The organism is Cellulosimicrobium sp. ES-005, assembly GCF_040448685.1.
GTDB lineage: Bacteria > Actinomycetota > Actinomycetes > Actinomycetales > Cellulomonadaceae > Cellulosimicrobium > Cellulosimicrobium cellulans_G.
The window spans coordinates 2,229,130-2,286,800 of record NZ_CP159290.1 but is presented as its reverse complement, the minus strand read 5'-3'; the positions used below and the strand labels follow the sequence as shown (position 1 = coordinate 2,286,800).

Sequence of the window (57,671 nt, the reverse complement as noted above, 5' to 3'; positions counted from 1 at the left end):
GTTTCAACTTCAGCGAGGGGGACGACTGACATGGGGTTCGAGACACCCGAGCCGGAGCTCAAGGAGCTGGTGAAGAAGGCTGGCCTCGGCACGATCCAGCTCCCCGACTTTCAGCGGTCGTACCGCTGGGACGACGAGCGCATCCGCGAGCTGCTGGTCACCGTGCTGCGCGGGCACCCGATGGGGGTCCTCATGCTGCTCGTGACGGGCGGCGAGCACGTGCACTTCCAGCCGCGCGCGCTGGAGCGGGTCGACCAGGACGCCGCCGCGGACAAGCGGGACCTCGCCGTGCCGGAGGAGTTGCTGCTCGACGGGCAGCAGCGGCTGACGTCGCTGTACCAGGCGCTGGCGGGGTCGGGCGTGGTCGACACCCGGGACGCGAAGAAGAAGCAGATCCGCCGTCGGTACTTCGTCGACGTCGAGCTCGCGCTGGGCTCCGCGGAAGACCAGAACGACGCGGTGCAGTCGCTCCCGGAGGACGGGATCGAGCGCAGGAACTTCGACCGCGACGTCGTGCGGGACCTGTCCACGTTCGAGAACCAGGTGGCGGCCGGGGTCATGCCGTTCACGGCGCTGTTCGACGGCTCGGCCACCGGCTGGCTCATCGCCTACATGACGGCGGGCGGCCAGGAGGAGCAGACGCGCCGGACGGCCGTCTTCGCGGACTTCAACGCCCGGGTGGTCAACCCCGTGCAGGCGTACAAGATCCCAGCGATCCGCCTCGACAAGAACACCACCAAGGAGGCCGTGGCGACGGTCTTCAACAAGGTGAACCAGGGTGGGCTGCGCCTGGACAACTTCGAGCTGCTGACCGCGATCTTCGCAGGTGACCGCAAGCACTTCCAGCGGACCGGCACGGACTTCCGGCTCCGCGACGACTGGGACGAGACGCGGAAGGTCAAGGACTCCTGGTCGGTGCTCAGCCAGCTCAAGGAGACCGACTTCCTTCAGATGGTGCTGCTGCTCGCGTCGCTCGCGCGTCGCGACGCCGACGTCGCGGCGGGCAAGGAGCGCCCGCGCCGTGTGACCGGCCGCGGCGACGACGTTCTCGACCTCACGCTCGAGGAGTACCTCACGTGGGCGCCGCGGGTGCGCGACGCCCTCCCGTGGACGGCGCACTTCTTCACGTCGCTGCACATCCACACGGACGAATTCCTGCCGTACCGGACACAGGCCGTTCCGCTCACGGTGTTCCGGGTGTTGCTCGGCGACGACGCCGATGTGCACACGGTGCGCGCGCGCCTGCGGCGCTGGTATTGGTGCGGGGTCCTGGGCGAGCTGTACAGCGGGTCCACGGAGACCCGCTTCGCGCGCGACGTCGAGCAGGTCCCCGCCTGGGCGCGCGCCGCCAAGACGGGCGAGGAGGGTGCGACCCCCAAGACCGTGGCCGACGCCCAGTTCGCGGAGTCGCGGCTATGGTCCCTGCAGACCCGGAACGCCGCCGCCTACAAGGGCCTGTACGCGCTCATGCTGGCGCAGGGGCCGGTGGACTGGAAGCGGGACCTGCTCATGGACCACGCCGCGTACTTCGACCTCAACGTCGACATCCACCACATCTTCCCCAAGAAGTACTGCGAGGACGCGGGCCTGGACAAGGCGCGGTGGAACTCGGTGGTGAACAAGACGCCGCTGGCGCAGAAGACGAACATCTGGCTACGGGGCGACTCACCGGCGGTCTACGTCGAGCGGCTGCAGAAGGACCAGAGCCTGGCGCCCGAGAAGCTGGACGAGCTGCTCGCGACCCACCTCGTGGATCCCGCGGCCCTGCGCGCCGCGGACTTCGAGGCGTTCTTCCGCGCACGGCAGGAGGCGCTCGTCGGCGTGGTCGAGCAGGCTATCGGCAAGCGCATTTTCCGCGACCTGTCCGAGGGCCGGCCGACCGACCTGCCCGAGGCGTACGAGAACGAGCCGGACGACATTGACGACGCGGACCTGGACGTCGAGGACTACGAGGGGGAAGTTGCCTGATGGCAACCCTGACGAACAACGAGAAGGTGCTGCGCGGCCTCGACCTGCTCCAGGAGGGGATCCTCCCGTGGGTCGACCTGCGCATGAGCATGCATGCTCCGGCCGGCTCGGACTGGCTGGAGCTGTGGGCGGCGGCGGAGAACGCGAAGTTCGGTACCGCCAAGACGTACAGCAAGGACGATGTGCGTGTCCTGCTGCGGGTCGTGACCGAGCGCTGGCAGGTCTTCAAGGACGACCTCGAGCGCCCGCAGTCCGCGCTCGCGACCGAGCTGCGCGACACGGCCAACCGCGCCCATCACGGGGAGAAGTTCTCCTCTGACGACACCTACCGCGCCCTCGACTCGATCGAGCGCCTGCTCACCGCGATCGGCGCGGCGGACGAGGCCGACGCAGTCGCGACGCTGCGCACTGAGCACCAGCGCGAGGTGTACGAGAAGCAGGCCCGCAATCGCGCCGCGAAGGTGACCCCGCTCGCGGTGGCGGGCACCGTCGCCGGGGTGACGGTCAAGCCCTGGCGCGACGTCGTGACCCCGCACCCCGACGTGATGAAGGGGCAGTTCTCCTCGGCGGAGTTCGCGGCGGACCTGCACCAGGTCGCCACCGGGCAGTCGACCTCGCCCGAGTACGCGGACCCGCGCGAGTTCTTCGCCCGCACCTTCATCACCTCCGGCCTCCAGGACCTTCTGGAGCGCGCGCTGCGTCGCATCTCGGGCGACGGCGGCGCGTCGCCCGTGGTCAACCTCCAGACGCAGTTCGGCGGTGGCAAGACCCACTCGATGCTCGCGCTGTACCACCTGTTCTCCGGCATCGAGTCGCGGTCGCTCCCCGCGGCGACGCAGGACGTCGTCGGGCACGTCCTCACCGCGACGGACGGGCCGGACCCGCTCGCCGCACTGACCGTGCGGCGCGTCGCCCTTGTCGGGACGCGGCTCTCGCCGGGGCAGCCGGCGCCGAAGCCGGACGGGACCACGGTGCGCACCCTGTGGGGCGAGCTCGCGTGGCAGCTCGGCGAGGCGGGCGGCGCGGGCGGCGGCGCGGCCACGTACGCGCGCGTCGCCGAGGCCGACGCGAACGGGGTGCCCCCGGGCACCGCGCTGGACGAGCTCGTGCGCGAGATCGTCGACGGCGGGGAGCGCATCCTCCTCCTCGTCGACGAGTGGGTGGCCTACGCACGTCTGCTCGTGGACGCGCCCGCACCCCTGCCGGGCGGCACGTTCGAGGGACAGTTCACCTTCGCCCAGCACCTCACCGAGCTGGCGAAGTCCACGCCCGGCGTGATGCTCGTCGTCTCCATCCCCGACTCGGAGACTATCGACACCGGCGGCGGCGGGTCGGCGCTCGAGGTCGGCGGGCCCAAGGGCCGCGTGGCGCTGGACATGCTCCAGCAGGTGATCGGCCGCAACGCCGACGACTGGCGGCCCGCCACCGGCCTGGAGTCCTTCGAGATCGTCCGGCGCCGGCTGTTCCAGGAGCCAGACGCGACGGCGCTTGCGGACATCGCGGCGGTCGCCAAGCAGTACGTGAAGTACTACCAGGAGAACACGGGGTTCTTCCCCAAGGACGTCGCCCAGCCCGCCTACGAGGCGCGGATCAAGGCGGCGTACCCGATCCATCCGGAGCTGTTCGACCGGCTCTACGAGGACTGGTCGGCGCTGCCGAAGTTCCAGCGCACCCGCGGCGTGCTGCGGCTGATGTCCCAGGTGATCTCCGCGCTGTGGAACGCGGGGGACACCGCGCCGCTCATCACGCCGGGCATCGTGCCCGTGTCGTCGCCGGACGTGTACTCGGAGATCACGCACTACCTGGACGACAACTGGCGGCCCATCATCGACAAGGACGTCGACGGGCCGGGGTCGACCCCCGTGGTGATCGACGGCGAGCGCCCCGCGTTCGGCGCCCGGCACCTCACCCGCCGCGTGGCGCGCACGGTCTTCATGGCGACCGTGCCGACGCTGCGCACGCAGCACGTGGGCGTCGACGTTCGCCGGCTCCGGCTGGGCGCGGCGGTGCCCGGCGACGTGATGAGCCACCTCGGGGACGCGCGGGAGCTGCTCTCACAGCGCGCGACCTACTTCTACGAGGACGGCGACCGTTCCTGGTACGACACCGCGGCGTCGTCGACCCGGCTCGCCGCAGAGAAGGCGGCGGGGTACTCCGAGGAGGACGTGTACGCGGCGATCGTCGACCGTCTGCGCTTCGAGCCGAAGAAGTCCAGGGGGCTGTTCGATTCGGTGCACGCCGCGCCGGAGGACACCGGCGACGTGCCCGACGGTGACCCGCTCCGGCTGGTACTCGTTCACCCGCGCCGGACTTGGGCCAAGGACGCCTCGCAGGCGACGGAATTCGCCGACGAGGCGTTGAACCGAGCGGGTTCCGGCCAGCGCCAGCGCAAGAACCGCGTGGTCTTCCTCGCGGCCGACCGCGGCCGGTTCGGGGACCTCGAGGGCGCGGTGCGGGAGCATCTCGGCTGGGAGTTCGTCGTCGGTCGCGCCGAGGAGCTCGGGCTGTCACTCCAGCAGAAGAACCAGGCGACCAAGCGCGCGGGCGACCTGGATCTCATGGTCGACGCGCGGCTGCGCGCGGCGTACACGGCGCTGCTCACGCCCGTGGGTCAGCCGGGGCAGAAGATCACGCTGTCGTTCGACCGGCTCGCCGACGGCTCGACGTCGATGGCGGACCGCGTCACGACCAAGTTGAAGAGCGTCGGCAAGCTTACGGACGTCTACGGCACGGAGCTGGTCCGGATCGCGCTCGACGGTCCGCTTGCCTCCGCGTGGACCGGCGGGCACGTCGAGTTCGGGACGCTGTGGACCTGGTACGCGCAGTACCCGTACCTTCAGCGGCTGTCGACGCGGCGGGTGCTGGAGCAGGCCGTGCTCGCGGTCGCGGACTCCGTCACCTGGAACACCCGGGGCTTCGCGCTCGCGGCCGGCTACGACGAGGCGAGCGACCGGTACGTCGACCTCTGGATCCCCGGCGACCAGCCCGAACCGCAGTCGATTCCCGACCCGTGGCTGATCGTGCGGCTCGAACGGGCCGTCGCGCAGCGCGCGGCCGACGCGCGGGCCGGCAGCGGCACCTCGACCGACGGCGTCCCCGGGGGCGTGTCGCCCGTGCCGCCGTCGGGCGGGGGCGAGGCCGGCGGCCAGGGCGGCGGCGCCGTCGGCCCGCAGCCGCCGACCCCGCCGCGCGTCGCGGTGAAGCGGCGCTTCTACGGATCCAAGGCCCTCGACCCCGTCTCGTACGTGCGGGACTGGAACCTGCTGCGCGACGAGATCTTCAGCGCACTGACCGCCACGGATGGCACCGCGCTGCGAATCACGGTCGAGATCGAGGCGGAGAACGCCGACGGATTCCCCGAGGGCACCATCCGCACGGTCAGCGAGAACGGCACGGTGCTGGGACTCGACCAGCAGGGCTTCGAGGAGAGGTAGCGATGTCCGAGGGGGGCGGCGCGAGGCCGAAGATGACATCGCGAGAGCTGCTCGACTTCCGCGAGCGGAGCTGGGGCAGTTGGCTGTCGCGTGTGTCCCTGGTCGCGGAGGCGCACGGCACGATCCGGCAGAAGAATCGGCAGCAGGCGCTCGAGGTGCTGGGTCGGATCTATCGGCAGACGGCGCCACGCGACCACAGCCGGATCCTCCGGCGCTGGCCCGCCGTGCATGTCGTCACCACCACGGGGGTCGCCACCGACCACTTCGCCTCGAACACCTTCTGGCCGTACCTCAGGGACTCGGTCGGCGTCGGCGCGGGGGACCAGGGTTTCCAGCCGACCTGGGGAACCGCCTTCCTGGAGAACCTGCGTGCGCTCGGCCTGCCGACGTTCGAGGACAGCGACGACGCCGGGACGCGCTACGTCGGACGGATCCTCATGCACTCCGGCATGCCGACGTCCTGCCTCGACGACTACTTCGAGCTGGTGAGCCGCCGCCGCGCGGGGATCGCCGGGCTCAGCCCGGAGGCCTTCGTCGCGTGGGCCAGCGCCCAGGCTGCGCGGGGCGCCCTCTACGCCGTCGACAAGCCGGCCGCCCGCTTCCTCCAGTACGGCGGCGAGTTCGCGGTCGACGTCACGGGACGCGTCTTCGATCTTCTCGACGTCGTGTCGGGGGGCGGAGACGGCGCCGACGTCGCGCTGCCAGGGCGGTTTGCGGCGGTCGCCCAGGAGCTGCATCGCAGGGGGCGGGTAGCCCGTGCGGCCCGCGGCTCGTCGTCGACGACCAACGCGGCGGAGCAGCCGCGCGTCGTGCTGGACCCGTTCGGGTTCGGCCTCGTGCTGCGGCTGCCCTCGGTGACCTCCGTGACCGACCGCGCGACGAACTGGGTCGTCGACGCCGACGACACCCGGCAGCGGGTCCAGGCCAGGGCGATGCTCGCGGGACTCGACGAGGCGCCGCCGACCGACGTCCCGGTGCACCGACCGGTGCGCATGCTCTCGGCCGCGCTGGCGGATCGCGAGGACCTGACCACGACACTCAGCGTCGTCGACGAGGCGGACCCGCTGCTTGCGTTCGACGAGAACGGCGAGTTGCGCTCCGCCGCCGTGCCGCTTCCCGGGCGTCCGGTCTGGTTCCTCTTCCCGGGCGCGCCGGACGACCTTGAGGTCACGGGCACCCGGCACGTGCTGACCGAGAGCCCGCTGCCGCCGGGATGGGCGGGCTGGTGCCTGCTTCTCCTCGACCTCGAGAACGCCCGGTCGGTATCACTGGCGAGCACGGAGTCGCGGCGCACGGTCCGCGGCTACGCGTCGGCCAGGGTGCGGCTCGACGACCCCGTGCCCGGTGTGCGCACCACCTTGGGGCGGCCGGTCTACGCCGAGCTGCCATCGGTCGTGATCCCGGACGAGCTGCGCGGCGCCGACTGGGAAGTCACCCTGCTCGGTGCGGACGGGGAGACGCCTGAGCGCTGGACCAGTGGCGACAGCGGCGAGCCGGACGAGGTCTGGGACCAGGTCGAGAGGCCGGTCGTCGGCTCGTACACGCTGCAGGTCCGCGGTCCCTGGGGCCGCGGGACCACTCGGTCGTTCGACGTCGTCGAGGGGCTGCACGCGGCAGCTACGCCGTCCTGGCGGCGCTTCGCCGAGGGCGGTCTGCAGCCCGCGCGGGCCATGCTGCGGGCGACCGACGGGGTGGTCCTCTCCCGAGACGACCTGGAGCTCACGGCGAGCGACCGCGAGACGACGATGCGCGCCGGCGCGCACGGCCGGTGGTTGTCGCTCGTCGTCGGCCCGCCGCACATGACCGTGGCCTACCTGGCGTCGGGGTGGAGCATGCCGCCGTCGATCCGTCCGCTCCAGCTGGCGCAGGAGGACCTCGTCGACGAACCCGGTGCCCTCGTCCTGGACGTGGGACAGGCGGTGGATCCCCGGCTTCACTACCTGGGCTCCGGCGGGCTGCGGCAGGTCGTCGAGCCGAGGGTAGGGCGCAACGGCGTCTACCAGTTCAACCTCGCGCGTCTCACGGACACCCTGCGGGCCTTTCCGCAGGGCGTCCTCGCCCTCGACCCGGACGGCGTGCTCGTCGTCGGCCAGGTTCGGCCCCGACGCCTGTTCTCCCGCGTGCTGCCGGTAGATGACGGGTTGGAGCTCACCGACTGCGTCGACGTCGAGGGCCTGACCGCGTTCGTCTATGCGACGACCGCCCCGTGGTTGGCCCCGGTGTCGGTGCCTGTGGTCGCCGGGCGAGCCGAGCTGCCGCACCACCTCCGACAGGCCGGACCCCTCGTCGCCCTCGTGCGCATCGAGGACCCGTGGGTCCCCCTCGACGTTCCCGAATGGCCCAGCGCGGGGGACGGCGTCCTGGTCGGGTGCGAGGGCCACGTGGTGTCCGAGGACGCGGAGCTGACGGCCCTGTCCGCCTTCCTCGCCGACGACGGTCCCGCACCCGCGGTCGTGACGGACCTCTCGGCGGTCTGGACGGCCCGAGGCCTCGCGGGGGAGCTCGGCATCGGGTCCCGGGCCGCGGAGGTGACCGCCGCGCTGGACCGGATCCTCCGGGCCCGGCCGCGAGAGGCGCTCCTGTCCGTGACGGAGTCGCGTGCGCCCGGCGAGCTCGTGCCGTCGTTCATCATCCGGTCCGGGCTGGCGTGGGCGAACCTGGTCGCTGCACACGACGACGAGCCGCCGATCTGGACCGTGCGCAATGTCGTGCCGGCCACCTTGCTCTCGGCGGCCGACGGCGAGTGGACGCCGGAGGAGGTCGAGGCGGCCGTGGCTGTCTGCGGCGCCGAAGTGATCTCCCTCCTCGGGGGCGAGGACCCGGCGCCGAGCGCGGGGCTGCTCGACGCCGGGGCCCGGCTGTTCGACGAGTCGCCCGAGAAGCGCGACGCCATGCTCCGGCAGATGGGCCTGGTTCCCAAGGGCCTGCTGAGCAATGACGCACGGGTCATGGCGGTCATCGAGTACGTGAAGGACCGCCGTGCGGGCCGGCTCGGGACGATCGTCAAGAACGCACACCAGCTGTTCGTCGAGGGCCAGCGATTCCTGGAGTACGTCAGGTCGCCCGTCGCCACCGTGAGCGTGCGGGCCAGGACCCCGCGGGACACAGACGGCGGCTGGCGCGTCGTGCCCGCGATCTCGCTGACATACGCCTTCGCGGCCCGGCTCGCGGCGCGCGGCCACACCGGCGCGGCGACGTGGCTGAAAGGCAGCCACAAGGCGACGTGGGCCACGCTCGCCGAGGTCGCGCCCGAGCTGGTGACCGTAGACCTGGTCCTTGCCGAGCTGCTCGTCTCTAGCACCACCACGAACCGAACGGAGGCCCGATGAGCGCGAGCATCGACGCGATCCGCACCTCGCAGGAGATCACCTCGACATACCGCCGCTACCTCCAGACGCTGCTCGCCGTGCGCGACTCGGAGATCAGCGACGCGCTCGCCGAGACAATCGACCGCACGCCGATGCTGGACAAAGGGCCGTACCTGGAGGCCACGCCGCCGTACGCGCCAGGGTCCAGCCTCCGTGCGCTCCTCGACGAGGGTGTGCTCGCCCCTGGCTTCGCAGAGCTCGCGAGCGACGCGCTCCCGCTGGACCGCCCGCTCTACGTCCACCAGGAGCGGTCGATCCGCAAGGTCGCGGCGGGGCGCAACGTCGTCGTCGCGACGGGCACCGGCTCGGGCAAGACGGAGTCGTTCCTCCTGCCGATCCTCGACGCTCTGGTTCGGGAGCACGAGGCCGGCACGCTGGGTCCCGGCGTTCGGGCGCTGCTGCTGTATCCCATGAACGCGCTGGCCAACGACCAGATGAAACGCCTCCGCCAGCTCCTGGCCGCGTACCCGCACATCACGTTCGGCCGCTACACCGGGGACACGGAGACCGACCCGTTGAAGGCGCGTGAGGCGTTCGGAAACCTCAACATCGGCGAGCCGATCCTGCGCAACGAGCTGCTCAGCCGCCAGGAGATGCGCGAGACGCCGCCGCACCTGCTGCTGACCAACTACGCGATGCTGGAGTACCTGCTCCTGCGGCCGCTCGACATGGACCTGTTTGGCAGCGGAGCGGACAACCCGTGGCGCTTCATCGTGGTCGACGAAGCACACGTCTACGACGGCAGCCAGGGTGCCGAGGTCGCGATGCTGCTGCGTCGGGTGCGCGACCGTGTGGCCCCCGACCGGCGCATCCAGTGCATCGCCACGTCCGCCACCGTGGGCGCTGACACGGACCCGACCGCGGTGACAAGGTTCGCCGAGAACCTGTTCGGCGAGCGGTTCGAATGGGTCGCCGACGATCCTACGCGGCAGGACCTCATCGGCGCGGAGCGGGTCGCGATGCCCGACGGGCCGTTCTGGGGTCCGCTGTCCGCGAGCGACTACGTAAAGCTCGCCGAGGACTGGGACCGCGAGACCGCCGTACTCGACACCGCGCGCGCCGCTGGCTGGACGAAGGACGGCTGTGCCGCCGACGCGATCCTGCACGAAAAGACCCTCGCGACCCTCCGGTCTCGGCTCGCGCACGGCCCCGAGACTTTCGGCCGCGTGCAGCGGGCCTTGTTCGGCGACGAGCCCGACGGGGAACGCGGACTCTCCGCGCTTGTTGCGCTGGCGAGCGGGCTCAGCCGGCCGGACGGGACGACGGCGCTCTCAGCGCGGTATCACCTGTTCCTCCGCGCGACCGAGGGTGCGTTCACGTGCCTCTCGCCGTCGGGACCGCATGTCCAGCTCGCGCGGCACACCGAGTGCGCCGAGTGCGACGCACCCGTCTTCGAGATCGGGTCCTGCAAACGCTGCGGTTCCGTCCACGTGATCGGTGCCGTCGAGGCGCACGAAGGCCTCCTGCGCCTGCGACCCCGCAAGGCGATGACCCGCGGCACGTGGTACGTGCTCGGCGACCAGGCCCCGGTCGACGACGAGGACGAGGATGCTGCCGTCGACCTCACCGCGCCGGACGACGAGCCGGGCGGACCGCCGTCGGGCAGCGACGCCCCCGTGACGGCCGCCGGGGAGGAGGAGCGGCTGTGCACCGCGTGCGGCGCGATCAACCCGAAGGAGTCGCGGACGTGCGCGGGGTGCGGTGCGGGCACGCTCCGCACGGTGCGCAGGCTCAAGCAGCGCGGCGACGAGATCTCCGGGTGCCTCGTCTGCGGCGCTCGCGGTCCGGGTACGGTGCGCGTGTTTGAGACGGGGTCCGACGCGAGCGGCGCGGTGATCGCGACGTCGCTGTACCAGAACCTTCCTCCCGCGAACGACCAGGCGCTCGGTGGGCTCCTGCCCGGTGAAGGTCGCAAGCTGCTGGCGTTCAGTGACTCGCGCCAGGCCGCCGCCTACTTCGCTCCGTACCTCCAGGACTCCTACGCGAAGCTCCAGCGACGGCGCCTGATCACGCAGGGGCTGGTCAAGGCCCGTGCGGACGAGGATCCGGTCTCTGTGGAGGATCTCGTCTTCAGCACCCGGTCCGCCGCGAAGAAGGCGCAGCACTTCAGGAGCGGTATGACGGCACAGAGCGAGGCGCGCGAGGTCGCGCCCTGGGTGATGGCCGAGGCCGTCGCGACGGACGACCGGCAGTCCTTGGAGGGCCTCGGCCTCGTCAGGATCGTGCTGGAGCGCCCGACAGCGCCGGCGCCGAGGCCACTGATGGCGTTGGGGCTGAGCGACGCGGAGGCATGGGACCTTCTGCAGGAGCTCGTCCGCACGCTCCGTCAGCAGGGTGCCGTGGAGATGCCGGAGTCGGTCCCGTCGAACGACGAGATCTTCGCACCGCGGCTCGGGCCGATCAGGGTCCGCCTGCAGGGCTCGGAGGCCCTGCGCAAGGTGCTCTCGTGGCTTCCGACCAAGGGGACCAACCGGCGCGTCGACTACCTGACCAAGGTGCTCGCCGCGCTGGGCTCCGACGCGGACCCGAAACAGGTCCTCGACGGGATGTGGCGCATGCTCACGGCGCCGACATCGCCGGTGCCGTGGCTTCGCGCGAAGGCCGAGCCCGCGTTGGGAGTGGTTCACCAGCTCGATCACGAGCAGCTCCGATTTTCGCTGGTGACCGCGCAGAGCCCGGTCTTCCAGTGCATGGTCTGCCGGAGGATGGCGCCGGTGTCCGTGCGCGACGTCTGCCCTGCCATGGGCTGCGAGGGGAGGCTCGAGCCCTTCGCGCCCCCGCTGGTCGGCGAGGACCGCGACCACTACCGCACCGTGTATCGCACCATGAACGCGGTCTCTCTGGCGGCCATCGAGCACACCGCGCAGTGGGCGAACACGCGGGCCGCCGAGATTCAGCACCAGTTCGTCCGAGGCCAGGTCAACGCGCTGTCGTGCTCCACGACGTTCGAGCTCGGCGTCGACGTCGGCGAGCTTCAGGCCGTGATGATGCGGAACATGCCCCCGATGACCGCGAACTACCTCCAGCGGGCCGGTCGTGCGGGGCGGCGGTCGGGGGCGGCGGCGCTCGTCGTCACCTTCGCCCAGCGCCGGTCCCACGACCTGTCCAGGTTCGCCGAACCTGAGGTGATGATCAGCGGCCAGGTCCGCGCGCCGTACATCCCGTTGGTCAACGAGCGCATCGACCGGCGGCACGCGCAGTCCATGGCGATGGCCGCGTTCTTCCGCTGGCTCTACGAGAGCACGGGACGGATCTGCCGCACGGCCGGCGAGTTCTTCCTCTCCGACGGAGAGGGGAACGACCCGCCGGTGACGCTCGTCGCGGGATTCCTCACGCCCGTGCCTCCGGGCGTGGCCGAGTCCGTCGCCCGGGTAATCCCGGCGGAGATCGCGGCGGAGGTCGGGCTGCGCGACGGGAGCTGGTCCGGTCGCCTCGTCGAGCTGCTGGAGCGCGTGCGGCTCCAGCTCGCCGGCGAGATCGCGCAGCTGGAGGAACTGAGCGAGGGCGCGTCCGAGCAGAAGAGGTACTTCCTCGCTGAGCGGTACCAGAAGGTCGGCAACACCCTGCGGCGCCGTGACCTGCTCGGCTACCTCGCGAACCACAACGTCCTGCCCAAGTACGGCTTCCCGGTGGACTCCGTGGAGCTGCGCACCGACTTCGGCTACGGCAAGGACAGCGGCGCCGACCTCGATCTGACCCGCGACCTCTCGGCGGCGATCCACGAGTACGCACCCGACGCGGAGCTGGTCGCCGGCGGGAAGCTGTGGGTATCGAGGGGCATCTACAAGCTCCCGGGGAGGGATCTCCAGGAGTTCACGTACCAGGTGTGCGGACGCTGTGGAGCGTTCTGGCAGGACGTCGAGGCGGTCGACGGCGTCTGTCCCGTGTGCAAGCACCCGAGCGACACGAGCTCGCGGACGTACACCGTCCCCGAGTTCGGGTTCGTCGCAGGGTCCGAACCGAAGCGTCCTGGTGCCCGCCCACCGCGGCGGTCCTGGTCCGGCGCTGTCCACGTCCTTGAGACGTCGCCGGAGGCTCACGCCCGCGACGTCCTGCTGCCCGGCGGGAGGATCGAGTCGGAGGCGGGGCCGCGAGGGCGGCTCGTGTCCGTCGCGGACGGCCCGGGAAGGCTCGGGTTCTGGATCTGCGAGTGGTGCGGGTTCGGGACGGCGCGCGTCAACCACATGGCCAAGCCGCCCGCCAAGCACAAGGACCCCAAGCGCAACATCGACTGCACTGGCCCGATGATGCTCCGCGACCTGGCGCACCAGTACGAGACCGACCTCGTCTCCCTGCGCTTCTCGGTCGTCGGCGGCGGACGGTCGCAGGGCGCCTGGAAGTCGGTTCTCTACGCGATCGTCGAGGCGGCCTGTCACACGCTGGAGATCGCCAGAGACGACATCGGCGGGTCGCTCGTCCCCGAGGGCCTCGACGACTGGTCGATCTCCCTGTTCGACCGGGTCCCCGGCGGCGCTGGTCATGTGCTCAACGTCGAGGAGAACCTGGAGCGCGTGCTCCACGCCGCACTACGCCGTGTCAGCTCGTGCGAGTGCGGCCCGGAGACCTCCTGCTACGGCTGCCTGCGGTCGTTCAGCAACCAGCGGGACCACGACGAGCTGTCCCGTGGCGACGCCGCGGAGATCCTGCGCAGCCTGCTCGGCCTCGGGGGCACGGCGGACGGTCACGGTGGCGACGGCGGCGACAAGGTCCCGGCGGGGTGGGAACAGGCCTTCGCGCTGGCGACGCCGGCCGAGCGCGCGGTGCTCGACGTCCTTGCCGCCCGGGGCGTCCCCGTCCCAGACATCGGCGTCGAGTCCACCACCGGCGTGCCCATCGCGATCTCCTGGTCCGACGACAGGATCGCCCTAGAGACTGCGGACATGGACGACCTCTCCCGGAGCGACCTGCGGTCAGAGGGCTGGGACGTCCTGCCCTTGGGCAGCGACCTCTGGGATCGGCTCGCGCGGTGACCGCCGACGGGACCTCGGTCGACGGCGTCTCGTCCGTGGAGCGCGCACTGCATGCGAAGTGGGCGTTCGACGCGGACCCTGCCGAGTGGCGCCTCGCCGCCGAGGCCCTGCGGATCCGGTACGCCGCGCTCTACGACCCGATGCTGGCCGTCTCGACGTCGGACCTCGATCCCTTGCCGCACCAGCTCTGGGCGGTCTACGGGGAGCTGCTGCCGCGGACGCCGTTGCGGTTCCTGCTGGCGGACGACCCGGGCGCGGGCAAGACGATCATGGCGGGCCTCTACCTCAAGGAGCTCATCCTCCGCGGAGACCTGGAGCGGTGCCTGATCGTGGCGCCGGGGTCGTTGGTCGAGCAGTGGCGGGACGAGCTGTCCGAGAAGTTCGGCCTGTCGTTCGACGTGCTGACGAGGGCCGACATCGACGGCGTCCGCGAACCGCGTCAGGTATTCGCCCAGCATCCCCGGCTGATCGCGCGCATGGACCAGCTCGCGCGGCACCAAGGCCTCCTGGAGGCGCTGGCGACGACCGACTGGGACCTCGTCGTCGTCGACGAGGCGCACCGCATGTCGGCGCACTGGGCGGGTGAGGAGCTCAAGCGCACCAAGCGATACCAGCTCGGGCTGCTGCTCGGCCGCGTGGCCCGGCATCTGCTGCTCATGACCGCGACACCCCACTCGGGACACGCCGACGACTTCCAGCTCTTCCTCGCGCTGCTCGATGCCGACCGGTTCGAGGGCAGGCCTCGCGGGGGAGCGGCATCGCGTCCGACCGACCTGATGCGGCGCATGGTCAAGGAGCAGCTCCTCACGATGGAGGGCAAGCCACTCTTCCCGGAGCGCCGTGCGTACACCGTGCCGTACGAGCTGTCGACCGGGGAGGCCGAGCTGTACGAGCAGGTCACCGAGTACGTGCGCTCCGAGATGGGGCGAGCCGAGCGCCTGGCGGCCGACGGGAGGCGGCGCAACGCCGTCGGTTTCGCGCTGACGGTGCTGCAGCGCCGCCTCGCATCCAGCCCGGAGGCGATCCTGCGGAGCCTCGAACGACGCCGTGACCGGCTGGAGGCACGCGCCGGCGAGCTTGCCTCTGGGAGCGTCGCGGCCGACGTCGGGCAGCGCGACGTGCGGCTCGACGGCTGGGACGGCGAGGACCTCGACGAACGCCTGGACGACCTCGACGCCGGCGAGGTCGAGGACCTCGAGGACGCGGTGCTCGACGCCGCGACTGCGGCGCGGACGGTGGCCGAGCTGCGGACGGAGATCTCGACCCTCGACCACCTGACCGCGCTGGCACGCCGCGTGCGGCTGGCGGGGACAGACCGGAAGTGGACCGAGCTGCGGTCGATCCTGGTCGACCGCGGCGTAGCGACGGGAGCGGACGGCACGCCGCGCAAGCTCATCGTCTTCACCGAGCACAAGGACACGCTGACCTACCTGGTCGGGCAGATCGGCACGCTGCTCGGCGACCCGGGTGCCGTGGTCGCGATCCACGGAGGGCTGTCCCGGGAGGGGCGCCGGGTCGCCACGGAACGCTTCACGCAGGACCGGGAGGTCCGGGTCCTCGTCGCCACCGACGCGGCCGGCGAGGGCCTCAACCTCCAGCGGGCGCACCTCATGGTCAACTACGACCTGCCGTGGAACCCGAACCGGATCGAGCAGCGGTTCGGGCGCATCCACCGCATCGGGCAGACCGAGACCTGCCACCTCTGGAACCTCGTCGCTGCGGGAACGCGGGAGGGGCAGGTGTTCACCCGGCTCCTGGCGAAGGTGGAGCAGCAACGCCAGGACTACGGCGGACAGGTCTTCGACGTGCTCGGCGAGGCGTTCGAGGACCAACCGCTGCGCGGGCTGCTGCTGCGTGCCGTCAGGTACGGCGACCGGCCCGAGGTCCGGGCCCGGCTCGACGAGGTCATCGACGCGACGGTCGGCGAGGGCATCGACCGGCTACTCGCCGAGCGAGCGCTGAGCTCGGACACGCTCGCCGTCGCGGACTCCGAGGAGATCGCCCGGCAGCTCGAGGCGGCGCAGGCGCGCCGGCTGCAGCCATACTTCGTGCGGGCCTTCTTCCACGCGGCCTTCTCCCGCCTCGGGGGGCGGATCGTCCCGAGGGAGTCCGGGAGCTACGAGATTACGCGGGTCCCGCTGTGCGTCCGCGACCGATCCCGGGGGAGCGGCTTGCGCCCGATCCTCGAACGCTACGAGCGGGTGTGCTTCGAACGGTCCCAGATCAAAAGGCCGGGACGACCGGTCGCCGAGCTCCTCGTTCCTGGCCACCCGCTGCTCGACGCCGTCGTCGACCTCACGATCGATGAGCTCGGCCCGCTCCTGGAGCGTGGCACCGTGCTGTACGACCAGCAGTCCGAGGCAGTCGAGCCCTGGCTGCTTGTCGCGACCGCCGATGCGATCGACGACGGGCACGGGCGGACCGTGTCCTGCCGCTTCGCCTACGCCGAGGTGACGGTCTCGGGTGCCGCGCATGATGGCGGCCCGGCGCCGTACCTGGACTATGAGCCCCTCCCGGACGGCCTGGCCGGGGCGGTCGAGCGCGCCGTCGGGCGGTGGCTCGCCGACGGCGCCGAGGAGCTCGCCAAGGACTGGGCGACGGAGCACGCGCTGCCCGCACACTCCGACGAGGCTGGACGCGCCGTCGCAGCGAGGGTGGGCAGGACCCGGGCAGCGGTCCGTGCCCGGCTGATCTCCGCGGTGAACTACTGGGACGCCGAGCACGCGCGGCTCACCGACCTCGTCGCGGCCGGCAAGCGTGTGCGGACGCGTCCCGAGACCGCCTCTCGGCGCGCCCGAGACCTGGAGGAGCGGCTGCGTCGGCGCATGGTCGAGCTCGACCTCGATGAACGCCTGACGGCGCGGCCACCGCGGGTCCTCGGCGCGGCGCTGGTCGTCCCGGCGGGAATGGTTCCGCACTCCGTGCCGCCGACGACGGTGACGGCCGATTTGGTGGTCGAGGCTCCCGTGCACGCGAAGGACACTGCCCGGGTGGACCGCCGCGCCGTCGACGCGGTGCTTGCCGCGGAGCGTGCGCTCGGGGCCGACCCGGAGGAGATGCCTCACAACAACCCCGGCTTCGACGTGCGCTCGGTCCGGGCTGACGGCTCGGTCGTGCAGATCGAGGTCAAGGGCAGGATCGCTGGGGCGGTCGACTTCACCGTCACCAAGAACGAGGTGGTACACGCCAAGAACCTCGGTGACTCCCATCGCCTGGCCCTCGTCGAGGTGTCTGAAGGCCCGGCGACGGAGGACCGCGTGCGCTACGTCCTGCACGCTTTCGACGACACCGACACGGACGACTTCACGACGACGAAGTACGTCAAGGACTGGAGGAAGGTCTGGGTGCGCGGCGCAGGTCCGCGCTGAGAGTTGTCTCTCGTCAGTCTTACCGCCCCGCCACTCATCGGATCCGTCCAGGATGAGCGTGGGTCGCGCCGTTCAGATCGTCACGGCCGATTCAATCGGAGACTCGGGCCCGCTGAGCCCACCGTGGTGGCATCGTCCGTGCGATCGCTGTTTACGATCAGGTTTCGATCCTTCCGGTGCGTTGACGAGGAGTGTCCTGAGTGTTGGGATATGTGCGCCCACACCACTTTTCGGAGGATGACGTGACACAGCAGGACCAGACCGGCGCGGGCGGTTCCCCGCGGCAGGTGCGTTACCGCGGCCGGCACCTCCCGATGGTCGCGGTGGTCATCGCGGCGACCATCGCCACGGCGCTGGCGTACAGCGGCATGGTCCTGTTCGGTCTCGAGGTGGCGCACATGTCGCCGCTCGAGGCGTACGGGCTCGCGGGCTTCCTCGAGATCAGCCTCGTCGCGGTGGCGCTCATGGCGCGCAACGCGGCGCTGGAGGGCCGCCCGTACGGCGTGCTCCTCGCGCTGACGTGGGTGCTCTCGGGCACGTCGGGTCTGTTCGCCGCGCTGCACGAGGTGGCGGTCCCGACGGCGAGCACCCCGTACATGGTGGTGTTCCGGTTCGTGCCGCCGCTGGTGGCGGCGCTCATGTGGCACCTCGCCCTCGTGGGGGAGCGGCACATGGTGACGGGCCACACGCTCGAGGAGCGGCGTCGTGAGCTGCGCGTGCACGGGTACGTCTCCGCGCTGGAGCAGTGGCGCGACGCGCGCGCCGACAGCGCTGGCTCGCCCGCGGACCTGCGCAAGGTCCGGGCCGCGCACGAGCGGCAGCGCGCCGCGCGCGACGCGGCGCTCAAGCTGCTCACGGTCGAGGACTTCGAGCGCCGCATGCAGGTCTGGGTCGACCGCCTGGAGGCCGCGGAGCGCCACGGCAACCGTCTCGACCTGATCGGGGCGAGCTCCGTGAAGCGCGGCACCGCGCGCGGGTCGGCCGAGGCGCCTGCGGCGTCGGAGGTTCCCGCGGTGGTGGTCGCCCGGACGGTGGCACCCGCGGAGGGGCTCGTCGAGGCGCACCGCCAGGAGACCCTTGCGCTGGAGCCCGCGCGCGACGCCGAGCTCCTCGCGGCGGAGGAGGCATCGCCGGCCGCCGAGCCGGTCCCGGACGAGGCCTCCGCCGCGTCGGACCAGGAGAGCCCGGAGGCCTTCGCGCCGGTCGAGGCACCCGCCGTCGCGCAGGACGACGAGCCGGTGGACGAGGCGGACGACGAGAAGCCCTACGTGCCGCAGACGGCGTTCGAGGCGCTCCCCGATCTCGAGGCGCGGGTCAAGGAGCTGTTCGGGCGCGCCCAGCCGCTCCCCTGGGACCAGCCCGTCCCGGAGGAGGACACCTCGGCGCCGGTCGTGGAGCCCCCGGCCGTGACGGGTCACACCCGGCGCGTCGAAGTCTTCGACCTCGTCGGCGGATCGACCGGCGCGTCGGCCCCGGCGACGGAGGCCGACGACACCCCCGTCGGCGAGGAGGACCCGACCGCGGAGCGCGACCGCCGCATCGTCGAGCTCGCCCGCCAGGGCATGAAGCAGGGCGAGATCGCCCAGAAGGTCTCGGCGTCGCGGTCGACCGTGAGCCGTGTCGTGCGCCGCTTCGAGGACCAGCGGCCCGTGGCCGACGACGACCGCGAGCTCGCGAACGCCTGACGCACGTCGTCGCGCCCGCCCGTCCGGCCACCTGGCCGACGCCGGACGCGCCCACCGACCGACGCCGCGCCCCCGTCCCGGGGGCGCGGCGTCGTGCCGTCCCGACCGCACCGGGGCAGGACGCGATGGCCTTCGATGGGGGTAGTGAGGACCTTGGTCCCAGACGGCTGATGTGGTCGGACCACCTCCCCTAGGGTCGGGAGCAGGGTTCCGGTCGCACACCGACCGGGACCTCGACGCAGCCCCCGCCTCTCGAAAGTGCTCCCCGTGGCCCCCCTCTCTCACGCCCCGTCGGACGCGGACGCGCCCGCCGCAGGCGGTCCCCTGGACGGCGACCGGATCGTCGTGGTCGGCGCCGGCATGACGGCCCACCGCCTGGTCGCGGGCCTGCGCTCGCGCGACCCCGAGGGCGGCTGGTCGCTCACGGTGATCGGCGACGAGCCGCACGAGCCGTACGACCGCGTGCACCTGTCGGAGTGGTTCGACACGCGCGACGCCCAGGCGCTCACGCTCGACGGCGCCGTGTGGGACGACCCGCGCGTCACGCTCGTCACGGGCGACGCGGTCGCGTCGCTCGACCGCACGGCGGGCGTCGTGACGACGCGTTCGGGCCGCCAGGTCCACTACGACCGCGCCGTGCTCGCGACGGGATCGTGGGCGTGGACGCCGCGCGCGGAGGGCACGGACCTGCCGGGCCTGTTCACCTACCGCACGCTGGACGACGTCGAGCGGCTGGCCGAGTGGGTGCGCCTCCGCGAGCGGACGCTGGGCCGGGCGGTGCGCGGCGTCGTCGTCGGCGGTGGCGTGCTGGGTCTCGAGGCCGCGGCGGCGCTCCAGCGCCTGGGTGCCGAGGCCACGGTCGTGGAGTTCGCCGACCGCCTCATGAGCGTCCAGCTCGACCAGGGCGGCGGCGAGATGCTGCGCCTGCTGATCGAGGACCTCGGTGTCACGGTGCGCACGGGCGCGGGCGCCCACCGGTTCCTGCCCGCGGGCGACGGGTCCGTAGGGTCCGTCGAGCTGACCGACGGGTCCGCCCTGCCGACGGACGTCGTCGTCTTCTCCGTGGGCATCCGCCCGCGCGACCGCGTGGCGCGTGAGGCCGGCCTGGCCATCGGCGAGCGCGGCGGCGTCGTCGTCGGCGAGGCGTGCCAGACCTCCGACCCGGGCGTGTGGGCGATCGGCGAGTGCGCGTCGGTCGACGGCGTGTGCGCGGGCCTGGTCGCGCCGGGGAACGACATGGCGGACGTCGTCGTCGACCGCTTCCTGGGCGGCGAGCGCGTGCACCGCCGCGCCGACGACGGCACCAAGCTCAAGGGCGTGGGCGTCGAGGCCGCGTCGTTCGGCGACGTGAACGCGGTGAGCGCGGGCGCGCTGGAGGTGTCGTTCGTCGACCCGATCCACCGCCGCTACCGCAAGCTGGTGCTCTCGGACGACGCGACGACGCTGCTGGGCGGCGTGTTCGTCGGCGACATCGAGCTCTACCCCGCGCTGCGGCCCCTGCTCGGGCGCCCGCTCGGCGCCGACCCCGCCGCCGTCATCGCGCCCGACGGCGAGGGCCTGGCCGAGACCGAGCTGCCGGACGAGGCCGTCGTCTGCTCGTGCAACAACGTCGACGCCGGGACGGTCCGCTCGGCCGTGACCGAGCACGGGTGCCGGACGATCGGTCAGGTCAAGGAGTGCACGACGGCCGGCACGGTGTGCGGGTCGTGCGTGCCTGCGCTCACCAAGCTGCTGAACGCCGAGCTCTCCCGGGCGGGCGTCACGGTCTCGGACGCGCTGTGCGAGCACTTCGCGATGTCCCGCGCCACGCTGTACCGGCTCGTCCGCGAGGAGGGGCTGCGCACGTTCACCGAGGTCGTCGCGGCGCACGGGACGGGGCGCGGGTGCGCCGTCTGCCGCCCGACGGTCGCCTCGATCCTCTCGACGCTGCGTCGCGGGCACGTCCTGGAGGGCGAGCAGGCCGCGCTGCAGGACACCAATGACCACGTCATGGCGAACCTGCAGAAGAACGGTACGTACTCGGTGATCCCACGGATGCCCGGGGGAGAGGTGCGTGCCGACCAGCTCCTGGAGTTCGCGAAGGTCGCCGACGACTTCGGGCTCTACGTGCGCGTCACCGGCGGCCAGCGGCTGGCGATGTTCGGCGCGCGGCTCGACCAGCTCCCGGAGATCTGGCGGCGCCTGACGGCCGTCGGCTTCGAGTCCGGGCACGCCTACGGCAAGTCGCTGCGCACGGTGAAGACGTGCGTCGGGCGCACGTGGTGCCGGTTCGGCGTGCAGGACTCGTCGGCGATGGCGGTCCGGCTCGAGCTGCGCTACCGCGGGCTCCGCTCGCCGCACAAGATCAAGCTCGGCGTCTCCGGGTGCGCGCGCGAGTGCGCCGAGGCGCGGGGCAAGGACGTCGGCGTCATCGCGACCCACAAGGGCTGGAACCTCTACGTCGGCGGCAACGGCGGGGCCCAGCCGGCGCACGCCCAGCTCCTCGCCGAGGACCTCGACGACGAGACGCTGGTCCGCTACGTCGACCGGTTCCTCATGCTCTACGTCCAGGAGGCCGACCGCCTGCAGCGCACGGCGCCGTGGGTCGCGGAGCGCGCGGGCGGGCTGGAGGAGCTGCGGCGCGTCGTCGTCGAGGACTCGCTCGGGATCGCGGACCAGCTCGAGGCCGCGATGGCCGAGCACGTGCGCGACTACGAGGACGAGTGGGGCGCGACGCTCGCCGACCCGGCCAAGCTGCGCAAGTTCACGCCGTTCGTCAACGCGCCCGAGGCGATCGACGGCGACCTCGCGTTCGTCCCCGAGCGCGGCCAGGTCCGACCCGCAGCCGAGGGCGACGCCGACGCCTACCCCGACCCACGTGCCGCGCGCGACGTCGCGCTCGCCGCGGCCCGCGCCGAGCTGGAGGACGCCCGATGAGCACGTTCGTCGACATCTGCGCGCTCGACGACCTCGACCCCGAGCGCGGGGCCGGCGCGCTCCTGGGCGACACCCAGGTCGCGGTCTTCCGGCTCGCCGACGGCACCGTGCGCGCCGTCCAGCAGCGGGACCCGTACTCGGGCGCCAACGTCATGTCGCGCGGCCTCGTCGGCACGCACCGCGTGACCGGCGACGACGGCGCGGAGCGTGACGTCAACACGGTCACCACGCCCATGCTCAAGCAGGTGTGGGACGTCGACACCGGCGAGGTGCTCGACGCCGGGGGCAAGGACCGCAGGCCGCTGGCGGTCTTCGCGGCGCAGGTGCGCGACGGTCGCGTCCTGGTCGCCGACGCGCCCGGGGCGTCCGCGCCCTCGCCCTGACCGGCGGGCACGCGCGCGGAAGGTCGCCCCGCGAGCACGGCACGACACGCGCCCGGCGGTCCGGCCCAGGCCACGGGTGATCCCCTAGCCTGACGGCATCCCCGTCAGCAGGCGCGGACCACGCGCCGCGCGTCGCAAGGGAGCCGCGGGTGCGCGTCCTGCTCGTCATCGACCAGTTCGAGGATCCCACCAACGGGACCACGATCTCGGCCCGCCGCTTCGCGGTCGCCCTCCGCGAGCGCGGCCACGAGGTGCGCGTCGCGTGCTGCCGCGGCGCCGTCCGCCCGGGGGATGCCGCCCACGAGACCTCGGCGGACGACGTCGTGCACTACCGGCTCGAAGCGCTCGGCGTCCCGGGCTTCAACCGGGTGATCGCTGGCCAGGGGTGGGTGCTCGCTCAGCCCGACGACGACGTGCTGCGCGACGCCCTGGGATGGGCCGACGTCGCGCACGTCATGTCACCGTTCTGGCTCGGCTCCCGGGCCAAGCGGCTCGCCGACGCGCTCGGCGTCCCGTCCACCGCCGCGTTCCACGTGCAGCCGGAGAACGTCACCTACAGCCTCGGCCTGGGGCGGGTCGCCCCGCTGAACGACCTCGTGTACGCGGTGTTCCGCCCGTTCTACGACCGGTTCGGGCACGTCCACTGCCCCAGCCGGTTCATCGCCGGGGAGCTCCGCGACCACCGGTACAGGGCGACCCTGCACGTGGTGTCCAACGGCGTCGACCCCGGGTTCGTCCCGCGCACGGTGCCGAAGAGCGCCGACCTGGCGGGCCGGTTCGTCATCACCATGACCGGGCGGCTCTCGCGCGAGAAGCGGCAGGACGTGCTCCTCGACGCCGTCGGCCGTTCCCGGCACGCCGACCGCATCCAGCTCGTGCTCGCCGGGCGCGGTCCGCTCGCGGAGAGGTACGCCCAGCAGGGCGCGAGCCTGCCGCACCCGCCGCGGATCGGCTTCCTCGCCCAGGACTCGCTGCGGGACGTGCTGGCCATGAGCGACCTGTACGTGCACGCCGCCGACGCGGAGATCGAGGCGCTCGGCTGCCTCGAGGCCGTCGCCACCGGCCTCGTCCCGGTGATCTCCGACTCCCGTGCGTCGGCGACCGGGCAGTTCGCGCTCGACGAGCGCAGCCTCTTCCGTGCCGGGGACGCCGCAGACCTCGCGCGCGCGATCGACTACTGGATCGAGCACGACGAGGAGAGGACCCGCATGGGTGCGGCGTACGCGGCGGTCGGCCGGGAGCACGCGCTCGACGTGTGCGTCCCGCAGATCGAGGAGATGCTGCGCCAGGCCGTTCTCGAGGGAGGCGGCGCGGTCGACCCCGCGCCGGTCGACCGGGACGACGCCGCGGGCCGGGCGCCGGGGCGCTCGCATGAGCGCTGACCGCGGTCACGGGTCGGCGGCGCCGCGGCTCTGGAGCCGCTTCGACGCGGTCTTCTTCGACGTCGCGATGGCCGTCGTGCGGTGGTACGGGTACGTCGTCCACGGGCTCCGGGTCACGGGGCGCGAGCACCTCGCCGGCGAGCGCGGCGGGGTCGTCACGGTCGCCAACCACGTGCACTACCTGGACGGCCCGTGGGTCGCCGGACAGCACCGCGGCCGGCGCACCGCCGTCGTCTCGCAGCCCTCGAACTTCCACCTTCCCGTGGCGGGCGTCCTGGTCAGCCACCTGCTCGCCGTCCCGCTGCCCCGCGGGCCGGGAGAGCTCTCCGCGTTCGAGGCGCGACTGCGGCGGACCGTCGACGCCGGCCAGGGCGTCCACTTCTTCCCCGAGGGCGCGCTGGTCATGTACGACACGACGCTGCGGCCGTTCCGGCGCGGCGCGTTCGTGTACGCCTGCCGGCTGGGCGTGCCCGTCGTGCCGATGGTCTTCACCTACGGCCGCCGGCCGTGGTGGCGTCCCCGGCCGCCGATCCGCCTGACGATCCTCCCGGCCGAGCATCCCCGCGGCGCCGCTCCCGCCGACATCGCCGAGCTCCTCGCCCGCTGCCGGGCGGCAATGGAGTCGGTCGTCGCAGGGGCTCCCGACGACGTCGCCCGGCGGTGAGGACTCCCGGGCCTACAATCGCTCGTCCCAGCAACGGTGCCGGCAGCACCACCGAAGGAGTCCCGACACCCATGCTCGCCGCGTGGGGCGCGCTCGCCCTGCTCACCCTCGTCCACCTCGCCGCGCAGCTCGCGGGCGCCTCGACGCTCGCCGACGCGTCGCAGTGGTTCCTCATGCCCCTCCTCGCGGCCTGCCTGTGGCTCGCCACGCGACGACGCGACGGCGGACGACGCGACGGCGACGGCCCGGGCCGGCGCTCGCGGCTGGTCCGGCTCACGCTCGTCGCGCTGGGCTTCTCGTGGCTCGGCGACACGGCCCCCGACCTCGCCGACGGCGACACGGCGTTCCTCGTCATGGTCGGGTTCTTCCTGTGCGCCCAGGTGACGTACGCACTCGCGTTCTGGCCCTTCCGCGCGGGGTCGGTGCTGCGTCGCCCGCTCGCGCTCGCGCCGTACCTGCTCGCCTTCGTCGCACTCGTCGTCGCGTGCGCGCCCGGTGCCGGGTCGCTGCTCGTCCCGGTCGTCGTGTACGGCGCGTGCCTCGTGCTGATGGCCGTGACGGCGACGGGCGTCGACCGCCTCGCGGCCGTCGGCGGGGCGGTGTTCCTCGTGTCCGACGCGCTCATCGCCCTCAACGCGTTCGCGCCGTGGTACGCCCTTCCTGCGCACGGCTTCTGGGTGATGCTCACCTACGTCGTCGGGCAGGTGCTCCTCGTCCTCGGCGTGCTGCGCCGGGAGCGCGCCACGCCGGCCCCCGTCGAGGAGAAGGGCGGCGCCGCGTGGGCATCGACGTGACGCTCGCCGGTGCCCGCTGATCCGGTTGCCGCTGATCCGACCTCAGGCGTCGAGCGAGCGGACGACGCGCGCGGGCGTGCCGACGACGACGGTGCGTGCGGGGACGTCCCGGGTGACGACGGAGCCGGCCCCGACGACGGCGTCGTCCCCGATCGTCACCCCGGGAAGGACGGTCACGTTGGCGCCGAGCCACACGTTGCGGCCGAGGACCACGGGCGCGGGGTGCATGTCGGCGCGCCGGGCCGGGTCGAGGTCGTGGTTGAGCGTCGTGAGGACGGCGTTGTGCCCGATGAGGCAGCCGTCCCCGACGGTGATGCCGCCCTGGTCCTGGAATCGGCAGCCGGAGTTGAGGAAGACGTCCCGGCCGAGGGTGATGTTCTTGCCGAAGTCGGCCGTGAACGGCGGGAAGAGGGTCACGGACTCGTGCACGGGCCTGCCCGTCAGCTCCGCGAGGAGCTCGCGGACGCGCTCGGGCGAGCGGTACGCGCCGTTGAGCTCGCCGGCGATGCGCAGCGCCTCCTGGCTGGTGCGGTGCATGACGGCGTGCAGCGGCGAGCCGCCGGGGATCGTCCGCCCGGCGTCGAGCTCGGCCAGCAGGTCGTCCAGGTCCATGGGTTCCTCTCAGTCGGTGCGCGACGGCGCGGTGGCCGGGGCCTCGGCGGCCGCCCAGGACGCGAGCAGGCGCAGCGACTCCTCGGTCGGGGAGCCGGGGGTCGCGGTGTACACGGTCATGCCGAGCCCGGGGTCGCCGTGGAGCTCGAGCGTCTGGTAGTGCAGCTCGAGGTCCCCGACGACGGGGTGGCGGAACGTCTTCTGCCCGGCGTAGTGCCGGCGCACGTCGTGGGACGCCCACAGCTCGCGGAACCGCTCGCTCCGCGTCGAGAGCTCGCCCACGAGGGCCTGGAGGCGCCGGTCGTGCGGGCTGCGGCCGGCCTCGCGGCGCAGGATCGTGACGTTCGTCCACGCCGCGCGGTCCCAGTCGGGGTAGAAGTCGTGCGACGCGGGGTCGAGGAAGATGTGCCGCGAGAAGTTCGCCGGGCGCGCGGAGCCCGCGGTCATCGGCGCGTACATCGCGTACCCGAGCGCGTTGGCCGCGACGAGGTCCATGCGGTTGTTCTGGATGAACGCGGGCGCCGTCGTGATCGCGTCGAGCAGGTACTGCAGCTCGGGGCGTACCGGGGTGTCGCCGTGGCCGCGCTGCGGGCGGGCGCCGACGGGGTTCGCGGTGCGCGCGAGGTCGAGCAGGTGCTCGCGCTCGGCCGCGTCGAGGAGCAGGGCACGCGCCACCGACTCGAGCACGACGTCGGACACGCCCCGCAGGTTTCCGCGCTCGAGCCGCGTGTAGTAGTCCACGCTCACGCCGGCGAGCCGGGCGACCTCGTCGCGGCGCAGCCCCGCGACGCGGCGACGGCCGCCGAACGTCTCGATGCCGGCCTGCTCGGGGGTCACCCGGGCCCGGCGGCTCATGAGGAACTCGCGCACCTCGGAACGGTTGTCCATGGCCTCCACGTCTTTCACGGTACGTCGGGACGACGGCGGGCCGCGCGGGCGGGAGTGCCGTGGCCTCCCACCCGCGCGGGGGCACGTCAGCCCGGGTACTCCTCGGGGGCGAGGAGGTCGCCCCACGTCGTCTCGGGCTCGTCGACGCCGGGCGCGGGCGCCTCCCACAGCGCGAGATGGCACAGGAAGCTGTCACCGCTCGCGCCGTGCCAGTGCCACTCGCCCGGGGGCGTGTAGACGGTGTCGCCCGGCCGGAGCTCGACGACCTCCTCGCCCCGCGACTGCACGTAGCCGAACCCCTCGGTGACGTGCAGCGTCTGCCCGACGGCGTGCCGGTGCCACGCGGTGTGCGCGCCGGGGGCGAAGCGGACGAGGTTCAGGCGCGCCCGCGACGGCTCCGTGCCCGCGTAGTAGGAGTTGAACCAGACGTCACCGGTGAACCACGAGGCGGGTCCCTTCACGGTCGGCGTCGTCGGCTGCCTCTCGGTGCTCATGTCTCTCCTCCTGTCAGGACGTCGTTCAGAACGCGACGAGCGTCTTGAGGGACTCGCGGCGGTCCATCGCGGCGTAACCCTCGGCGATGTCGTCGATCGCGACGGTCTTGTCGAACACCCGGCCGGGGTCGATCTCGCCACGGAGCACCTGCGGGATCGCGTCCTCGAGGTACGCGCGGACGGGTGCGGGCCCGCCGGTGAGCGTGATGTTGCGGCCGAAGAGCGAGCCGAACCCGACCGGTCCGTCCTCGTACTGCGGGACGCCGACGCGGCTGATCACGCCCCCCGCGCGCACGACGCCGTAGGACTGCTCGTAGGCGGGCATGTGCCCGACGGCCTCCAGCACGACGTGGCTGCCCAGGCCGCCGGTGAGGTCACGGACCCGCTGGATCCCCTCGGCGCCCCGCTCGGCGACGACGTCGGTCGCGCCCCACTCGCGCCCCAGGTCGGTCCGCGACGTGTGGCGGCCCATGAGGATGATGCGCTCGGCGCCCATCTGCCGTGCGGCGAGCACGGCGGACAGCCCGACGGCGCCGTCGCCGATGACGGTGACGGTCGTCTGCGCGGAGACGCGCGCCATGTGCGCCGCGTGGTAGCCGGTGAGGTACACGTCCGAGAGGGTGAGCAGCGAGGGGAGGAGCGGGCTCGTCTCGTCGACGTCCGGCACGGCGACGAGGCTGCCGTCCGCGAGCGGGATGCGCGCGAGCTCGGCCTGCTGGCCACCCACGTCGCCGGGGTTGCCGTAGAACCCGCCGTGCGGGCACGCGGTCTGGAAGCCGTCGCGGCACACGGGGCACGTGTTGTCCGACCACGCGAACGGCGCGATCACGAGGTCGCCCGCGCGGACGGTCGTGACGGCAGAACCGGTCTCCTCCACGATGCCGAGGAGCTCGTGCCCGATCGGGACGCCTTGGTCGGTGTGCGGCATGGAACGGTAGGGGTGCAGGTCGGACCCGCACACGCACGCGCGCACCGCGCGCACGATCGCGTCGGTCGGCTCGACGATCGTCGGGTCGGGGCGGGTCTCGACGCGGACGTCGCGCGCGCCGTAGATGACGGTGGCCTTCAAGGAGCTCTCCGTTGCCGGTGGGGAACTGGGTGCGATCACCATTCGACACCGGGTGCGCGTACTCCTGGGAGTCCCGCTCCTACAGGGTTCTGGCAGTACCTCCCACGACCGGATCGGTGCAGCGACCGGGGGACGGTCAGACATCGGGCCCGGTGGAAGGCTCCCCGTCGTCGACGTGCACCATGACGAGGGCGACGTCGTCCTGGGCGCCGTGGGGGACGAGCTCCGCGAGGAGCGCGTCCAGCAGTTCCTCGGGGGCCACGTCGCCGAGCCCCTCGACCCGGCCCGGGAGCTCGTCGAGCACCTCGCGCAACGACCGGTCCCGGCGCTCGACGAGCCCGTCGGTGTAGAGCAGGAGCGTGTCGCCCGGGTCGAGCGACGCCTCGTGCTCGGTGCGCGGGCCGCCCAGCCCGACGCCGAGCATGGGCGACGGGCGCGCCGTGAGCAGGTGCGCGGTCCCGTCCGCGCGGCGCACGACCGGCGGGAGGTGCCCGGCGCTCGCCCAGCGGACCGCGCGCCGTCCGGCAGGTCCGGGGGCGCCGATGCGCGCGACGGCGACCGTCGCCAGCGCCTGGAGGCCGAGCCCCTCGGCGGTCTGCTCGGCGGCGTCGAGCGCGGTGGCAGGGCCGGCGTCGGTCGCGAAGGCGACGGAGCGGAGGACGCCGCGCAGGTGGCCCATGTGGGCCGCGGCGGCGACGTCGTGCCCGGTCACGTCGCCGACGACGACGGTCGTCTCGCCGTCGGGGTGCACGAACGCGTCGTACCAGTCGCCGCCGACGTGCACCTCGGGGACCGCCGGCCGGTAACGCACGTCGATCGCCAGCCCCGGAATGTCGGGGGGCGGGGTGAGGATCGAGTCCTGGATCGCGAGCGACGCGCTCCGCTCGCGCGTGATCACCTCGGCGTAGCGGTCGACCGACGAGCCGAGGAGCAGCGCGCGGTCGACGAGCGACATCGCGTCCGGGCAGTCGCTCACCTCGCCCCGGCCGGTGTCGGGCGCCGCGGGGCCGCGCGCGAGCACGACGCTCGTCACGTCCTCGGCGCGGTGCACGACGGCCGACACCCGACCGCCCGCGTCCAGGACGGGGAGGTTGGTCGTGATCCACCACCGCTCGGCCCACCTGCCGTCGGGGCGGCGCAGGTCGTACCGGTGCGGCCCGATCATCTCGAGGCGGCCCGTGCGTGCGACCCTCTCGAGCGACCGGACGACCCGTTCGACGGAGCTGCCGTCGGGGCCGTGAGCGGGGAACACGTCGAGGTAGTGGCGGCCGACGACGGCGCTCGCGGGCACGTCGATCGTGCGCAGCAGCGACTCGTTGGCGTCGAGCACCGTGAGGTCCGGGGAGAGCACGGCCTTGGGCGCCGTGAGGACCGCGAAGACGGCGTGGTAGTCGACGGGGCCGGCGGCCCCGTCCGCGTCGCGAGGCGTCCGGACGGCGCCCCCCTGGTTCCCTGCCACACCACGAGCCTGCGCCTCTCGCGGGCACTCGCAAGGGCGAGCGACCTCGACGCCTGCTCGGGGCGCCCGGGCGTTCCCCCAGGGGGCCGTCGTCCGCGAGCTACCCGACGGCCGTGACCGGCGAGGCGAGCGGCGTGCCGGACCCGTCGCGGCGCTGGTCGACCTCCGGCAGGTCGACGGCCTGGCCGCCGGAGCCTGTGGCGCGGGCGGGACCCTGGCCGACCCACGCGAGGATCAGCGCGTCCTCGCCCTTGAGGAACCGCTGCGCCCGGACGCCGCCGGTGCCGCGGCCCTTGCCGGGGTAGAGCTCGTACGGCGTGACCTTGCCGGCCCCGGTCTGGGTGCCCGCGAGGGCGCCCGACGACCCGGCGACGGTGACGACGACCCCGAGGTCGCGCACGTCGGCCGGCACGACGCCGAAGAACGCGACCCGGTGGCCGTCCGCGAGCCGGATGCCGGCCATGCCGCCGGCCGCACGCCCCTGGGGCCGCACCGCGGACGCGTCGAAGTGCAGCAGCGACGCGTCGGTGCTGACGAACACGACCTCGTCCGCGTCGGTCGCGGGCGCCGCGCCGACGACGGTGTCGCCGTCCTTGAGGCCGATGACCTCCCAGTCGTCGCGGTTGCTCGGCACGTCGCCGGGGGCGACGCGCTTGACGACGCCCTGTGCGGTGCCGAGGGCGAGCGGGGGAGCGTCGGGGTCGAGCGACGCGATCGTCACGGCCTCCTCGCCGGGCGCGAGCGCGACGACCTCGCTGAGCGGCACGCCGCCGGACAGGCTCGGCGCGCTGTCGGTGGGCGGCAGCGCGGGCAGGTCGAGCACGGAGACGCGGACCATCCGCCCGCGGCTCGTGACGAGCCCGACCTCACCGCGCGCCGTCGTGCGGACGGCGGCGCGCAGCACGTCGTGGGCGGCGCGCGGGCCGGAGCGCGCCGGCTCCGTCTCGTCGCTCGTGCGGGCCAGCAGACCGGTGGCGGAGAACAGCGCCCAGCAGGGCGTGTCCGCGACCTCGAGCGGGACGGCCGCGGTCGTGGTCGGCGCGGCGCCGGCCGACTCCAGGAGGATGGTGCGGCGCGGGGTGCCGTACGTCTTGGCGACGTCCGCCATCTCTGCCGACACGACGGCGCGCAGCTTCGCGTCGCTCCCGAGGATCTCCTGGAGCTCCTCGATCTCGCGGCGCAGCGTCTCCTGCTCCTTCTCGAGCTCGATGCGCGAGAACTTGGTGAGGCGGCGGAGCTGGAGCTCGAGGATGTACTCGGCCTGCGGCTCGGAGAGGTCGAACACGGTCTGCAGGCGCCCGCGGGCCGTCGCGGCGTCGTCGGACGAGCGGATCACCTGGATGACCTCGTCGATGTCGACGATGGCGATGAGCAGGCCGTCCACGAGGTGGAGCCGCTCGGACCGCTTGCGCAGCCGGTACCTCGATCGGCGCTCGATGACCGTGATGCGGTGCTTCACCCAGACGTCGAGCATCTCGCGCAGGCCGAGCGTGCGCGGCTGCCCGTCGACGAGCGCGACGTTGTTCATGCCGAACGAGTCCTCGAGCGGCGTGAACTTGTAGAGCTGCTCCAGCACGGCCTCGGGGTTGAAGCCCGTCTTCACCTCGACGACGATCCGCAGCCCGTGCTCGCGGTCCGTGAGGTCGGTCGCGGCGGTGATGCCCTGGATCTTCTTCGTCTTGACGCCCTCGGCGATCTTCTCGATCACCTTCTCCGGGCCGACGAGGTAGGGCAGCTCGGTGATGACGATGCCCTTGCGGCGCGCGGTGAGGTTCTCCACGCGGGCGGTGGCGCGCGTGCGGAAGGTGCCGCGGCCCGTGCGGTAGGCGTCGCGGACGCCGTCGAGACCGACGATCTTGCCGCCCGTCGGCAGGTCGGGGCCGGGGACGAACCGCATGAGCGCGTCGAGGTCGGCGTCCGGGTGCGCGACGAGGTGGCGTGCCGCGGCGACGACCTCGACGAGGTTGTGCGGCGCCATGTTGGTGGCCATGCCGACCGCGATGCCCGACGCCCCGTTGACGAGCAGGTTGGGGATCGCCGCCGGGAGCACCTCGGGCTGCTGGAGCTTGTTGTCGTAGTTCGGCACGAAGTCGACGACGTCCTCGTCGAGCCCCGCCGTCATCGCGAGCGACGGGGGAGCGAGGCGCGCCTCGGTGTACCGGGAGGCGGCGGGGCCGTCGTCGAGCGTGCCGAAGTTGCCGTGCCCGTCGACGAGCGGGAGGCGCAGCGAGAAGTCCTGCGCGAGGCGCACGAGCGCGTCGTAGATCGCGGCGTCCCCGTGCGGGTGCAGCTTGCCCATGACCTCGCCGACGACGCGCGCCGACTTCACGTGCGCGCGGTCGGGGCGCAGGCCCATGTCGGCCATCATGTAGAGGATGCGGCGCTGGACGGGCTTGAGGCCGTCGCGCGCGTCGGGCAGGGCGCGGGAGTAGATGACGGAGTAGGCGTACTCGAGGAACGACGTCTCCATCTCCGCCTGGACGTCGACGTCGACGATCTTCTCGTTCACCTCGGCCGGGTCGAGCGAGGGGGTCGAGGATTTGCGCGCCATGTGCCTGCGGGCTCCTGCCGTTCGGTGCGCCGCGAGGGCGCGGGATCTGTGCCGGCGTGCGCCGGTGGTGACGTGCTGCGGTCGCGCGCCGCACGCGAGGGTACGCCAACCGTCCGACACGCCGCGTCGCGTCGCCTGTCGAGGGACCATTGTCCTCCCTGGTCGGGCCGGGGTGGCGCAGGCGCACCGCGCCGCCCACCGCATAGCCTGGGGGCGTGAGCGACGGCGGCGCAGCCGGGCGGGGCCCGGACCGGTACCCGGTGGAGTGGGAGGCGGACGTCGTCCTGCGCGACGGGACGACGACGCACGTGCGCCCCATCCGCCCCGAGGACGCCGACGCGCTCCAGCGATTCCACGTGGGCCAGTCCGAGCGCTCGACGTACCTGCGCTTCTTCGCCCCCATGGAACGGCTCTCGGAGCGCGACCTGGAGCGGTTCACGCGGGTCGACCACGTCGACCGCGTCGCGCTCGTCGCGGTCCGTCCGCGCGACGAGGCGGCCGGACCCGCGGAACCGGCCGGCGAGGAGAGGGCCGGCGACGTCGGCGAGGACATCATCGGCGTCGCGCGCTTCGACCGCACGGGCGCGAGCGAGGCCGAGGTCGCCTTCAACATCGCCGACTCGGCGCAGGGCCGAGGGCTGGGGTCCGTGCTGCTCGAGCACGTCGCCGCGGCGGCGCGCGAGCGCGGCGTGCGGCGCTTCACCGCCGAGGTGCTGCCGCAGAACGGCAAGATGCTCGCCGTCTTCCGCGAGGCCGGGTACGACGTGCGCCAGCAGATGGACGACGGGTTCGTCCAGGTGAGCGTCGACCTCGACCCCACGGAACGGTCGCGGGCCGTCATGGCGGACCGCGAGCACCGCGCGGAGGCGCGCAGCATGCAGGGGCTGCTCGGTGCGACGAGCGTCGTGCTCGTGGGTCCGGGCGCGCCGGTCGACGACGGCCAGGACCCCGACGGCGCGCCCCTCGACCGCGTCCTCGCGCACCGCGCCCTGGCCGCGCTCGTGCGCAGCCCCGACGTGACCGTCCACGTGGTGGGTGCCGGCGTGGGCGGGCCCGACGGCGGGGCGGCGCCCCGCACGCACGCGACCCTCGCCGACGTCCCGGGCCCCGTGGACCTCGCGGTCGTGGCGCTGCCGCCCTCGGACGCGATCGAGGCGGTCCGCCAGCTCGCGCGCCACGAGGTGCGCGGCGTCGTCGTGCTGTCCGCCGGGTTCGCCGAGACCGGGCCGGACGGGCTCGCGCTCCAGCGCGAGCTCCTGCGCGTCGCGCACACGGCGGGGCTCCGCGTCGTCGGGCCCGCGAGCTACGGCCTGCTGCGCACGGGCGAGACCCGCGAGCGGCCCGCGCTCGCGGCGACGCTCGCCGAGGACCTGCCGCTGCCCGGCGTCGTGGGCCTGTTCAGCCAGTCGGCGCCCATGGGCGTCACGCTGCTCGCGACCACGGCGCGACGCGGGCTGGGCGTGTCGTCGTTCCTGTCCGCGGGGCACCGGGCCGACGTGTCGGGCAACGACCTCATGCAGTACTGGCAGGACGACGCCGCGACGCAGGTGGTCTGCCTGTACCTCGAGTCGATCGGCAACCCGCGCAAGTTCTCGCGCATCGCGCGCCGCCTCGCGTCGGTCAAGCCCGTCGTGGTCGTCACGGCCGGACGCTCCGGCCAGGTCGTGCCGCCGGGCCATGCCGTGCGCTCGACGCGGGCGCCCCGCCGCACGCTCGAGGAGATGCTGCGCCAGTCGGGCGTGATCCGGGCCGAGAACACGCACCACATGATCGACATCGCCCAGCTCCTCGCGCACCAGCCGCTCCCGGGAGGGCGCCGCGTCGGCATCCTCGCCAGCTCGGCGTCGCTCGCCGCGCTCGTCGCGGAGGCGTCGTCGTCGGCGGGTCTCGTCGTCGCACGGTCGGACTTCCTGCCCGAGGACGCGTCGTCGGACGAGCTCGCCGCCACGGTCGACGCGCTCTACGCGCCCGACGCGTGCGACGTCGTCGTGGTGGTCCAGGTCCCCGTGGTGCACCCGCGCCGCGAGGACCTCTCCCGGGCCGTCGCGCGCGCGGCGGCGCGCACGGGCCGCACGACGGTCGCGAGCATGCTCGGGCTCCACGGCCTCACCGACGAGCTCGCGGCCCCGGCGCCCGACGCGTCGGGCGGTGCGTCCGACGTCCTGCTGCGGGTCCCGGCCTACTCCACGCCCGAGGACGCGGTCGCCGCGCTCGGGGCCGTCGTGCGCTACGCCCGCTGGCGCGAGGCGGACCACGGGACGCCGGTGCGCCCCGCGGGCGTCGACGCGAGCCGCGCCCGCGCCCTCGTCGAGAGCGCCCTGGCGGGCCGGGACGCCATCGACCTCGACCCCGCGACGACCGCCGAGCTGCTCGGGTGCTACGGCGTCCGCGTGTGGCCCGCCCGCCGCGTCCGGACCGCCGACGAGGCCGTCGCGGCCGCGCGCGAGATCGGCTGGCCCGTCGCGCTCAAGAGCACGGCGGCCGGGCTGCGCCACCGCGCGGACCTCGGCGGCGTGCGCCTCGACATCGCGGACGAGGCGGAGCTGCGGTCCGACGTCGCGCAGATGCGCGAGGCGCTCGCGGCCGTGCTGCCCGGAGCCGCCGACCAGCCGTTCGAGGTGCAGGCGATGGCCGACGCGGGCGTCGCGTGCGTGGTGCGCTCGACGGAGGACCAGCTCTTCGGGCCGGTCGTGTCGTTCGGCCTCGCGGGTGACGCGGTCGACCTTCTGGGCGACGTCGCGTACGGGGTTCCGCCGCTGACCGACGTGGACGTCGCGGCCATGGTGCGCTCGGTGCGGGCGGCGCCGCGGCTCTTCGGGTACATGGGCACGCACGTCGTGGCCACGGCCGCGCTCGAGGACGTCCTGGCGCGGGTGTCCGTGCTCGCAGACGACCTGCCGGAGGTGCGCAGCCTCGAGCTCTACCCCGTCGTCGTGTCCGAGCACGAGGCCGCGGTGCTCAGCGCGCGCGTCACGCTCGCGGACGCCCAGCGCGCCGACGCGCTGCGCCGCGCGCTGCCGGGCTGACGTCCGGTCGTCCGTCCACAGGCGGTACGAGCGGGTGGCCGCGGCCGCTCGCCGGATGGGAGAATGCGCGGGTGCCCTCAGCAACCTCGAACCCCTGGACCGACCTGACGACCCAGCTCCACCGCGCCGGCTACTACCCGGAGCTCGTCGCGGACGTCCTCGACCTCGCGGTCGCGGGGGAGGAGATCGTCTCGCACCTCGTGCTCCCGGAGACGACGTTCGACGCGTCCGAGGTGCGCCGGCACCTCACCGTGCTCGTCCTGACCCCCACGCGGCTCGTCACGGCGCACGTCGACGACCACCCGGCCGACAGCGAGAACCCGTCCGCGTCCGCCGCCGCCACGACCGAGTCGGTGCCGCTGGCCGAGGTGCGGTCCGTGTCGCTCACGCACGTCGTGGCCGAGCCGCACGAGCACCGCGCGGGCGCCGCCCCGCTCGAGGTGACGCTCGCCCTCGGCTGGGGCGCGGTCTCGCGCGTCGACCTCGAGCCCGCAGGGTGCGCGGACCCGAGCTGCGACGCCGACCACGGGCTCACGGGGCAGATCACGCCGGACGACGTCGTCGTCCGCGTGAGCGCCGAGGCGGAGGGTCGTGACGCCGTGCGCGCCGCGGTCGACTTCGCGCGCGCCCTCTCGCGCGCCACCGCGAGGCACAGCGCCCGGTGAGCGAGGCACGCACGGACGAGGCCCCTGCCACCCCCGCGCTCCCCGCGGGCCTGCTCGCGCCCGACCTCGGGCTCGGCGGCCTCGCCGCCGTGCTCCCCGGGGCGGCGGGCGCGCTCGGCGTCCGGTTCGCGACCGCCACGGGACTCGGGAGCGAGGAAGCGCGCTCGGCGCTCGACCTGCCGCGCGCCGAGCGGGTGTGCGTCGTCCTCGTCGACGGGCTGGGGCACGTCAACCTCGCGGAGCGCGCCGGGCACGCGCCGTTCCTCCGCTCGCTCCTGCCCGACGCGCGGGCGCTCACCTCGACCTTCCCCAGCACGACGGCCGCCGCGATCGGCGCGTTCGGCACCGGCACGGCACCCGGCCGCACCGGCATGCTCGGGTACACGCAGCGCAACCCGGCGACGGGCGGGCTCGCCAACATGGTGTCGTGGGACGGCGCCCCGCCGCCCGCGGAGCTCCAGCGCGAGACGCCCGTGCTCGAGCGGCTCGCCGCGGCGGACCTCGCCGTGACCTCGACCGGCCCCGCGCGGTTCGCCGGGTCCGGCATGACGGTCGCCGCCCTGCGGGGAGGGGCGTACGCGGCCGCCGAGGGACTCGGGGCGCGCGTCGACGCCGCGGTGCGGGCCCTGTCCCGGCCGGGCCTCGTCTATCTGTACTGGGGCGAGGTGGACAAGGCGGGGCACCACCACGGCAGCACGTCCTGGCAGTGGGGCGACGAGCTCGAGGCGCTCGACCGCGAGCTCGCCCGCCTCGCCCGGTCGGTCCCGCGCGGCACCCTCGTGCTCGTCACCGCGGACCACGGGATGGTCGACGTCGACCCGGCCCTGCGTCGCGACGTCGCCACGGACCCGGTGCTCGCGCGGGGCGTCGCGCTCGTCGGCGGCGAGCCGCGCGCGGTGCACGTCTACACGGAGCCGGGGGAGACGACCGCCGTCGCGGCGCGCTGGCGCGACGTCCTGGGCGACGACGCGCTCGTCCTCGAGCGCGAGGAGGTGCTCGCCCTGGGTCTCCTCGGGCCCGACCCGCGGCCGGAGGCGGTCGCGGCGGCGGGCGACGTGATCGTCGCGCTGCGCGGCCGCGCCACGGTGGTCGACTCGCGCACCCAGACGCCTGCGTCGCTCGCGCTCGTCGGCGTGCACGGCTCGCTCACCGAGCGCGAGATGCGCGTCCCGCTGCTCGTCGCGGGGACCTGACCCCGGCGACGCCCCGCGCCACGCCACGCCACGACGCGGCCGCCCGCGACCGCACCGACCGACCCGCACCGACCCGCACCGACCTCGCGAAGGAACGCCCGATGGCCGAGCTCGTCTTCTTCTCCGGGACCATGGACTGCGGCAAGTCCACCCTCGCCCTGCAGCTCGACCACAACCACGCCGCGCGCGGCCGCCGGGGGCTCATCTTCTCCCGCAACGACCGGGCCGGCTCCGACCGGCTCTCGTCGCGGCTCGGGCTCGAGGTCGTCGCGCGCGAGGTGCGCGACGACACGGACTTCTGGTCGCTCGTCACGGCCGAGCTGGACCCGGTGGACTACCTGGTCTGCGACGAGGCGCAGTTCTACTCTCCGGCGCAGGTGGAGCAGCTCGCGCGGCTCGTCGACGAGACGGAGATCGACGTCTTCGCGTTCGGCATCACGGCCGACTTCCGTACGCGGCTCTTCCCCGGCTCGGCCCGGCTCATCGAGCTCGCCGACCGGGTCGAGGTGCTGCAGGTCGAGTCGCTGTGCTGGTGCGGCCGACGCGCGACGCACAACGCCCGCACGGTCGACGGGAGCATGGTCATCGAGGGCGACCAGGTCGTCGTCGGGGACGTCGGGGCGGGCTCGGGGGAGATCGGCTACGAGGTGCTGTGCCGTCGGCACCACATGCGCCGCATGACCACGGCCGTCGCGCGCCGCCAGGCCGCGGCCGACGGGCTGCCGTTCGACCTGCCGCACTGAGCAGGCGCCCGGCGACGGTGCCCTCGGCCGGCGCGCTGCGCCTACTCGGGGCGCGCCCCGAACACGATCTCGTCCCAGCTCGGGACCGTCGCGCGCGAGCGGTTCTTGCCCTTGCGGGGCTCGCGCGCGGTCTGGGGCCGCGCCGCGCGCTGCGGCTCGTCCGCGTCCACCGAGACCGTGCCGCCCGAGCGCTCCTCGCGCGGAGGAGGGCCGCCCGCGCCGTCCTGCGGGCCCGAGGAGGGGTCGTCCGGGGCGTCGTCGGGCACCGGGTCCGGGAGGCGCACCGCGTCGAGCGGACGGACGGTCGGGAGGTGGACCACGGTCGCCCCCGCGGGTGCGGCCGTGTCGTCCGGAGCGTCCTGCGACGCGTCCTCGTCGTGCCGGGCCCCCACCTGCGGCCCGAACCCCTCGAACGGCTCCTGACCCTCGACCTCGACGGGGCCGGCCGGGGCCTTGCGGGGGCGCACGCCCCGGCGCTGGCTCAGGTCGTCGAGGAGCTCGGCCGTCCCGTCGTCGGGCGGGGTCGGGGGAGCGGCACGGAGCCCCCGGCCGCGCCCCGTCGCGTCGACGTCGAACACCGCGACGGCGCCGGGCGTCGGGTCGCGCGGGGCGTCGGTGCCCGAGAGCCAGCGGGCCTCGTCGTCGAGCGCCTGGAGCGCGCGCGTCGCCGCGTCGTACTCCCAGCGGGCCGTCCGGCTGCCCGTCCCGACCTCGAACGCCGCGGTCACGACCCACGACGCCCCGGGCTGGCGAGCGGCGCTCCACTCCACGGCGTCGGGCTCGACGTCGCGCGCGGCGAGTCGCTGCGCGACGAGCTCCCCGACCGTCGGCGAGTCCTCCTCGTGCCCCTGGCGGGACGCGCGGACCCGGTCGACGACGTACTCCTGCTCGGCGACGACCGGGCCCGCGAAGCGGCGCACGTGCTCCACCCCGAGGCCCGCGGCCTCGGCGACCGCCTCCACGGACTCCCCGGCGCGCAACCGGGCCTGGATCTCGCGCGGGGCGAGGTTGCGCTCGCCCTCCGCGCGCAGGTGCTCCAGGTGCGGGCGGTCGCGGCGCACGGCCGCGCGCAGCGCCTCGGTGATCGGCAGCGTGAACTCCGCGCCGCCCCGCGCGCGCAGGACGAGGTGCTCCCCGTCCTCGTGCAGTCTCACCAGCTCCAGCTCGTCCATGGACCCTCCCGTGTCGCCGCGCCCGGTGGCGCTCGCGGTGCCGCTCCCGGAGCCGCCCGGTCGCCCGATGCCGCCCCGGTCGCCGGTGCCGTGCCGCGACCCCGTCTCCCGGGCCGGCGGACCGCGACGACCGCGTCACCGCTCCCTCGAGGGTGCCATCGTCCCACCCGCGAGCCGCGCAGCACGCGCGGTGTGCCGCGGACTCGGCGCGCGCTCGTCCGCGCCCCGGGTGCGGGCGGCTGGGATGATGCCGGGTGTGATCCTCGACCTCGTGCCCGGCGACGCCCTCGAGCTCGGCGGCGTCTTCTTCGCGGCGCTCTCGGGCGGGCTCGCCGCCGTGCGCAAGCGGTTCGACCTCGTGGGCGTCCTGGTCCTCGCCTGGGTCGCCGGCCTCGGCGGCGGTCTGCTGCGCGACGTCCTGATCGGCGCGATCCCCCCGGTCGGGATCTCGGACTGGCGGCTCGTCGCCGTCGCGGTGCTCGCGGGCGTCGTGACGTTCTTCTGGCACCCACGTCTGGAACGGCTGCGGCGGAGCATCATCGTGCTCGACGCGGGCGCGCTCGCGCTCTTCGTGCTCTCCGGCACGATGAAGGGCCTCGAGTACGGGGTGGGCCCGCTCGCGGCGGTCTTCGCGGGCGTCATCACCGGCGTCGGCGGCGGGATCCTGCGCGACCTGCTGACCAACGAGGCGCCGCTCCTGTTCCAGGACAAGCAGCTCTACGCGATCCCGGCGCTCGCGGGCGCCGCGCTGACCGCCGCGCTCGCGGAGGCCGGCGCGCTCGGCCTGCTCTCCCAGGCGGCGGTCCTCGCGCTCGTGTTCGGCTTCCGCCTCGTCTCCCTCCGTCTGGGCTGGTCCGCCCCGGGCCCCTGGGAGGGTCGCACCGCACGCCGCGGGTCGGGCAGGATGTGACCCGTGCGCCTCTTCATCGACGACCCCCGACAGCCCGACGACGTGACCGTGGCCGACCTGCGCGACCTCGCCGAGCGCCTCGCGCGCGAGGCCGGGGACCTCGTCCGCTCCGGCCGCCCCGACCGCGTCGAGGTGGCCGCCACGAAGTCGACGGCCACGGACGTCGTGACGCGCATGGACGCCGACTCCGAGGCGCTCCTGCGACGCGGCATCGCGGCGGCCCGCCCGGACGACGCGATCCTCGGCGAGGAGGAGGGCGCGTCGGCGGGCACGTCCGGCATCACCTGGGTCATCGACCCCGTCGACGGCACGGTCAACTACCTCTACGGGATCGCGTCGTACGCGGTGTCCGTCGCCGCCGTGGTGGGCCCGCCGGACCCGCTCGAGTGGACCGTCCTCGCCGGTGCGGTGCACTCCGTCGTCGACGGCCGCACCTGGACCGCGGGCCTCGGGGCCGGGGCGACGGTGGACGGGCGCCCGGTCCGCGTGAACGCCGAGACCGACCTGGGGCAGTGCCTGGTCGGCACGGGCTTCGGGTACGACGCGGGGCGGCGCCGCGCGCAGGCGCGCGTGCTGGTCGACGTGCTGCCCCGGGTGCGGGACATCCGTCGCCTCGGCTCCGCGGCGATCGACCTGTGCCTCGTCGCCTCGGGCGAGCTCGACCTCTACTACGAGCGCGGCCTCAACCCGTGGGACATGGCTGCGGGCGCCCTCGTCGCGCACGAGGCGGGCGCGCGCGTGACGGGTCTGCGAGGCCGTGCCGCGGACCGCGAGATGACCGTCGCGGGGCCGCCCGAGGCGGTCGCCCGGCTCGTCCGGATCCTCGAGGACGTGGACGCCGACTCGGACTCCTGAGCGCGACCGGGCGGACTGGAAGCGTTCCCGCCCGGCCGGCCCGGACGACCCCGTGTTCGCCCGTGACGAACGACACCGGGCGGGCGGGGTGCCACAGGGTGCATCCCTCCCGGAAATGGTGCAGAATCCGGTGGCCCGCCGGGAACAATTCCGGTGCGCCGTGCATTGACCAGCGTGCAACGCCTCGACGACCTCGGGGCACGACACGTCACGGGGTGCCCCCGCGCCCCGCACCTGTGCCGCCCGGCACGACCGGCCATCGCCGGTGGTCCCGGGCGAGCACTGTCGCGATCGACGAATACTCCGGAGAGTGACCCCACAGATGGCAACAGACTACGACGCCCCCCGCAAGAGTGAAGAGGAGCTCAGCGAGGACTCGCTCCAGGAGCTCCAGGCTCGTCGCTCCGACAAGAGCTCGGGCGTCGTTGACGAGGACGAGACCGAGGCGGCGGAAGGTTTCGAGCTGCCCGGTGCCGACCTGTCCGGCGAGGAGCTCTCCGTCCGGGTCCTGCCTCGTCAGGCCGACGAGTTCACGTGCTCGAGCTGCTTCCTCGTGCACCACCGCAGCCAGCTCGCGTACGAGAAGAACGGGCAGCAGATCTGCTCGGAGTGCGCCGCCTGACCTGCACGACGCCCGAAGGCCGCCGCCCCCTCCCCCGGGGCGGCGGCCTTCGCCGTTCCTGGCGGCGCCTCGCGCCGCACCCGTCAGGACGCGCGTGCGGCCCGGACCGCGTCCGCGAGGCGCTGCGGGTGGCGTGTGGAGACGAGCCAGTACGGCGTCGGGTCCTGCGGGTCGTCGAGCACCACGTGCACGCCGGTGCGGGCCCACGCGCGCAGGCACACGTAGGCGCGGGCGTCGAGCCGGGGCCCGAGCTGGACGCGCATCGCCTCCGCGTCCAGGGTCGTGACCTGACCGAGCAGCGACGCCGGGACGTGCGCACGCCCGGCGCGGAGCTCGCCGTCCGCCACCGCGACGACCGGGGAGGTCCACCAGAGCGCGACGACGCCCGCCACCGCGGCGAGCGCGCCGACGCCGAGCGCGATCGCGTGGCTCGCGGGCCACAGCGCGATCCCGAGCACCAGGGCGAACCCGAGGGCCGCGGCCCAGCCGCCGACGCCCGGGACGAGCCGCTCGCGGTACGACGTCAGGCCCTCGGCGCGGGGTGCCCCGGCGGTTCCCGGGGTCGAGGAGGGCGTGCTGCGGTCGGCGGGGTCCGTCATGGGTCCATCATCCCAGCAGTCGGGGCCTCGCCCGACGTGCTCGCCCGGCCCGCCCCGGACCATTAGGCTCTGCCGGGTGCCGAACCACCACCAGCCCGAGACCGGGGACGTCGACGTCCTCATCACGCTCCTCGACGACGTCCCGGTGCCGTCCTACGCCCACCCGGGCGACGCCGGCGCCGACCTCGTGACGACCGTCGACGTCGAGCTGGCACCGGGGGAGCGCGTCGTCGTCCCGACGGGCGTCTCGATCGCGCTGCCCGACGGCTACGCGGCGTTCGTGCACCCGCGCTCCGGTCTCGCCGCGAAGCACGGCCTGACGGTCGTCAACGCGCCGGGCACCGTCGACGCCGGCTACCGCGGCGAGATCAAGGTGACGCTGCTCAACACCGACGCGCGGGAGGCCGTCGCCCTGCGCCGCGGCGACCGCGTCGCGCAGCTCGTGGTGCAGAAGGTCGAGCGCGCGCGGTTCGTGCAGGCCGAGCGGCTGCCCGGTTCGCACCGCGGCGAGGGCGGCTTCGGGTCGAGCGGCGGGTGGGGCGCGGCGACCTGACAGGTCGCGGACGGGCGCCGGCGCGGGAGCCGCACGCCCGTCGTCGCACAGCGAACGTCGCACCACGACCGTCGCTGCGCGGGCTAGTGTGGAAGCAGCGCGGGGCGAGCGCCCCGCGAGGAGTCCCGGCCGAGGGCCGGGCAGGTGAAGGAGTTCCTCCGTGGGTCTGTTCCGTCGCTCCAGGTCGTCCGAGCCGACCGAGTCGCCCGAGCCGTCGGCGCCGTCGGGCGCGACGTCCGAGCAGGTCGACGACGGCGCTCCCGTCGCCGACCCGACCGACGCGAAGCCGGCCCGCGGCCCGTACGACTCCTCCCAGGTGCCCGAGCGCGGGCCCCGCCTCGACCTGGGCGCCGTGTGGCTGCCCGGCGTGCCCGGCATGGAGCTGCGCATGGAGGTCGACAAGAAGACCCAGCGCATCACCGGCGTCGCGTGCGCCGTGGCGGGCTCCGGGCTGCAGGTGCAGGCCTTCGCGGCGCCGCGCACGGAGGGCATCTGGGACGAGATCCGCGGCGAGATCGCCGCGTCGGTGACCAAGCAGGGCGGCACGGTCGACGACCTCCCCGGCCCGTTCGGCCGCGAGCTGCTCGCCCGCATCCCCGCGCAGACGCCGGACGGGCGCCCGGGCGTGCGCCCCGCGCGGTTCGTGGGCTTCGACGGCCCCCGCTGGTTTCTCCGCGGCGTCCTCACGGGCAAGGCGGCGGTCGACCCTGCCGAGGCCCGGCTGCTCGAGTCCGTGTTCGCCAACATCGTCGTCGTGCGCGACCAGAGCCCGCGCCCGCCGCGCGACCTCCTCGCCCTGCACCTGCCGGGCAAGGGGCCGGCCGCGGCGGCACCGGCACCCGCCGGCGCGCCGGAGACGCCCTCGTTCGACCCGCTGACGCGTGGGCCGGAGATCACGGAGATCCGCTGACATGGCCCCCACCCTGCGGGACGCCTGGCGCACCGCTCTCGCCTCCCAGGAGGAGCTCGCCGCCGACGAGGAGCGCTCCGAGGCCGCACGGCAGAAGGGCTGCCGCGCCGTGTCCGAGCTCCCCAACCGCCGCCGGGCCAAGATCTCGGGCGTCCTCCGGTCGGTCGTGCTGCGTCCGCGCGAGGGCGTCCCGACGGTCGAGGTGGAGCTGTTCGACGGCTCCGGCGTCGTGGACCTCGTGTGGCTGGGCCGTCGTCGCATCGCGGGGATCGAGCCCGGCCGTCGCGCCCTCGTCGAGGGCCTGGTGTGCGACGTCGACGGTCGCCGCACCATCTTCAACCCGCGCTACGAGCTCCTCGCCAAGCCGGGGGAGTGACCTCGCGCCCGCCCGCGCGGCGGTGCCGTACGATCCTGCGGACGTGCGGTGGCCGATCGGGCCGCATGCCCGGACCGTGACCGACCGATCCCGAGCCACCGAGGACGCCACCAGATGACGAGCAGCAGCGACGCGAGCGGCGGTCCCGCGGACGGCCGTCCCGGCCCCGGGCAGGCTCCGGAGGGGATCGCTCACGACGCCGAGGTCGCGGAGACGGTCGTCGACGACGTCGCCGCGCCCGAGGACGGTCGCGCCCGGGGCGTCCGCGCGCTCGCCGGGCAGGACTTCTCCGTGGCCGACGCCATCGGGGGCGTGCGCGGGCTCGTCGAGTCGGTCGCCCCGGGCCTCGTCTTCGTCGTCGTCTACGTCGCCACGACGAACCTGCGGTGGGCGCTCGTGACCTCGGTCGCGGCGGCGCTGATCGCCGTCGCGGCGCGACTGGTCCAGCGCACTCCCGTCACGCAGGCGTTCGGCGGTCTCCTGGGCGTCGGCATCGGCGTGGTCTGGGCGTGGCGCTCGGGCGAGGCGCAGGACTACTTCGCGTGGGGCCTGTGGACGAACGCCGCCTACCTCGTCGCGCTCCTCGTCTCCGTCCTGGCCCGCTGGCCGCTCGTCGGGCTCGTGGTCGAGGGCTTCCGCAGCGGCTTCGGCGCGGGCGGCGCGTCCGGGTCGGCCGGGACGACGGCGGAGGGGACGCCCGACGCGGCCGCCGCCCCGGACGCCTCGGCCGAGCAGCCCGTGGGGGCCGCGACGTCGGCCGCAGCACCTGCTGACGCGAACGGCGGCGAGCCCGGCGCGTTCGCCCGCTGGGCCCGCGCCTGGCGGTCCGACCGGGCCCTGATGCGCCGGTACACCGCCGCGACGTGGCTCTGGATCGGCCTGTTCGCCGCCCGGCTCGCGGTCCAGGTCCCGCTCTACCTCGACGGCGACGTCGGCTGGCTCGGCACCGCGCGCCTCGTCATGGGCATCCCGCTGTGGGCCCTCGTCCTGTGGCTCACGTGGATCCTTGTGCGCCGGCCGCACGGCGCGGCGGCCCCGTCGGCGTAGGGCCGACGACCGCGGCCGCGCGCCCCGTCAGAGAAGGGTGTCGTCGGCCTCGGGCGCCTCGACGGGCGCGTCCGGAGCGGTCGGCTCCACCTCGGTCCGGCCGGCGAGGAGCCGGCCGAGGGCACCCTCGTCCGCCTCGTCGCCCGTGACGAGCAGCAGCTCGTCCCCGGCCTCGAGCGTGTCGTCCTGGCTGGGCGCGATCGGCCGCGTGCCGCGGACGATCGCCGCGAGCACCGTGTCCGCGGGCCAGCTCACCTCGCCGACCCGGTGACCGACGAGCGGCGAGGTCGGCGGCAGCGTGACCTCGAGGATGTCCGCGCCGGACTGGTGGAACGTGAAGATGCGGACGAGGTCGCCGACGGCGACGGCCTCCTCGACCATCGCGGTCATGATGCGGGGCGTCGAGACGGCGACGTCAACGCCCCACGACTCGTCGAACATCCACTCGTTCTTCGGGTTGTTCACGCGGGCGACCGTGCGGGGCACCCCGAACTCGGTCTTGGCGAGGAGCGACACGACGAGGTTCACCTTGTCGTCGCCCGTGGCCGCCACGATGACGTCGCACTCCTCGACCTTGGCCTCGGCGAGCGTCGAGAGCTCGCACGCGTCGGCGAGCAGCCAGTCGGCCTCCGCGACCTGGGCGACCCGCATGGCCGCCGGCTGCTTGTCGATCAGCATGACCTCGTGGTCGTGGCTGAGGAGCTCGCGGGCGATCGAGCGGCCGACCGAGCCCGCCCCGGCGATGACGACGCGCATCACTCGGCCTCGACCTTCGGGGCGTGGGTGAGCTTGCGTTCGACGACGGCGGCCTGCTCGTCGTCCATGAGCACGTGCAGCACGTCGTTCTCCTGCAGGACGGTGCGGTCGGTGACGAGGACCCCGTCGCCGAAGCGGCTGACGAACGCCACGCGAGCGCCGGTGGCGTCCTCGATGGCGCGGACGGTGCGCCCGACCCAGTCGGGGTGGAAGTCGACCTGCGCGAGCCGCACGCGCCCGGACGGGTCGCGGTACTCGTCGGTCGCGCCGAACGGGAGCATGCGGCGCAGCACCTGGTCCGCGGTCCAGCGCACGGTCGCGACCGTGGGGATGCCGAGGCGCTGGTAGATCTCCGCGCGCTGGGGGTCGTAGATGCGGGCCACGACCTTCTCGACGCCGAACGTCTCCCGCACGACGCGCGCGGAGAGGATGTTCGAGTTGTCGCCGTCGGAGACCGCGGCGAACGCGTAGGCCTCCTCGATCCCGGCCTGCACGAGCGTGTCGCGGTCGAACCCGACCCCGGTCACCTTCTTGCCGGTGAACTCGGCCGGGAGGCGCCGGAACGCGTCGGGGTTCTGGTCGACGACGGCGACGGAGTGACCGCTCGACTCGAGAGACTGGGCGAGCGTCGCGCCCACGCGCCCGCAGCCCATGATGACGAAGTGCACGCACCGAACGCTACCGCTCGCGGCGCGGTCGGGCGCGCACCAGCGCGACCGGGCGCCGTCGGGCATAGCATGTGGCCTCGTGTCGGAGATCGCTGATGCCGCGAAGCGGCTGCTGCTCGGGCGGCCGGTCCGCAGCGAGCACCTGGGGCACACGCTGCTGCCCAAGCGTGTGGCCCTGCCCGTGTTCGCGTCCGACGCCCTGTCGTCGGTCGCGTACGCCCCGGACGAGATCCTCCTGACGCTCGCCCTCGCGGGCCTCAGCGCGACGATGATCTCGCCGTGGGTGGGCCTCGCGGTCGTGGTCGTGCTGCTGACCGTCGTGGCGTCGTACCGCCAGAACGTGCGCGCCTACCCCTCGGGCGGCGGCGACTACGAGGTCGCCACGGTCAACCTCGGCCCGACGGCGGGAGTCGGCGTCGCGTCGGCGCTCATGGTCGACTACGTCCTCACCGTCGCCGTCTCGATCTCGTCGGGGGCGCAGTACGCGGCCAGCGCCATCCCGGCGCTGCGCGACCACGAGGCGGCCTTCGCGATCGGGCTCGTCGTCGTCCTCACGCTCGTCAACCTGCGCGGGGTCAAGGAGTCCGGGACGTTCTTCGCGATCCCGGTCTACCTCTTCATGCTGGCCATCGGCACGACGGCGGTCGTCGGGTTCTTCCAGTACGTCACCGGCAACCTCGGCCCGGCGGAGAGCGCGGAGTTCGAGCTCACGGCGGAGAGCGGGTTCGACCAGGGTCTGATCGGCATCGCGGGCGCGTTCCTCGTGGCCCGGGCGTTCGCCTCCGGCTGCGCCGCCCTGACCGGCGTCGAGGCCATCAGCAACGGCGTCCCGGCGTTTCGCAAGCCCAAGTCGCGCAACGCCGCCACGACGCTGGCCCTGCTGGGTGGCATCTCCGCCGTGATGATGATGTCGATCCTCTTCCTCGCGCGCGCGACCGGCGTGCACTACGCCGAGGACCCGCACACGCAGCTCTCGCTGAACGGGGAGCCGCTGCCCGTGGACTACGTGCAGCACCCGGTGATCGGGCAGCTCGCCGAGACCGTGTTCAGCGGGGCGCCCGTGCTCTTCTACGTCGTGTCCGCGGTGACGGGGCTCATCCTCGTGCTCGCGGCGAACACGGCGTTCAACGGCTTCCCCGTCCTCGGCTCGATCCTCGCGAAGGACGGCTACCTGCCGCGCCAGCTCCACACGCGCGGCGACCGGCTCGCGTTCTCCAACGGCATCATCACGCTGGCCGTCGCGGCGATCGTGCTCATCTGGGCGTTCGACGCGCAGGTCACGCGCCTCATCCAGCTCTACATCGTCGGCGTGTTCGTGTCGTTCACCCTGTCCCAGCTCGGCATGGTGCGGCACTGGACGCGCGCGCTGCGCACCGAGCACCAGCCCCGCGAGCGGGCACGCATGCGGCGCTCGCGCGTGGTCAACACGGTGGGTCTGGCGATGACCGGGACGGTCCTCGTCATCGTCCTCATCACGAAGTTCACCCACGGCGCCTGGATCGCGATCCTCGCGATGGCGCTCGTGTTCGTGCTCATGAAGTCGATCCGCAAGCACTACGACAGGGTGCGCGACGAGCTCGCGCTCGGCGACGAGGCCGCCGCGGCCCGCGCCCTGCCCAGCCGCGTGCACGCGATCGTCCTCGTGTCCAAGATCCACCGCCCCACGATGCGGGCGCTCGCGTACGCACGGGCGTCGCGCCCGTCCGTGCTGGAGGCCGTCACCGTCGGGGTGGACTCGGAGGACGTCGAGGACCTCATGCGGCAGTGGGAGGCGCTCGACCTCCCGGTCCCGCTGCGCGTCCTGGACTCGCCGTTCCGCGAGATCACGCGCCCGGTGCTGTCGTACGTGCGCTCGGTCCGCAGAGAGTCGCCGCGCGACCTCGTGGTCGTCTACATCCCCGAGTACGTCGTGGGCCACTGGTGGGAGCAGCTCCTGCACAACCAGAGCGCGCTGCGCCTCAAGGGCCGCCTGCTCTTCACGCCGGGCGTCGTCGTGGCGTCCGTGCCGTGGCAGCTCGCCTCGACCGAGGGGCAGACCGGGCTCGAGGGCGAGGGGTTCCGCCAGCGCTTCACCGGGTACTGATCCCCGCGCGGCCACGGTCGTGACCCGGGCCCGTTCCCGAGGGGGGAGCGGGCCCTCGGCGTGCGCGGAGCGGCGTCCCGGCGGGTGCGTCGGGCCGGGTCCGGGATACTGGGGGCATGCCGTCCTCCTCGCGTGGTCCTGCCGTGCCCTCCGACCGACCGTCCGACCCCTTCGCCGACCGCCGTTCCGCGCGGGGTGGCCGACGCACGACCCGTCGCGCGGCGGGGCGGGCGACGCGACAGTCGGCACGGGTCGACCCTCGACCTGAGGTCGAGGTCGAGCTCGAGGTCGGCCCTGTCGCGCACGGCGGACACTGCGTCGCGCGGTACGAGGGTCGCGTCGTCTTCGTCCGTCACACCCTGCCCGGGGAGCGCGTGCGCGCCCGCGTCACGGAGGGCGGGGACGCCGCGAAGTTCTGGCGCGCCGACGCCGTCGAGATCCTCGAGGCGTCGCCCGACCGCGTCCCGTCGGTGTGGCCGGAGGCCGGCCCCGGAGGCGTCGGGGGCGGCGAGCTGGTGCACGTCGCGCTCGACGCGCAGCGCCGCTGGAAGCGGGACGTGCTGGCGGAGCAGCTCCGTCGGCTCGGGAAGGTCGACCTCGACGAGGTTGACCCTCAGGTAGAGGTCGAGGGTCTGCCCGGCGACGCCGCGCGCGGCGGCCTCGGCTACCGGACGCGCGTGGATCTCGTGGCCGACGGCACGGGCCGCGCGGGCATGCACCGCTTCCGGTCGCACGACGTCGTCGCGCTGGACGGCATGCCGCTCGCCACCGAGGACGTCGCGGAGCTCGCGGCGCGCGAGAAGGTCTTCACCCGCACCTGGCGCCCGGGCACGCGGATCGAGCTCGTCGCCCCGGCCGGCTCGGCGCCGGTCCTCCTCGTGGACGGCGAGCCGTGGCGGTCGGGCTCGCCCGACCAGCGCCCGAACGCGCGCCGCAGCGTGACCGAGCGTGTCGTGCTCGGCGACCGGCAGCACGAGTACCGGGTCGCGGCGGGCGGGTTCTGGCAGGTGCACCGCGAGGCACCGGCCACGCTGGCGCGCGCGGTGCTCGACGGTGCGGGGGACGTCGAGGGCGCGCGCGTGCTGGACCTCTACGCGGGTGCCGGGCTGTTCACCGCGCCCCTGGCGGCGGCCGTCGGGGCGACCGGCTCGGTGGTCGCGGTCGAGGGCGACGAGCGGGCCGTGCGCGACGCGCGCCGCAACGCGCACGGGCTCGACCGGGTGGAGCTGCACCACGGCCCCGTCGAGCAGGTGCTCGCGGCCGACGAGACCGGCGCGGACGTCGTCGTGCTCGACCCGCCGCGCGTCGGCGCCGGCCGCTCCGTGGTCGAGGCGATCGCCTCCCGGCAGCCGTCCCGGGTCGTGTACGTCGCGTGCGACCCGGCCGCGCTCGCGCGCGACGTCGCCTACCTCGCCGACCACGGCTACGGGCTCGCGTCCCTGCGCGCGTTCGACCTCTTCCCGATGACGCACCACCTCGAGGCCGTCGCGGTCCTGACGCGCTGACGCCACCGGCGCGCTCGGGCCTCCGCGAACGGGTGCGCCGAGGCGCGTGCCGGGAGGACGATGGAGGAGACGGTCGGACGAGCGGGACGGTGAGTGACGTGACGAGCACCAGCACGACGAGCGGGGCGACGCCGGTGGCGGGTCGCGCGCCGGATCAGGCGGTCCCCGTGCCCGACGACGTGCGCGACGTCGTCGGCGTCGGCGTCCTGATGCCGAACGGGCGGCTCGCCGGCCGGAGCTTCGCGTCGCGCGCCGAGGCGGAGGCGTGGGCGCGCCCCGACGAGGGAGAGCAGGTCGTCGAGCTCAACCTGCTGTGCGACTGCGACCTCTGAGCGCGAGCCGTGAGGGCGTGGGGAGGGGGCGCACCGGGCATATATCTTGACGTCAAGATATATGGGGTATGCTGGTCGCGGTGCAGGTCGCAGCGGGTCGTGGACGAGCCGCCGACCACCGCCAGGGCGGTCCTCCGGGCCCGGCCTGAGCGGCGCGCCGGCCCGGCGTAGGCTGGGCGAAGCCCCCTGAACCATGGCATCCGTGCCACCGTCTCGCCACGAAGGAGCTACGAGTGAGCAGCGTCGACACGTTCGGGTCGAAGGGAACGCTGGAGGTCGGTGAGAACTCGTACGAGATCTTCCGCCTGTCCGCCGTCGAGGGTGTCGAGCGCCTCCCGTACAGCCTGAAGATCCTTGCCGAGAACCTCCTGCGCACGGAGGACGGCGCCAACATCACGGCCGACCACGTGCGAGCGCTCGCGTCGTGGGACCCGGACGCGCAGCCCGACACCGAGATCCAGTTCACGCCCGCGCGCGTGATCATGCAGGACTTCACCGGCGTGCCGTGCGTCGTCGACCTCGCCACCATGCGCGAGGCCGTCGCGGAGCTCGGCGGCGACCCGTCGCGCATCAACCCGCTGGCACCGGCCGAGATGGTCATCGACCACTCGGTGCAGATCGACGTCGCGGGCCGCTCGGACGCGTTCGAGCGCAACGTCGAGTTCGAGTACCAGCGCAACCACGAGCGCTACCAGTTCCTGCGCTGGGGCCAGACGGCGTTCGACGACTTCAAGGTCGTCCCCCCGGGCACCGGCATCGTGCACCAGGTGAACATCGAGTACCTCGCGCGCACGGTCATGACCCGTGAGGTGGGCGGCGTGCTGCGCGCCTACCCGGACACGTGCGTCGGCACCGACTCGCACACGACGATGGTCAACGGCCTCGGCGTGCTCGGCTGGGGCGTCGGCGGCATCGAGGCCGAGGCGGCCATGCTCGGCCAGCCCGTCTCGATGCTCATCCCGCGCGTCGTCGGCTTCAAGCTCAACGGCTCCATCCCGGCGGGCGTGACCGCGACCGACGTCGTGCTCACCATCACGCAGATGCTGCGCCAGCACGGCGTGGTCGGGAAGTTCGTCGAGTTCTACGGCGCGGGCGTCGCCCAGGTGCCGCTCGCGAACCGCGCGACGATCGGCAACATGAGCCCGGAGTTCGGCTCGACCGCCGCGATCTTCCCGATCGACGGCGTGACGATCGACTACCTGCGCCTCACGGGCCGCAGCGACGAGCAGCTCGCGCTCGTCGAGGCGTACGCCAAGGAGCAGGGCCTGTGGCTCGACCCCGAGTCGGACGGCTACGTCGAGCCCGTCTTCTCGGAGTACCTCGAGCTCGACCTCGCGACGGTCGTCCCGTCGATCGCCGGCCCCAAGCGCCCGCAGGACCGCATCGAGCTCTCGAACGCGAAGTCGGCGTTCGAGCGCGACCTGCCCACCTACGCGCCCGAGGTCCGCGACCTCGTCGACGAGGCGGAGAAGGAGTCGTTCCCGGCGTCCGACTCGCCCGCCATCACGCCCAACGGCCGCAAGACCGTGAGCGTCACGGACACGGACGGCAAGACGTTCGACCTGTTCCACGGCGCCGTCGCGATCGCGTCGATCACGAGCTGCACCAACACCTCGAACCCGTCGGTCATGCTCGCCGCCGCGCTCCTCGCGAAGAAGGCGGTCGAGAAGGGCCTCGAGGCCAAGCCGTGGGTCAAGACGTCCATGGCCCCGGGCTCGCAGGTCGTGACGAACTACTACGAGAAGGCCGGCCTGTGGCCGTACCTCGAGAAGCTCGGCTTCCACCTCGTCGGCTACGGGTGCGCGACGTGCATCGGCAACTCGGGCCCGCTCGACGAGAAGATCTCGGAGGCGGTCAACGAGCACGACCTCGCCGTGGTGTCGGTCCTCTCCGGCAACCGCAACTTCGAGGGCCGCATCAACCCCGACGTGAAGATGAACTACCTCGCGTCGCCGCCGCTGGTCATCGCGTACGCGCTCGCGGGCACCATGGAGTTCGACTTCGACCACGACCCGCTGGGCCGGGACGAGGCGGGCCACCCCATCTTCCTGCGCGACATCTGGCCGACGCCGGACGAGGTCCAGGCGACGATCGACGCGTCGATCGACCGCGACATGTTCACCAAGGACTACGCGGACGTCTTCACCGGCGACGACCGGTGGCGCGCGCTCGAGACGCCCGAGGGCGACACGTTCGCGTGGGACGCCGAGTCGACCTACGTGCGCAAGCCCCCGTACTTCGAGGGCATGGGCATGGAGCCGTCGCCGGTCACGGACATCTCCGGCGCGCGAGTCCTCGCGAAGCTCGGTGACTCGGTCACGACCGACCACATCAGCCCCGCGGGCGCCATCAAGGTGGACTCGCCGGCCGGGAAGTACCTCGCCGAGCACGGCGTCGCGCGTCGCGACTTCAACTCCTACGGCTCGCGCCGCGGGAACCACGAGGTCATGATCCGCGGCACGTTCGCGAACATCCGCCTGCGCAACCAGCTCCTCGACGACGTCGAGGGCGGCTACACCTTCAACTTCGTCAAGGGCGCGCAGGACACGATCTACGACGCCGCGCAGGACTACGCCGCGCAGGGCACCCCGCTCGTCATCCTGGGCGGCAAGGAGTACGGCTCCGGCTCGTCGCGCGACTGGGCGGCCAAGGGCACGGCGCTCCTGGGTGTCAAGGCCGTCATCACCGAGAGCTTCGAGCGCATCCACCGCTCGAACCTCATCGGCATGGGCGTCCTGCCGCTGCAGTTCCCGGCGGGCGAGAACGCCGGGTCGCTCGGCCTCGACGGCACGGAGACGTTCGACATCGCCGGCATCACGGCGCTGAACGACGGCTCCACGCCCTCGACCGTGAAGGTCACCGCGACCAAGGCCGACGGCACGACGGTCGAGTTCGACGCGGTCGTGCGCATCGACACCCCCGGCGAGGCGGACTACTACCGCAACGGCGGCATCCTGCAGTACGTGCTCCGGTCGCTCGTCGCCTGACCCCGGTCCGGCCCGACGGCGCACGCGCACCCCGGCGGGGCGCTCACCTCTCGAGGTGGGCGCCCCGCCGTCGTCTCCGGACGGCGCGCCGATCTCGCCCTGAGATCGGCATGCTCGGTCGAGGTCGGCACGTCCGGCCGACATCGGCGGCCACGATCGCCGAACCGTCACGGGAGTGCCGATCTCGCGCGTCGCCGCCTTGCGGCGAGAGACTGGGGCATGGGTACCGAGAACATGACCCGGCCGAGCGGCGCGGACGTCGAGGCGTTCCTCGCGGCGGTGGAGCACCCCGTCCGGCGTCGCGACGCGTACCGGCTCGTCGAGCTGATGGGACGGGTCACGGGGGAGCGCGCGCGGATGTGGGGCTCGTCGATCGTCGGGTTCGGCACCTACCACTACCGCTACGCGAGCGGGCGCGAGGGCGATATGGCGGCGGCGGGCTTCTCGCCGCGCAAGGCCGCGACGACCGTGTACCTCATGGACGGCGTCGACGCCCACGCCGCGCTCCTGGAGCGGCTCGGCCCGCACACCGTCGGCAAGGGCTGCGTCTACGTCAAGGACCTCGACGCCGTCGACCTCGGCGTGCTCGAGGAGGTCGTGCGCCGCTCCTCCGCGACGCTCACGGGCGACCCCGCGTTCGGCAGGCGGCTCTCCGGTCCGACGGCGCAGGATCCGACGGCGCAGGGGCCCTCCTCATGACGCGAGGGTGCCGCCGGGTCAGAGCGGGGCGTCGAGCGTGCGGGTCCGGTCCCAGGGCTCCGTCCAGCCGAGCCGGTCGAACAGCGCGTCGAGGATCCCGCCCGTGAACCCCCAGACGAGGTGCTCGCGCCCGTCGGCCTCGACGAGGAAGCCGGGGCTCTTGTGCACCCGGCGGTCGCGCCGCACCGTCACCGTGCGCCGCCGCTCGGGGTCGAGCAGGTCGGCGACGGGGACGCGGAACACGTGCGCGGACTCGGCGGCGTCCACCGCGCGGACGGGCGTGGGCCGCGACCACCACGCCAGGACCGGGGTGACGAGGTGGTTGCTCACCGGCACGGGCAGCTCGCCGAGCGTCCCGAGCACGTCGACGCCGTCGGGCTCGAGCCCCGTCTCCTCCTCGGCCTCGCGCAGCGCGGCGCCGACCGGGCCCGCGTCCTCGGGCTCGAGGCGGCCTCCGGGGAAGGCGACCTGGCCGGGGTGGTGGCCGAGCGTCGCGGCGCGCGCGAGCAGGAGCACGTCGAGGTCGCGGGGCACCGAGGCCGCGGCGTGCTCCGCGGGGACGCGGTCGAGCGCGCCGAACAGCAGGAGGACGGCGGCCCCACGGGCGTCGGCGCGCAGGGCGCCGACGGCGTGCCGCCACGGCTCGGGCCAGGCGCCCCCGTCGCGCGCGAGCGCGGCGAGCTGCTCGCGCGCGGCCGGGCGCGAGCCCGCCGGGTCGGCGGTCACCAGCTCACCGGGAGCGGGCGGCCCTCCTCGTAGCCCGCGGCGGACTGGATCCCGACGACGGCGCGGTCGGCGAACTCCGCGAGGCTCGACGCGCCCGCGTAGGTCGCGGAGCTGCGCAGCCCCGACGTGATCTGGTCGAGGAGGTCCTCGACGCCCGGGCGCTGCGGGTCGAGGAACATGCGCCCCGAGCTGATGCCCTCCTCGTAGAGCGCCTTGCGCGCACGCTCGAACGGCGACCCGCCCGCGGTGCGCGCCGCGACCGCCCGCGCCGACGCCATGCCGAAGCTCTCCTTGTAGAGCCGACCCGTCCCGTCGTCGTGCAGGTCGCCGGGGGACTCGTACGTCCCCGCGAACCACGAGCCGATCATCACCTGCGAGGCACCCGCGGCGAGCGCGAGGGCGACGTCGCGCGGGTGGCGCACGCCGCCGTCGGCCCAGACGTGCTTGCCGAGCTCGCGCGCCGCGGCGGCGCACTCCAGGACGGCGGAGAACTGCGGGCGCCCCACGGCGGTCATCATGCGCGTCGTGCACATCGCGCCCGGGCCGACGCCCACCTTGACGATGTCGGCACCCGCGGCGACGAGGTCGCGCACGCCGTCCGCGGTCACGACGTTGCCCGCGACCACGGGGACGTCCGGGCCGACGGAGCGCACGGCGTCGAGCGCCTGGAGCATCTTGGCCTGGTGGCCGTGCGCCGTGTCGACGACGAGCACGTCGACGCCGGCCGCCAGGAGCTCCTTGGCCTTGGCGGCGACGTCGCCGTTGATCCCGACGGCGGCTCCGACCCGCAGGCGGCCCGCTGCGTCGAGCGCGGGTGCGTAGACGGACGAGCGCAGCGCGCCCTTGCGCGTGAGGACGCCGACGAGCGCCCCGTCGCGCGTCACGGGCGCGACCTTGAGGCGCGCGCTGTGGAGCTGCTCGTAGGCCGCCTCGAGCCCGGCGCGACCGCCGTCGAGGACGGACGCGTCGAGGACGAGGGGGTCGGTGGTCATGACCTGGTGGACCTGGGTGAAGCGGTCGACGTCGGCGCAGTCGGCCTCCGTCACCACGCCCACGGGCCGGCCGTCGTCCACGACGACCGCCGCGCCGTGCGAGCGCTTGCCGATGAGGGTGAGCGCCGTGTGCACGGTGTCGTGCGGGCCCACGACCACGGGCGTCTCGATGACGGGGTCCTTGGACTTCACGTCGGCGACCACGTCGGCGACGACGTCGGTCGGCACGTCCTGCGGGATGATCGCGACGCCTCCGCGGCGCGAGACCGTCTCCGCCATGCGGCGGCCCGCGACGGCGGTCATGTTCGCGACGACGACGGGGATCGTGGTCCCCGTCCCGTCGGCGGAGGAGAGGTCGACGTCGAAGCGCGAGGCGACCTCGGAACGCGACGGGACGAGGAAGACGTCGCCGTACGTGAGGTCGGTCGCGGGGGACTGGCCGGGCAGGAAGCGCATGCCCCCATCCTACGAGGTCGGAGCCCGTCGTTGTCCGCAGTGCGGAAGTGAGATTCCACCAACGGGTGGTCCGTGCGTCGGGCGCCGGAGTGTGCGTCAATGGCGTGAAGGTCCCGTCGCCCCGCGCACCGCTGCGCAGGTCACCTGCCCGGACGGCCTAGAGTTGTCGGGCTGGTCGCACGGGAACGGAACGGAGCATCTGCATGAGCCTGCTTGGCACGATCACCTCGCCCGAGGACGTGCAACGGCTGACCCTCGAGCAGACGCGGGAGCTCGCCGGCGAGATCCGTGCGTTCCTCGTCGACTCGGTCTCGCGCACCGGCGGGCACCTCGGTCCGAACCTCGGGGTCGTCGAGCTCACGATCGCGATGCACCGCGTGTTCTCGTCGCCGACCGACACGTTCGTGTTCGACACGGGCCACCAGTCCTACGTGCACAAGCTCCTCACCGGGCGCCAGGACTTCTCCGCGCTGCGCAAGCAGGGCGGCCTGTCCGGCTACCCGTCGCGCGCCGAGTCCGACCACGACGTCGTCGAGAACTCGCATGCGTCGACCGCCCTCTCGTGGGGCGACGGCATCGCGAAGGCGAACGTCGTGCGCGGTCTTACCGACCGGCACGTCGTCGCGGTCATCGGCGACGGCGCCCTCACGGGCGGCATGGCCTGGGAGGCGCTGAACAACATCGCCGAGAGCCAGGACCGGCGCCTCGTCGTCGTGGTGAACGACAACGGCCGCTCCTACTCGCCGACCATCGGCGGGCTCGCGCACCACCTGTCGACGCTGCGCACCACGCACGGCTACGAGAGCTTCCTGCAGTGGGGCAAGCGCACCCTCAACCGGTCCGGCGCCCCGGGTCGGTTCGCGTACGAGTGGCTGCACGGCCTGAAGAAGGGCCTCAAGGACGTCGTCGCCCCGCAGGGCATGTTCGAGGACCTCGGCATCAAGTACGTCGGCCCCGTCGACGGGCACGACGTCGAGGCGATGGAGCACGCGCTGCGCCGGGCCAAGGCGTACGGGGCGCCCGTGATCGTGCACGCGATCACCGAGAAGGGCCGCGGCTACACGCCCGCCGAGCAGGACGTCGCCGACCGCTTCCACGCCGTCGGGAAGATCCACCCCGAGACCGGGCTCCCGGTCGCGCCGTCGCGCTTCGGCTGGACGAGCGTCTTCGCGGACGAGATCGTCCAGATCGGCCGCCGCCGCTCCGACGTCGTCGCGATCACGGCGGCGATGCTCGAGCCGGTGGGCCTCAAGCCGTTCGCTCAGGCATTCCCCGAGCGCACGTTCGACGTCGGGATCGCCGAGCAGCACGCCGCCACGTCCGCCGCGGGCATGGCGTTCGCGGGCCTGCACCCCGTCGTCGCCGTCTACGCGACGTTCCTCAACCGCGCGTTCGACCAGGTCCTCATGGACGTGGCGCTGCACAAGGCCGGCGTGACGTTCGTGCTCGACCGCGCCGGGATCACGGGCGACGACGGCGCGAGCCACAACGGCATGTGGGACATGGCGATGCTGCGCATCGTGCCCGGCCTGCGGCTCGCCGCGCCGCGCGACGAGGAGACGCTGCGGACGGCGCTGCGCGAGGCCGTGGACGTGGACGACGCCCCGACGGTCGTGCGCTACCCGAAGGGTGCGCTCGGGGACGCGCTGCCCGCCGTCGACACGGTGGACGGCGTGGACCTGCTCGCCGTGCCGGAGGACGCGCCGAAGATCGCTCCGCAGGGTGCGGCCCCCCGCGCCCGGGTCCTGCTCGTCGGCCCCGGGTCCATGGCGCGTGTCGCGCTCGACGCGG

At 73.6% G+C, this 57,671-nt stretch carries 41 protein-coding genes (2 of these 41 only partly in view); 29 read left to right on the top strand and 12 right to left on the bottom strand.

Going from position 1 to position 57,671, the window contains the following annotated elements; genetic code table 11:
• The 12 genes from ABRQ22_RS10020 to ABRQ22_RS09965 form a co-directional block, all read left to right on the top strand.
• On the top strand, positions 1 to 29 hold the 3' portion of the coding sequence (locus ABRQ22_RS10020) for a DUF1156 domain-containing protein (RefSeq protein WP_353709406.1). It extends 2,806 nt beyond the left edge of the window; 29 of the gene's 2,835 nt are visible here — the last part of the coding sequence; its start codon lies off the left edge, out of view; it ends in the stop codon at positions 27 to 29.
• 1 nt (position 30) lies between these two features.
• On the top strand, positions 31 to 1,968 hold the full coding sequence (locus tag ABRQ22_RS10015) for a DUF262 domain-containing protein (RefSeq protein ID WP_353709405.1): 1,938 nt from the start codon (positions 31 to 33) through the stop codon (positions 1,966 to 1,968).
• On the top strand, positions 1,968 to 5,402 hold the full coding sequence (locus tag ABRQ22_RS10010) for a Swt1 family HEPN domain-containing protein (RefSeq protein WP_353709404.1): 3,435 nt from the start codon (positions 1,968 to 1,970) through the stop codon (positions 5,400 to 5,402). Before ABRQ22_RS10015 ends, ABRQ22_RS10010 begins: the two co-directional genes overlap by 1 nt.
• A gap of 32 nt (positions 5,403 to 5,434) precedes the next feature.
• Entirely contained in the window at positions 5,435 to 8,731 is a 3,297-nt protein-coding gene (locus tag ABRQ22_RS10005; RefSeq protein WP_353709403.1) for a hypothetical protein, read from the top strand.
• Entirely contained in the window at positions 8,728 to 13,740 is a 5,013-nt protein-coding gene (locus ABRQ22_RS10000) for a DEAD/DEAH box helicase (protein ID WP_353709402.1), read from the top strand. The genes ABRQ22_RS10005 and ABRQ22_RS10000 overlap by 4 nt, the downstream gene beginning before the upstream one ends.
• Positions 13,737 to 17,108, top strand: a complete 3,372-nt coding sequence (locus ABRQ22_RS09995) for a helicase-related protein (protein ID WP_353709401.1) — start codon at positions 13,737 to 13,739, stop codon at positions 17,106 to 17,108. The genes ABRQ22_RS10000 and ABRQ22_RS09995 overlap by 4 nt, the downstream gene beginning before the upstream one ends.
• Before the next feature lie 242 nt (positions 17,109 to 17,350).
• Positions 17,351 to 18,793, top strand: coding sequence for a helix-turn-helix domain-containing protein (locus ABRQ22_RS09990; RefSeq protein WP_353709400.1), 1,443 nt, complete (start codon positions 17,351 to 17,353; stop codon positions 18,791 to 18,793).
• A gap of 360 nt (positions 18,794 to 19,153) precedes the next feature.
• Positions 19,154 to 21,709, top strand: coding sequence for a nitrite reductase large subunit NirB (gene nirB / locus ABRQ22_RS09985; RefSeq protein WP_353709535.1), 2,556 nt, complete (start codon positions 19,154 to 19,156; stop codon positions 21,707 to 21,709).
• On the top strand, positions 21,706 to 22,092 hold the full coding sequence (locus ABRQ22_RS09980; RefSeq protein ID WP_353709399.1) for a nitrite reductase (NAD(P)H) small subunit: 387 nt from the start codon (positions 21,706 to 21,708) through the stop codon (positions 22,090 to 22,092). Before nirB ends, ABRQ22_RS09980 begins: the two co-directional genes overlap by 4 nt.
• 149 nt (positions 22,093 to 22,241) lie before the next feature.
• On the top strand, positions 22,242 to 23,474 hold the full coding sequence (locus ABRQ22_RS09975) for a glycosyltransferase (protein WP_353709398.1): 1,233 nt from the start codon (positions 22,242 to 22,244) through the stop codon (positions 23,472 to 23,474).
• A complete protein-coding gene (locus ABRQ22_RS09970) occupies positions 23,464 to 24,138 on the top strand; it encodes a lysophospholipid acyltransferase family protein (protein WP_253049064.1) in 675 nt (224 codons plus the stop codon). Before ABRQ22_RS09975 ends, ABRQ22_RS09970 begins: the two co-directional genes overlap by 11 nt.
• A gap of 71 nt (positions 24,139 to 24,209) precedes the next feature.
• The gene (locus ABRQ22_RS09965) at positions 24,210 to 24,932 is read left to right on the top strand and encodes a lysoplasmalogenase (RefSeq protein ID WP_253049067.1); all 723 of its coding nucleotides are present in this window, start codon (positions 24,210 to 24,212) and stop codon (positions 24,930 to 24,932) included.
• 42 nt (positions 24,933 to 24,974) lie between these two features.
• On the opposite strand, the gene ABRQ22_RS09960 is transcribed toward ABRQ22_RS09965, so the two are convergent.
• The 6 genes from ABRQ22_RS09960 to ABRQ22_RS09935 form a co-directional block, all read right to left on the bottom strand.
• Positions 24,975 to 25,544, bottom strand: coding sequence for a sugar O-acetyltransferase (locus ABRQ22_RS09960; RefSeq protein WP_353709397.1), 570 nt, complete (start codon positions 25,542 to 25,544; stop codon positions 24,975 to 24,977).
• A 9-nt stretch (positions 25,545 to 25,553) separates the two neighbouring features.
• A complete protein-coding gene (locus ABRQ22_RS09955; RefSeq protein ID WP_353709396.1) occupies positions 25,554 to 26,432 on the bottom strand; it encodes a helix-turn-helix transcriptional regulator in 879 nt (292 codons plus the stop codon).
• Positions 26,433 to 26,518: 86 nt separating this feature from the next.
• Complete coding sequence (locus ABRQ22_RS09950; protein WP_353709395.1) at positions 26,519 to 26,926, bottom strand: cupin domain-containing protein; 408 nt, start codon at positions 26,924 to 26,926, stop codon at positions 26,519 to 26,521.
• 25 nt (positions 26,927 to 26,951) lie between these two features.
• Positions 26,952 to 27,995 (bottom strand): alcohol dehydrogenase catalytic domain-containing protein, encoded by a 1,044-nt coding sequence (locus ABRQ22_RS09945; RefSeq protein WP_353709394.1) that lies wholly within the window; start codon positions 27,993 to 27,995, stop codon positions 26,952 to 26,954.
• A 136-nt stretch (positions 27,996 to 28,131) separates the two neighbouring features.
• Positions 28,132 to 29,454, bottom strand: a complete 1,323-nt coding sequence (locus ABRQ22_RS09940) for a SpoIIE family protein phosphatase (RefSeq protein ID WP_253049081.1) — start codon at positions 29,452 to 29,454, stop codon at positions 28,132 to 28,134.
• A 100-nt stretch (positions 29,455 to 29,554) separates the two neighbouring features.
• Positions 29,555 to 32,005 (bottom strand): DNA topoisomerase IV subunit A, encoded by a 2,451-nt coding sequence (locus ABRQ22_RS09935; RefSeq protein WP_353709393.1) that lies wholly within the window; start codon positions 32,003 to 32,005, stop codon positions 29,555 to 29,557.
• Between the two features lie 215 nt (positions 32,006 to 32,220).
• Between ABRQ22_RS09935 and ABRQ22_RS09930 the strand changes: the two genes are divergently transcribed.
• From ABRQ22_RS09930 to ABRQ22_RS09915, 4 genes are all read left to right on the top strand, one after another.
• Complete coding sequence (locus tag ABRQ22_RS09930) at positions 32,221 to 35,031, top strand: GNAT family N-acetyltransferase (protein ID WP_253049087.1); 2,811 nt, start codon at positions 32,221 to 32,223, stop codon at positions 35,029 to 35,031.
• Between the two features lie 71 nt (positions 35,032 to 35,102).
• Positions 35,103 to 35,696: a DUF5998 family protein gene (locus ABRQ22_RS09925; protein ID WP_253049090.1), complete on the top strand. Its 594-nt coding sequence runs from the start codon at positions 35,103 to 35,105 to the stop codon at positions 35,694 to 35,696.
• Positions 35,693 to 36,889: a nucleotide pyrophosphatase/phosphodiesterase family protein gene (locus ABRQ22_RS09920; RefSeq protein WP_253049093.1), complete on the top strand. Its 1,197-nt coding sequence runs from the start codon at positions 35,693 to 35,695 to the stop codon at positions 36,887 to 36,889. The genes ABRQ22_RS09925 and ABRQ22_RS09920 overlap by 4 nt, the downstream gene beginning before the upstream one ends.
• A gap of 101 nt (positions 36,890 to 36,990) precedes the next feature.
• On the top strand, positions 36,991 to 37,632 hold the full coding sequence (locus tag ABRQ22_RS09915; RefSeq protein ID WP_253049096.1) for a thymidine kinase: 642 nt from the start codon (positions 36,991 to 36,993) through the stop codon (positions 37,630 to 37,632).
• 41 nt (positions 37,633 to 37,673) lie between these two features.
• Here the strand turns inward: ABRQ22_RS09915 and sepH are convergent, their stop codons facing one another.
• Positions 37,674 to 38,804, bottom strand: a complete 1,131-nt coding sequence (gene sepH / locus ABRQ22_RS09910; protein WP_253049101.1) for a septation protein SepH — start codon at positions 38,802 to 38,804, stop codon at positions 37,674 to 37,676.
• A gap of 256 nt (positions 38,805 to 39,060) precedes the next feature.
• Here sepH and ABRQ22_RS09905 point away from each other — a divergent pair, with 256 nt between their 5' ends.
• The 3 genes from ABRQ22_RS09905 (at position 39,061) to ABRQ22_RS09895 (ending at position 41,191) form a co-directional block, all read left to right on the top strand.
• Positions 39,061 to 39,714: a TRIC cation channel family protein gene (locus ABRQ22_RS09905; protein WP_253049103.1), complete on the top strand. Its 654-nt coding sequence runs from the start codon at positions 39,061 to 39,063 to the stop codon at positions 39,712 to 39,714.
• Between the two features lie 3 nt (positions 39,715 to 39,717).
• On the top strand, positions 39,718 to 40,569 hold the full coding sequence (locus tag ABRQ22_RS09900) for an inositol monophosphatase family protein (protein ID WP_253049106.1): 852 nt from the start codon (positions 39,718 to 39,720) through the stop codon (positions 40,567 to 40,569).
• A gap of 322 nt (positions 40,570 to 40,891) precedes the next feature.
• On the top strand, positions 40,892 to 41,191 hold the full coding sequence (locus tag ABRQ22_RS09895) for a DUF4193 domain-containing protein (protein WP_047234722.1): 300 nt from the start codon (positions 40,892 to 40,894) through the stop codon (positions 41,189 to 41,191).
• A gap of 83 nt (positions 41,192 to 41,274) precedes the next feature.
• Here the strand turns inward: ABRQ22_RS09895 and ABRQ22_RS09890 are convergent, their stop codons facing one another.
• Positions 41,275 to 41,790 (bottom strand): DUF3093 domain-containing protein, encoded by a 516-nt coding sequence (locus tag ABRQ22_RS09890; protein ID WP_253049110.1) that lies wholly within the window; start codon positions 41,788 to 41,790, stop codon positions 41,275 to 41,277.
• A 76-nt stretch (positions 41,791 to 41,866) separates the two neighbouring features.
• Here ABRQ22_RS09890 and dut point away from each other — a divergent pair, with 76 nt between their 5' ends.
• The 4 genes from dut (at position 41,867) to ABRQ22_RS09870 (ending at position 44,676) form a co-directional block, all read left to right on the top strand.
• Entirely contained in the window at positions 41,867 to 42,343 is a 477-nt protein-coding gene (dut, locus tag ABRQ22_RS09885; protein WP_253049112.1) for a dUTP diphosphatase, read from the top strand.
• Positions 42,344 to 42,503: 160 nt separating this feature from the next.
• Entirely contained in the window at positions 42,504 to 43,253 is a 750-nt protein-coding gene (locus tag ABRQ22_RS09880) for a DUF3710 domain-containing protein (protein ID WP_353709392.1), read from the top strand.
• Between the two features lies 1 nt (position 43,254).
• Positions 43,255 to 43,629: an OB-fold nucleic acid binding domain-containing protein gene (locus tag ABRQ22_RS09875; protein ID WP_087471902.1), complete on the top strand. Its 375-nt coding sequence runs from the start codon at positions 43,255 to 43,257 to the stop codon at positions 43,627 to 43,629.
• Between the two features lie 114 nt (positions 43,630 to 43,743).
• Entirely contained in the window at positions 43,744 to 44,676 is a 933-nt protein-coding gene (locus tag ABRQ22_RS09870) for a DUF3159 domain-containing protein (protein WP_353709391.1), read from the top strand.
• A 27-nt stretch (positions 44,677 to 44,703) separates the two neighbouring features.
• Here the strand turns inward: ABRQ22_RS09870 and ABRQ22_RS09865 are convergent, their stop codons facing one another.
• Together ABRQ22_RS09865 and ABRQ22_RS09860 are read right to left on the bottom strand one after the other, a co-directional pair.
• Positions 44,704 to 45,432, bottom strand: coding sequence for a TrkA family potassium uptake protein (locus ABRQ22_RS09865; protein WP_353709390.1), 729 nt, complete (start codon positions 45,430 to 45,432; stop codon positions 44,704 to 44,706).
• Complete coding sequence (locus ABRQ22_RS09860) at positions 45,432 to 46,085, bottom strand: TrkA family potassium uptake protein (RefSeq protein ID WP_087472929.1); 654 nt, start codon at positions 46,083 to 46,085, stop codon at positions 45,432 to 45,434. The genes ABRQ22_RS09865 and ABRQ22_RS09860 overlap by 1 nt, the downstream gene beginning before the upstream one ends.
• A gap of 94 nt (positions 46,086 to 46,179) precedes the next feature.
• On the opposite strand from ABRQ22_RS09860, the gene ABRQ22_RS09855 reads away from it, so the two are divergent.
• The 5 genes from ABRQ22_RS09855 (at position 46,180) to ABRQ22_RS09835 (ending at position 53,706) form a co-directional block, all read left to right on the top strand.
• Positions 46,180 to 48,183, top strand: a complete 2,004-nt coding sequence (locus tag ABRQ22_RS09855) for an APC family permease (RefSeq protein WP_353709389.1) — start codon at positions 46,180 to 46,182, stop codon at positions 48,181 to 48,183.
• Positions 48,184 to 48,299: 116 nt separating this feature from the next.
• Positions 48,300 to 49,688 carry a methyltransferase domain-containing protein gene (locus ABRQ22_RS09850; protein ID WP_353709388.1) on the top strand — a complete coding sequence of 463 codons (1,389 nt, stop codon included), beginning with the start codon at positions 48,300 to 48,302 and terminating at the stop codon, positions 49,686 to 49,688.
• Positions 49,689 to 49,786: 98 nt separating this feature from the next.
• The gene (locus ABRQ22_RS09845; protein WP_353709387.1) at positions 49,787 to 50,020 is read left to right on the top strand and encodes a hypothetical protein; all 234 of its coding nucleotides are present in this window, start codon (positions 49,787 to 49,789) and stop codon (positions 50,018 to 50,020) included.
• 233 nt (positions 50,021 to 50,253) lie between these two features.
• The gene (gene acnA, locus ABRQ22_RS09840; RefSeq protein ID WP_353709386.1) at positions 50,254 to 53,007 is read left to right on the top strand and encodes an aconitate hydratase AcnA; all 2,754 of its coding nucleotides are present in this window, start codon (positions 50,254 to 50,256) and stop codon (positions 53,005 to 53,007) included.
• Positions 53,008 to 53,226: 219 nt separating this feature from the next.
• A complete protein-coding gene (locus ABRQ22_RS09835; RefSeq protein WP_353709385.1) occupies positions 53,227 to 53,706 on the top strand; it encodes a DUF1801 domain-containing protein in 480 nt (159 codons plus the stop codon).
• A gap of 18 nt (positions 53,707 to 53,724) precedes the next feature.
• On the opposite strand, the gene ABRQ22_RS09830 is transcribed toward ABRQ22_RS09835, so the two are convergent.
• Positions 53,725 to 54,432: a CoA pyrophosphatase gene (locus ABRQ22_RS09830; RefSeq protein WP_353709384.1), complete on the bottom strand. Its 708-nt coding sequence runs from the start codon at positions 54,430 to 54,432 to the stop codon at positions 53,725 to 53,727.
• Positions 54,429 to 55,880, bottom strand: a complete 1,452-nt coding sequence (locus tag ABRQ22_RS09825; RefSeq protein ID WP_253049140.1) for a GuaB1 family IMP dehydrogenase-related protein — start codon at positions 55,878 to 55,880, stop codon at positions 54,429 to 54,431. Before ABRQ22_RS09825 ends, ABRQ22_RS09830 begins: the two co-directional genes overlap by 4 nt.
• Positions 55,881 to 56,083: 203 nt before the next feature.
• On the opposite strand from ABRQ22_RS09825, the gene dxs reads away from it, so the two are divergent.
• Positions 56,084 to 57,671, top strand: partial view of a 1-deoxy-D-xylulose-5-phosphate synthase gene (dxs, locus tag ABRQ22_RS09820; protein ID WP_353709383.1) — the 5' portion only. The gene runs 326 nt beyond the window's last position; the window shows 1,588 of its 1,914 coding nt (coding positions 1–1,588); its start codon is at positions 56,084 to 56,086; its stop codon lies beyond the right edge, outside the window.

Excerpts from the sequence above, each read along its gene's own strand:
- ABRQ22_RS10000 (WP_353709402.1), top strand. The coding sequence starts at position 8,728 with ATGAGCGCGAGCATCGACGCGATCCGCACCTCGCAGGAGATCACCTCG.
- ABRQ22_RS09950 (WP_353709395.1), bottom strand. The coding sequence starts at position 26,926 with ATGAGCACCGAGAGGCAGCCGACGACGCCGACCGTGAAGGGACCCGCC.
- ABRQ22_RS09955 (WP_353709396.1), bottom strand. The coding sequence starts at position 26,432 with ATGGACAACCGTTCCGAGGTGCGCGAGTTCCTCATGAGCCGCCGGGCC.
- ABRQ22_RS09970 (WP_253049064.1), top strand. The coding sequence starts at position 23,464 with ATGAGCGCTGACCGCGGTCACGGGTCGGCGGCGCCGCGGCTCTGGAGC.
- sepH (WP_253049101.1), bottom strand. The coding sequence starts at position 38,804 with ATGGACGAGCTGGAGCTGGTGAGACTGCACGAGGACGGGGAGCACCTC.
- ABRQ22_RS09915 (WP_253049096.1), top strand. The coding sequence starts at position 36,991 with ATGGCCGAGCTCGTCTTCTTCTCCGGGACCATGGACTGCGGCAAGTCC.
- ABRQ22_RS10010 (WP_353709404.1), top strand. The coding sequence starts at position 1,968 with ATGGCAACCCTGACGAACAACGAGAAGGTGCTGCGCGGCCTCGACCTG.
- ABRQ22_RS09980 (WP_353709399.1), top strand. The coding sequence starts at position 21,706 with ATGAGCACGTTCGTCGACATCTGCGCGCTCGACGACCTCGACCCCGAG.
- ABRQ22_RS09860 (WP_087472929.1), bottom strand. The coding sequence starts at position 46,085 with ATGGGCTGCGGGCGCGTGGGCGCGACGCTCGCCCAGTCTCTCGAGTCG.
- ABRQ22_RS09850 (WP_353709388.1), top strand. The coding sequence starts at position 48,300 with ATGCCGTCCTCCTCGCGTGGTCCTGCCGTGCCCTCCGACCGACCGTCC.
- ABRQ22_RS09960 (WP_353709397.1), bottom strand. The coding sequence starts at position 25,544 with ATGGACCTGGACGACCTGCTGGCCGAGCTCGACGCCGGGCGGACGATC.
- ABRQ22_RS09935 (WP_353709393.1), bottom strand. The coding sequence starts at position 32,005 with ATGGCGCGCAAATCCTCGACCCCCTCGCTCGACCCGGCCGAGGTGAAC.
- ABRQ22_RS09870 (WP_353709391.1), top strand. The coding sequence starts at position 43,744 with ATGACGAGCAGCAGCGACGCGAGCGGCGGTCCCGCGGACGGCCGTCCC.
- ABRQ22_RS09825 (WP_253049140.1), bottom strand. The coding sequence starts at position 55,880 with ATGCGCTTCCTGCCCGGCCAGTCCCCCGCGACCGACCTCACGTACGGC.
- ABRQ22_RS09965 (WP_253049067.1), top strand. The coding sequence starts at position 24,210 with ATGCTCGCCGCGTGGGGCGCGCTCGCCCTGCTCACCCTCGTCCACCTC.
- ABRQ22_RS09835 (WP_353709385.1), top strand. The coding sequence starts at position 53,227 with ATGGGTACCGAGAACATGACCCGGCCGAGCGGCGCGGACGTCGAGGCG.
- ABRQ22_RS09865 (WP_353709390.1), bottom strand. The coding sequence starts at position 45,432 with ATGCGCGTCGTCATCGCCGGGGCGGGCTCGGTCGGCCGCTCGATCGCC.
- ABRQ22_RS09875 (WP_087471902.1), top strand. The coding sequence starts at position 43,255 with ATGGCCCCCACCCTGCGGGACGCCTGGCGCACCGCTCTCGCCTCCCAG.
- ABRQ22_RS10005 (WP_353709403.1), top strand. The coding sequence starts at position 5,435 with ATGACATCGCGAGAGCTGCTCGACTTCCGCGAGCGGAGCTGGGGCAGT.
- nirB (WP_353709535.1), top strand. The coding sequence starts at position 19,154 with ATGACGGCCCACCGCCTGGTCGCGGGCCTGCGCTCGCGCGACCCCGAG.
- ABRQ22_RS10015 (WP_353709405.1), top strand. The coding sequence starts at position 31 with ATGGGGTTCGAGACACCCGAGCCGGAGCTCAAGGAGCTGGTGAAGAAG.
- ABRQ22_RS09890 (WP_253049110.1), bottom strand. The coding sequence starts at position 41,790 with ATGACGGACCCCGCCGACCGCAGCACGCCCTCCTCGACCCCGGGAACC.
- ABRQ22_RS09895 (WP_047234722.1), top strand. The coding sequence starts at position 40,892 with ATGGCAACAGACTACGACGCCCCCCGCAAGAGTGAAGAGGAGCTCAGC.